A 57,461-nucleotide genomic window follows, 5' to 3' on the forward strand; every position below is an offset into this window, starting at 1 on the left:
TTCCGCGCGCTGGCCGGTGCCGCCACGGCCTCGCTGTTCGCGGTGCTGACCCTGTTCCTGCTGGCCAACCAGGTGGCGACCGGCCTGGCGCTCACCCTGTTCGGCGTCGGACTGTCGGCGCTGATCGGCAGGGCTTCGTCGGCATTCCGCTTGAAGGGCTGCCCAAGCTGTACATCCCCGGCCTGACCGACCTGCCGGTGGTGGGCAGGCCTTGTTCGGCCAGGACATCATGGTCTATCTGGCCGTCGCCGCCGTGCCGCTGGTCCATCTGTTCCTCTACCGCACACGCGCCGGGCTGGTCCTGCGCGCGTGGGGGAGAACCACACGGCGCCCACGCGCTGGGCTACAAGGTGCTGCGCATCCCTTCCTCGCCGTGCTGTTCGGCGGCGCCATGGCCGGGCTGGCGGCGCCTTCCTGTCGATGGACTACACGCCGATGTGGCGGAGAACATGACGTCGGGACGCGGCTGGATCGCGCTGGCGCTGGTGGTCTTCGCCACCTGGAAGCCGGTGCGCGCCATGCTGGGCGCCTGGCTGTTCGGCGGCGTCACCATCCTGCAACTGCACGTTCAGGGGCTGGGCATCGACGTGCCCTCGCAGCTCTTGTCGATGCTGCCGTATCTGGCTACCGTTCTGGTCCTGGTGCTGATTTCGCGGACGTCGCCCGCATCCGCCTGAACGCGCCGGCCTGTCTGGGAAAACTGTTTCATCCCGATGCTTGACGCGTCGTTTTGAAATCGAAACAAAGCCCATATCACAGAGATATCAAGAACAAGGAGCTTCGACGTGAACAGAAGGACGATGGGCAAGGCGGTGCTGGGTCTGGCCGGCGCCGCCATCGCGCTGAGCGTGGGCATGGGCGCAGGGATCGGCTCGGCCCTGGCGCAGGACAAGCTGAAGGTCGGCTTCGTCTATGTCGCCCGGTCAGCGACCACGGCTACAGCTACCAGCACGACCAGGGCCGCCTGGCCGTTGAGAAGGAGCTGGGCGACAAGGTCACCACCACCTTCGTCGAGAATGTGCCGGAAGCGCCGACGCGGAGCGTGTGGTCGAGCAGCTGGCCGCCAGCGGCCACAAGCTGATCTTCACCACCTCCTTCGGCTTCATGAACCCGACGCTGAAGGTGGCCAAAGCGCTACCCCGACGTGAAGTTCGAGCACGCCACCGGCTACAAGCGCGCAGAGAACGTCGCGACCTACTCCGGCCGCTTCTATGAGGGCCGCACGGTGGTGGGCGCCATCGCCGGCAAGATGACCAAGTCGAACATCATCGGCTACATCGGCTCCTACCCGATTCCCGAGGTGGTCGGCGGCATCAACGCCTTCACCATCGCGCTGCGCGAGCAGAACCCGAAGGCCGAGGTTCGCGTCGTCTGGGTCAACAGCTGGTACGACCCCGGCAAGGAAGCCGAGGCGGCCAAGGCGCTGATCGACCAGGGTGCCGACGTCATCGTCCAGCACACCGACAGCCCGGCCCCGATCCAGACCGCGCAGGAGCGTGGGCTGTGGTCGGTCGGCCAGTCGTCCGACATGACCCGCTTCGGCCGAAGTCGCACCTGACCGCGATCATCGAGACTGGAACGGCTATTACGTCCAGCGCGTCAAGGCGGTGATGGACGGCAGCTGGAAGCCGATCGACACCTGGGGCGGCATCAACACCGGCATGGTCGAACTGGCCCCTACAACCCGGCCATCCCGGCCGACGTCGTGAAGATGGCCGACCAGCTCAAGGCCGACATCGTGTCGGGCAAGCGCCACTCCTTCCAGGGTCCGGTCAAGGACCAGGCCGCAAGGTCGTGATCCCCGAAGGCAAGACCGCCACCGACGAGCAGATCCTGAAGATGGACTGGTACGTCGAGGGCGTGCAGGGCAAGGTTCCGAAGTAAGCGCTACCGCGGGCCGGGCCGGGGAGAGTCCCTCCGGCCCGCGCCACGGCGGCGCGATGTGGGGAGGTGGGCCATGACCAAAGCAGCCTCTACGACCGCGATTTCTACGCCTGGGCGAACGAACAGGCGGCCCTTCTGCGGCCGGCAAACTCGACGCGACGGACATCGAGCACATCGCCGAGGAGATCGAGAGCATGGGCGCCGGGAGCGGCGTGAACTCCTCAACCGTCTCCGGGTCCTTCTTCGGCACCTGCTGGTTTGGACTTGCTTGCCGTCTGGACAGTGCGGTTCTTGGCGATCCGCCATCACCGGCGATCGCAAAGAAATAGAATATCTTCTACGCGACAGCCCGAGCTTGGCAGGCAAGTTGGATGACTTGGTGGCCGAAGCATACTTGCGGGCACGGCTCGATGCCGTCATCAGGACGGGCATGGACGAAGCGACCTTTCCGCGAGTTGCCCGTGGGGTTTCGCCGAAATGATGGACGAGTCGTTCTGGCCGGATGCTTGAGCGGCGCCTTCGGACGCCGCCCGACTTACAGATACTCCCCCAGCAGCCGCAGGAACGGACGCGCTTCCTGCAGGACCAGGGTCGTCTGGTGGAACAGGTCCTCGGGCGAGGCTGGTGTTCCAGCCTGATTTCCGAGAACAGGATGATCTTCTGTCCGCCCTGGACGATGAAGCGGACATGGGGCAGCCCTTCATCCCGCGCAGCACCGCCAGCAGGGCGCGGCGGCGCTCGGGCGCCTGGGCGGTGTAGGCACATGGCCGACATCGCCCAGATCTGGCAGATCGACCCGCCCCCTCATCTTCGCTCTCATGCCGGACGGCGACGTTGAAGGGCAGGCCGTCCGCCATGAAGGTCAGCTTGCAGGGCGCGGCGGCTTGCGATGCCCAGCACGCCTTCCGGCGTCATCTCGATGGAATCGGGCTGATCGGCAGGCGCCGTCGGGCACCTCGGCCAGCGATTGAATGGTCTTCAGATCGGGAACGGACAAGGTGGTACGCTCGGCTTCTGGGGTGATTGAGACGACAGGATGGCCTCCGCCAGCTAAAATTCTGTAAAGGCCCGGAACGCACGTCTAGAATGGCTGTTCGCTGTGGTCTGAAAATACGAAGAAAGCAGGCGATGTCGCCATCGATACCGTCGTCGTCCCCATCCACCGTGCCGGCTGCCCTTCATCGCCGGCTTTGCCGTGGTCTCCCTGGTTCTCGTCTCGCCGTCTGGGCGCCGCTCGGCTGGATCGGGCTGGTCCTCACGCTCTGGTGCGCCTACTTTCTTCCGCGATCCGGACCGCGTGACGCCGACCCGGCCCGGCCTGCTGGTCAGCCGGCCGATGGGCGCGTCACCATGATCGTCCAGGCCGTGCCCCAAGGAACTGTGCATGGGCGACAAGCCGCTGACCCGGATCAGCGTGTTCCTCAACGTCTTCAACGTCCACGTCAACCGCGTGCCGGCCAACGGCACCATCGTGGCGGCCGAATACCACAAGGGCACCTTCGTCAACGCCGCGCTCGACAAGGCCAGCGACGAGAACGAGCGGATGGCCTTCCGCCACCGCCTGCCCGACGGGCGCGAGATCGCCTATGTCCAGATCGCCGGTCTGGTGGCGCGCCGTATCCTGTGGTGGGTCAAGGCGGGCAGGAGGTGAAGGCGGGCGAGCGGTTCGGCCTGATCCGATTCGGCAGCCGCACCGACATCTACCTGCCGGACGGCGTCGCCCCGCTGGTCTGCGTCGGCCAGACCGCCATCGGCGGCGAGACGATCCTGGCCGACCTGACGGGACGGAAGCGCAACGGCAGGGGGATGTGCGTCGATGAAACGACCGCCCGTCTTCCGCCAGCAGATCTTCCCCGCCACCGGGCGCGCCGCCCCGGCCGGCCGCACCCGCGGCTGAAGGGCTTGTCGATCAACCACCTGCTGCCGAACGTGCTGACGGTGCTGGCGCTCTGCTCCGGCCTGACCGCGATCCGATTCGCCATGCAGGGGCGGGAGCCGGCGGTCATCGCCATCGTCATCGCCGCCATCCTGGACGCGCTGGACGCCGGATCGCCCGCCTGCTGAACGGCCAAAGCAAGTTCGGCAGGAGTTGGACAGCCTGTCCGACGCCATCAGCTTCGGCGTCGCGCCCGCCTTCATGATGTATCTGTGGGGGCTGAATGCGCGGGCAGCCTGGCTGGATCGCCGCCATGGCCTATGCCGTGTGCTGCGCACTGCGTCTCGCGCGATTCAACTCGCGACTCGGCGTGGTCGATCTGCCGCCCTGGCCTACAACTATTTCACCGGCGTTCCGGCTCCGGCCGCGCCGTCTCGTCCTGCTGCCGATGATTCGGTTCGAGATCGGCCGCAATTTCTCGCCATCCGGCGGTGATCGTGCCCTGGACCCTGCTGATCGGCGGGCTGATGGTCAGCACCCTGCGACCTTCTCCTTCAAGGGTCCCGCGTGCCGCCCAATGGGTGGTCCGGCGCTGGCCGGCGTCGGCCTGCTGGCGGCGATGCTGGTCAGCCAGCCCTGGTGACCCTGTCCATCTCGGGTTGGCCTATCTGTCGATGCTCCCTTCTCCGTCCTCCAGTTCCGCAAGCTGCAGAGTGCCGGAACTGATGCGGACGGAGATCGCGGAACCTGGCTGGATGCCGGGGCCGAAGCCTCTCCCGGCGCACCGTCGACGACATCGCAACGCCCGGAGAGAACCGCGGAAGCCGGTCTGACCGGCCTTCCGCCTGCTGCGTTTCGCCGCCGCTACTCCGCCGCAACCAGCCCGCGGCGGATGCGGTGCGGCAAGCTCCGCAACGATGACCCGCGCCACCATCGGATCTGTTCCAGGCAACGGCCGATATGGTCGGTCTCCGCCTGGGCAGATCACCGACCTCCATGGCGATGGCGAGCGTATCCCCGTCAGCGGCTGTGCAGGGCCAGCGGACCAGTCCGCGCTTTGCCACGAATTCCAAGATGCGGGCAGGTGCCGGATCGGCATCTGCGACCAGGGAAAAGGCGACCCGGCGCCGGGCGCGGTGACGCGCGCATCAGACGCGGATGCGCGGTGGTCTTCACGGTGACGACATGGCGTGATCAGGCCTTCAGACGTTCTGCGGAATGGACGAGCAAATCCCCGGCTCTCAAAAGAACCGGGCCGCTAATTCGCAGAATGCCGTCGAAGCGATGCGTGATCATGAAGCAGCCTAAGACGCCGCAGCCGCCCCGTCAACAGGGGCCGATCAGCCGGAAGTCCGCAGCATCGCGTTCGGGGAGCACCGGAGGAGTCGAATCCCCCCTTGGTGGCGAAATGTCACGTTCGAGCCGGACAGAACAATATCCACGCATACCCGTTCCGATTCCCGCTTGTCCGTCACGAAAGCTCCATCAGAAGGAAGGCATTGCTCGCACGATTCTGCTCATCATCCTGATTCTGTTGCTTCTTGTGCCGTTCCGGCCTGCCGCACAGCCGCGCTGGGTACGCCCCACGGCATCCTCGGCGTGCTGTTGATCGTCCTGATCGTTCTGCTGCTGATGGCCGGATCTGATCCGCAACCCATCGGGCAATCTATCCGTTTGATGCACGGCGGGGCCGGCGGAGGGCGAACATCAGCCACCCGACCGCCCCAGCATCAGCACCATCACCAGCCAGCCGCGCGCGCGGGCCGAAGGGCAGCGTGATCCGGTGGCGGGCGCCATCCGCCACCGCGGCGCGACAGCGCCACATGGAGCAGCGGCAGCCCAACAAGGCGAACAGGACCAGCCAGGGAATGGCGCCAGAGACCGTTGGCGAGGAATCGGCGTTCATCGCTCCAGGATAGCACCGAAACGGAGCGTTTGCGACCGATCGTCACGCATAGTGCAGCCGCACGCAGTCTCGGTTGCGCCGCACACAGGACAGCGAGGTTGAAGGCGGGGCGCGACTTTCGGCTAGGTCGTCGGCGAATTCGTCCGAAGGCCTAGTCATGCCACTGGAAATCGAGCGACGATTCCTGGTCCGCAAGATGTCCGGCATCTCTGCCGCGACGGCGTCCGAATCGTCCAGGGATATCTGCCGTCCGACGCATCAGCACGGTCCGCTCCGCATCGCCGACGACCGCGCGACACTCACCATCAAATCCTTGAAGCAGGGCGCCTGCCGCAGAGACGGAACATCCCCTGTCGCTGGATTTCGCCCGCCGCCTGATGCTCTACGGCTGCGAGGACGGTGATCGACAAGACGCGCTACCGTCACTGCCGGATGGCCTGTGCTGGGAAATCGACGTGTTCCACGTAGAACACCGGCCTGATCATCGCAGAGGTCGAACTGGAAGACCCCGACCAGACCGTTCCGTTGCCTGACTGGATCGGGCGGAGGTCACCACGCTGCGGGCCTACGGCAACTCGTCCCTATCCCGCGCACCCATCCAACGATGGTCGTCGCCTGCGCCGCTTGAGCGGCAGCCGCAGACGACGGTGTCCTGAAGACGTTACGCCTTCCGCACCCTACGCCGTCCGCACCTTGTCGAGGAATCCCTGTACCTCGCCGCGCAGTCGGTCGCCTGGCGGTCAGGGTGCGGCTGCATTCAGACGGCATCCGCGCGCCGCCCGTCTTGGTGGCGCTGGTCACCTCGGCGATGTTGCGCATCACCTGCTGGGTGCCTTCGGCAGCCTGCTGAACATTCTGGGCGATCTCGCGGGTGGCGCTTGCCCTGCTGTTCCATCTCGTGGGCATGTCGGTGACGGTTCCGCTGATGGCCGTCACCGCGTCGGAGATGGTGCGGATGGCCGCCACGGCGCTGGAGGTGGCGGTCTGCATCTCCGCACCTGGGCGGAGATCTCCTCCGTCGCCTTGCGTCTGGCCGGCAAGGTTCTTCACCTCCGTCGCCACCACGGCGAAGCCCTTGCCGGCCTCTCCCGCGCGGCCGCTTCGATGGTGGCGTTGAGCCAGCAGTTCGTCTGCTCCGCGATCTCGCCGATCAGCCCGACGACCTGACCGATCCGCTCGGCGGCGAGCGACAGGCCTTCGACGATGCTGTTGGTCTGCACCGCCTTGTCGGCGGCGCCGGATGCGGTGCGGAGCTGGCGTCAGCTGGCGCGAGATTCGGCGATGGAGGCGGACAGCTCCTCCGCCGCTGCGGCGACGGTCTGGACATTCGCGGTCGCCTGTTGCGAGCGGTGGCGACGGCGGTGGACTTGGCGGTGGTCAGCGCCGCATCGACGACATCTCCTGAGCGTCGCGACCCAGCGACCCCGCCGATTCGGTCAGCGACATCACCACGCCGGACACTGCTGCTCGAAGCCGTGGCGAACTCGTTCATGGTGCGGCGCCGGTCGGCGTCGATCTGGATGCGCATCTCCTCGCGTTCGCGTTCCATCCGCTGCATCTCAAGGGCATTGTCCTTGAAGATGGTCATGGCGTCGGCCATGTGGCGCATCTCGTCCTTGCGGTCGCCGCCGGGGATTTCCACCGTCAGGTCGCCTTCGGCCAGCCGGCCCATGGCGCCGGTCATGGCGTGCAGCGGGTGGGTGATCGCGCGGTCGATGATCCAGGCCATCAGCGCGCCCAGCAGCAGGGCGACCGCCGCACCGATGGCGATCACCATGCCGGCGCTGGCGCGGCCGCCTCGCGGTCCTCACGCTGGAGGGTGACCAGCCGGCCACCTGTCCGCTGACGCGGAGGAGCCTGGGCCATGGCGGCCGACGCCTCGTGCTGCTTGGCGGCGGCCGCGATAGCGCTGCGAATTCCGAGTCGAAAGCCGGGCGGCGTCGGTGATGGCGGCGATCAGTGCGCGCCCTTCCTGGTCGACCAGCACGGCCCCGGCCTGCCCGGCGATGTCGAGGATTTCCTTGACCGCCGCGGCGACCGCCGCCTTCGCGCCGGACGTGGCCTCCGACGTGCCGGACAGCAGAAAATCGCGCTGGCCCAGCATCGCGGCCTGGGCACCTGCACCAGACGCATCGCCAGACCGCGCAGCATCACCGCCTCGTTCACCTCGCTCTGGGCGAATTTGGAAGCTTCGCGCAGTGCCTCGGTCACGATGGCCTGGTTCTGCTGAAGCTCCACGGCGCGTTCCTGCACGCCGCGTGCGGCCTCGTCCAGCCCGGCGGCGACCCCGGCATCGGCCAGCGCCGCGGCTCCCCTGCCGCGCAGGGACTGCACCGTGCCGTGGTAGGCACGGGTGTCGTCGCGATTCGCGCGGCCAGCGTCTCGTCGTTGGTGCCGACAAGGTCCTTGGCGACGGTGTCGGTGGTCTGCAAAGCTCGTCCAACGCCTCCCCGATCTGGGCGGCCAGCGCCTCCTCGGATTGCGCCGCAGATCGCTCTGCCGGCGGCGGACCTCCAGAACCCGTTCGATCACGCGGTTGCCCGCTCGGCGGTGTCCATGGCATGGCGCAGTTCGGCGTCGGCGTCGCGCTTGCTGGCCATGTTCAGGTCATAGCGCTCCGACTGTTGCTTGCCGATCTTCTCGGCGATCTCGCGCAGGGCGCGCGCGCGCGTTTCCATGCTGGCGGTGCGGGCGTGCGCCTCGCGTCCTGGGTGACGAAGTTGGTGAAGGCGGTGCGGTAGCCATCGATGCCCGAACGCACCTCGTCCAACAGGCGCCGCCTTCCCCGTCGGCGAGCGCGGCGCGGGTCTCCTGCGCTTCGGCCTGCAGGGCGTCCAGCATGCCGGGAACATTGGCCGCGGCCTTGGCGTCGCGTTCCGTCACGAAGCGCGCCTCTTCCAGCCGCACCGACTTCAGCCGCCGTGTCGAGATCGGCGGTGTGGGCCGCCAGATCCACGCGCTCGGCATAGTGCTGAGGCTGTTCCAGCCGACGAACGCCACGCCAACCGTCAGAAGCAGCACGGTGGCGAAGCCAAGCGCGATCCGCGTTCCGATCGTCATGAAGGTGACTCCCCGCTCGCGTCGCCCTTCCGGAGACGCTTTTCTCCCGATCATTATCCGATTGAACCACAGGTCGGTTAACGTCCGGTTTGATTCAGGTCAGGAAACTGCCTTATTTCAAAAGCGGTCAGGCATCCAGGCGCCGCGCCGCAAAATATGCGCTGCAGCCGGTCGATCATCTTTTCTTCACCATGAAGCAAACCCGCCCGCCACAATGCGCGAGCGCTTGCGTGTCCGGTGAACAGACTGGCAAAGGTGCCGATCTCCATCCTGGCCGGCGCCTCGACAACTTGCTCGATTTGAGAGATATTCCCCGTGAATGGGCAACCTCAAGATGGTATCGCCCGCAATTGCCGAAAATTAAGGGATCTCTTATCTCGAAAGTAGCCGATTCGTGAGGCCGGCCGGATAGCCGCGTTTCTCCAACGCCGTCGCAACGTCCAACGGCCGGACCAGCCACTCTTCCCGTCCGTCCAGCCGCAAGCCGTCACCAGCCAGCAGCGCCAGAGAGTCGTTGGGACCGCGCCGGACCATGTGACCCGGTCCACCTGGGCGCGGAAGCCTTCCAGCAGGCCCATCGCCCCGCCCATCGTTGCGCCGGAGGGCAGGGCAGTGGTCGGCGACCGCAAGCCGCCGATCCCGCGGCGGAATGATGGCGATGTATCCGTCTGCGTCGCGGAACAGGTCGGCCGGATCGCCGTCCGGACAGAGGGCAAGCGTCCACAGTGCCTCCGTCCGTTCCGGCAACCCGTTTCCGTCGGCCAGCAATGGACGGCGGAGCAGGGCCAGCGGCGCGGCGTCGAGCGGATCCGCCGGCCGAAGGACTGCTGCGCGGGATGGCGGCGTGGCGAAGGCGGTGGGCGGTGCGCTCCACTGGCAGGTGACGCCTCCGCACCCGTACCCCAGTCCGCGATAGAATGGCAGCGTGGCGGGGCAGAGGATCGACAGGACTGCTCCGGCGGCACGCGCCTCCATCAGCAGCGACTGCATCCAGTGTCTTGCCAAAGGCCGGCGCCGCGCAGGGCCGGATCGACCGCCACCATGGCGACCGCCTGTACCGGAACCGGGCTTCCGCCGAACCACTGGTCCATCATCCAGTGCGCGGCACAGGCCACCGGGGTGGTGCCGCTGCCTTGCGGACGTCTCAGCACCCGGATGGTGTCGGGGCCGAACAGAGCCGCATAGCGGTCGAACAGGTCGCGCGATAGCCCGAAGCCGAGCCGGGCCAATCTGGCGACGGCGCTCAGTTCGTCCGGATGTGCCGGACCATAGTCGGGCTGTGGGCGTGAGAAAGGGAAACGGCCGGCCTCCGCTCATTCGGCGGCAGGCGGCACCGCGGCGACGCGGGTCGGGATCAGCGCGGCGAGGATGCGCGACTGCTCGTCCAGGCGGCCTTCCATCCGGCTGATGCGTTCGCTTTGCTCGTCGAGCCGCGATTGGATCGGATCAGAGCGAACTTCAGGCATGTTGCCCCTGCCGGCTACGCGGTCGCACCAATAGTCGATTCTCGACTTAAAATCTGCCAAGGCGGCCAACACCTGCTCTTTCTCGATGTCGGTCATCTGAGCCCTCCGGATTCAACGTTCAGACGTCAAATCAGCCTCAAGATTAGAAGTACACGCTCTCGGCTCGGAATTCACCGGTGATCTCATTCAAATCTGTCAATCGCATCACCAGTGTCTCATGCGGAAACGTAGCCCAAAATGATCGAGGGGATGCATTGATGTCCTTGGCCCGATTCATAACCACCCGAAAACAAGCCTCCACATTGATCCCTCGCCCAAAGCAAATTGCGAATGCGCTCTCGGTTGCCGATGCGGTTGGTCCAATCCGCTAATCTCGGATTCCCATATACATCGAGAACCATCGTCCCGTTCAAATTCTTAATCTCATCTTCCCCATATAGTGAGCACCACCACGCGCCCATCGCCAGATTTCGCTGACCAACTCCATCTGGGATTTACCGGCTTTGCGCCGAAATATTCATAAGCCTTGGTTAATGTCCAACGCCTTGTCATTTGGTGCTCCCCACGGCGAGAAACGAGGCAAAAAGAAATATTCTGCGAGCTATTCTGCCATAGGTTGGGAGCTGAGCGTGAATCGGGAGATCTTGGAAACGGTACTTCAAGAGTGCACGTAGGTAGCTTGGCGCCTGCTAGAGACTCAACCGTGCCACTGCCCATCCGGCAGCCTCGCGCACCACGTCGCTCGGATCCTTGCACAGAGCCGCCGCAACCGGCCGCAACGCCGGGTTGCCACTGTTCCCGATGGCGACCAGCACGTTGCGGACGAAGCGGTCGCGGCCGATGCGCTTGATGGGGGAGCCGCTGAACACCTGCCGGAAGCCGGCATCGTCCAGCTGGGCCAAGTCGGCCAGCCGGGGCGCCGTCAGTTCGGCGCGCGGCAGGAAGGCCGGCTCACGGGTGGCGCGGGCGAACTTGTTCCAGGGGCAGGCGGCAAGGCAATCGTCACAGCCATAGATGCGGTTGCCCATCAGCGGCTTGAGTTCGTCGGGGATCGGTCCCTTGTGCTCGATGCGTCAGGTAGCTGATGCAGCGCCGGGCGTCGATCTGGTAGGGCGCCGGAAAGGCGGCGGTCGGGCAGGCGACCTGACAGCGGTCGCAGGAGCCGCAGCGGTCGCGCGCCGGCGGTCGGGCGGCAGTTCCAGGGTGGTGTAGATCTCACCCAGGAACAGCCAGGAACCATGGTCACGCGATACCAGATTGGTGTGCTTGCCCTGCCAGCCCAATCCGGCCTGCGCCGCCAGCGGCTTTTCCATCACGGGCGCGGTGTCGACGAACACCTTCACCCCCGCCTTGGTCTGGTGAGCCAGCCATTGGGCCAGAGTCTTCAGCCGCCCCTTGATCAGGTCGTGGTAATCGCGGTTGCGGCATAGACGGAAACGACGCCACGGTCGGGATGCTCCGCCAGCCGGCGCGGGTCGTCATGCGGGGCGTAGCTGGTGCCCAGCGCGATGACGGTGCGCGCCTCGTCCCACAGGGATGCGGATGGCTGCGCTGGTCGCTGCGCTCGGCCATCCATCCCATGTCGCCGTGCCGGCCTTCCGCACGAAGCGGGCGAGAACGCTCGCGGGCTTCCGGTCCCAACGCGGCGGGGGCGAATCCCACCGCGTCGAACCCTCCCGCCAGCGCGCGGTTGCGGATGGCCTCCCGCAGCCGAGCCGGGTCGGCGGACGCCAGCGGAGCGGGCTTAGCCGCGGCCACGGTAGGTCGGGACGTCCTGCGACGGGATCCAGACGCCCTTCGGCGGCTCGCCGGTCTGGAAGAACACGTCGATGGGGATGCCGCCGCGCGGATACCAATAGCCGCCGATGCGCAGCCACACCGGCGACAACTCGTCCACCAGCCGCTTGCCGATGCCGACGGTGCAGGCCTCGTGGAAGGCGCCGTGGTTGCGGAAGCTGGTCAGGAACAGCTTCAGCGACTTCGATTCGACCAGCCAGTCGCCCGGCACATAGTCGATCATCAGATGGGCGAAGTCCGGCTGGCCGGTGATCGGGCAGAGCGAGGTGAATTCCGGCGCGGTGAAGCGCACGCAATAGGCATCGCCGGGGTTCGGGTTCGGCACCCGCTCCAGCACCGCCTCTTCCGGAGTCTTGGGCTGGACGGTGGAGCCTCCGAGCTGGGTCAGGCCGGCGTAAATGTTCTCAGTCATCGGTCTTTTCCTCCGCCACCCGGTCCTTCTTGGGCGGGCGGCCCTGTTTCGGCGGCTTGCCGGGCTTGGCGATGGGGTCCACGGTCGCCTCGATGTCGCCCTCGTTCAGACGGGCTTCCATTGCGCCGGCGACCTCTTCGAAATTGCCGTCCTGGATGGCCTGCCGCATCGTCCGCATCACGTCCTGGTAGTAATGCAGGTTGTGCCAGGTCAGCAGCATCGGCCCCAGCATCTCTTCCGCCTTGAACAGATGATGCAGATAGCCCCGGCTGTAGCTGCGGCAAGCGGGGCAGCCGCATTCGGCGTCGAGCGGACGCTCGTCATGGGCATGGCGGGCGTTGCGGATGTTGATGGTGCCGCGGCGGACGAAGGCCTGACCGGTGCGGCCCGAGCGGGTCGGCATCACGCAGTCGAACATGTCGACGCCGCGCCGCACCGCACCGATCAGGTCGCTCGGCCGCCCGACGCCCATCAGGTAGCGCGGCCGGTCCTTGACCATCAGCGGCTCGGTGAAGTCCAGCACGCGGAACATCGTCTCCTGACCCTCGCCGACCGCCAGTCCGGCCGATGGCGTAGCCGTCGAAGCCGATGTCGGTCAGGGCGGCGACGCTCTCCGCCCGCTGCTCCGGATAGACGCTGCCCTGGACGATGCCGAACAGGCCGTAGCCGGGGCGCTCGACGAAAGCGTCCTTGCTGCGGCGCGCCCAGCGCATCGACAGGCGCATGGAGGATTCCGCCTGCGCTTCCGTCGCCGGGAAGGGCGTGCACTCGTCCAGGCACATGGTGATGTTGCTGTCCAGCATGTGCTGGATCTGGATGGAGCGTTCCGGCGTCAGATGGTGGCGGCTGCCGTCCAGGTGCGATTTGAAGGTGACGCCTTCCTCCGACATGGTGCGCAGGTCGGACAGGCTCATCACCTGGAAGCCGCCGCTGTCGGTCAGGATCGGCTTGTCCCAGTTCATGAAGCGGTGCAGGCCGCCAAGCTGCGCCACCCGCTCCGCCGTCGGGCGCAGCATCAGATGGTAGGTGTTGCCCAGCAGGATTTCCGCGCCCGTGGAGGCCACCGCGTCGGTGGTCATCGCCTTCACCGTCGCCGCAGTGCCGACCGGCATGAAGGCCGGCGTCTCGATGGTGCCGTGGGCGGTGGTCACGCGGCCGCGCCGCGCCCGCCCGTCGGTCGCCAGAAGGTCAAAGCCGATGCCGGTCATGATGGGTCCGTCCTGTGCAGCAGCGAGGCGTCGCCGTAGCTGAAGAAGCGATAGTGGGTGTCGATGGCGTGGGCGTAGGCCGCCCGCATGCGGTCGTAGCCGGCGAAGGCGCAGACCAGCATGAACAGGGTCGATTTCGGCAGGTGGAAGTTGGTCCACAGCAGCATCGACGATGCCGGAAACGGTAGCCGGGGGTGATGAAGATGTCGGTGTCGCCGCTGAACGGGACCAGCGTCCCGTCCGGCTGGCCCGCCGTCTCCAGGATGCGTAGCGCCGTGGTGCCGACCGAGACGATCCGGCCGCCGGCCTTGCGCGTCTCGTTCACCGCGGCGGCGGTCTCCGGAGAAATCTCGCCCCACTCGCTGTGCATCTTGTGGTCGGCGATGTCGTCGACCTTCACCGGCAGGAAGGTTGCCGGCGCCGACATGCAGCGTGACCGGCACCCGCCGCACCCCGCGTTTGTCCAGCGCCGCCAGCAGCTCCGGCGTGAAGTGCAGCCCGGCGGTCGGGGCGGCGACGGCGCCTTCGCGGGCGGCGAAGACGGTCTGGTAATCGGCGTTGTCGCCCTCGTCGGCCTTGCGGCGGATGTAGGGCGGCAGCGGCATCCGGCCGTGGCGGTGCAGCGCCTCCATCAACTCCGCCCCGCCGGCGGAGAAGCGCAGACGCACCTCCATCCCGTCCTTGGCGACCACCTCGGCGCTGAAATTGTCCGCAATGACGATGGTGTCGCCGGGCTTCAGCCGCTTGCCGGGCTTGGAGAAGGTCGCCCATTCCCGTTCGCCCAGCCGCTTGTGCAGCGTGATCTCCACCGCCACCTCACCGCGCCGGCCATCGAGCCGGGCGGGATGACGCGGGTGTCGTTGACCACCATCAGGTCGCCCGGCTGCAACAGCGTCGGCAGGTCCCGCACGATGAGGTCGCGAAAGGAGGAACCCACCTCCAGCAGGCGGGCGGCGTCACGCGGCCGGACGGGATGCTCGGCGATCCGGTCGGGCGGCAGGTTGAAGTCGAAATCGGCGGTCTTCATGGGAGGGGCAAGCTATAGACTGAACGGTGGGCGGATGGGAAGGGTTTGGGGGCTGGCTTCTTGCGACGTTAGACCCCCACCCCATCCCTCCCCCGCTGGGCGGGGGAGGGGGCAAGCGCTTGTGCAGGCGGCGGCGGCAGTCCCTCCCCCACCCAGTGGGGGAGGATAGGTGGGGGTTTAACGCCGCAAGGAACCCGAGCGCCCCCCTTCACTCCCGCCTGCGGCAACCCTTGCGCCGCCAGCGCCGCGCTCTGCCGTGCCGTCAGCGCATCGACGTCGAAGTCGCGGATCAGCCCCTGGAACATCTGGTACCAGTTCAGCTCCGCCTTCAGATGCAGGAAGACCGAACCCAGCCCGACCGCGGCGCGGTCCATGAAGACGAACTCGCGCGGGATCTCGACGCCGCCGACGCGGCGCAGCTCGGCATGGACTTTGCCCGCCGTCTCCCGGCCGTAATGCCCGCCGTTGGTCTCCTCGATCTTGCGCTGGCGGTCCTCCATGATCGGGGCGTAGACGAAGCGCGCCCAGATGTTCAGCACGTCGACCAGCTCGTTCGACGGGTTGACGAAGCCCCAGGTGCGATAGGCCTCCACCGCCTGCTCGCGGTTGTCGGTGCGCAGCGCGTTGTAGAGATCGATCACGCCCTTGACGAAACTGGGCTTGAAGACGCGGATGCAGCCGAAATCCAGCAGGTTGATCGAGCGGTCGGGCCGGACCGTGTAGTTGCCCAGATGCGGGTCGCCATGGATGACGCCGTAATTGTAGAAGGGCACGTACCAGGCGCGGAACATGTTCATCGCCAGCTCGTCGCGCGCCTCCGGATGCTCGGCGACGAAGTCCAGGATCTTGCGGCCATGCACCCACCCCATGGTCAGCAGCCGTTTGGTCGACAGCTCCGGCACCACGTCCGGCACATGGACGCCCTGCGTGCCGGCCAGCATCGACTGGTAGAGGCGGGCGTGTTTGGCCTCCCGCTCGTAATCCAGCTCCTCGCGCAGACGGGCGCCGATTTCCTTCTGGATCTGGCGCGGTGGAGATGGCGCTGTCGGTGCGCTCGAAGATCGCGAAGATCAGGCCCAGCTGCCGCAGGTCGGCCTCCACCGCCGAGGCCATGTCGGGATATTGCAGCTTGCAGGCAAGCTCCCGCCCGTCGGGGCCGATAGCCTTGTGGACCTGACCCAGCGACGCGGCGGCGGCGGCCGTGTGCTCGAAACTCTGGAAGCGCGACTGCCAGCTTGGACCAAGTTCGCTCGCCATCCGCCGCTTGACGAAGGGCCAGCCCATCGACGGCGCGTCGGCCTGAAGCTGCGCCAGTTCCTGGGTGTATTCCTTCGGCAGGGCGTCGGGGATGGTGGACAGGATCTGCGCCACCTTCATCAGCGGCCCCTTCAGCCCGCCGAGTGCGGCCCGCAGTTCCGCGGCGTGGCGTTCGCGCTCCACGCGGATTCCCAGCACGCGCTCGCCCGCCAGGCGCGCGGCCAGCCCGCCAACGGCGGTGCCGACCCGCGCATATCGCGCGACCCGTCCGCCCCATGTGTTCTCATCGTGTTCCGGCATGCCCACAAGGTGGGTGCGGCCCCTGCAAAAGGCCAGCCCTCCCCCGATCGGAGACTGCCGACCGATGTTCCCCGGATGGTGCTGCGCCGCAATGTGCGATTTTCTTGACAGCCCTCGGAAAGGGGAGCAGGCTTCGTCTTACAGTAATCAACACCGAGGTGAAGTGAGCGAGCATCGGAAACGCCTTACCACCCAAGCGGTTAGCTTGGGCGGAACAGTAGAGACCGATACCAGGGAGGGTGAGTAAGATCATGACTCCACCGGCGCTTACCTGATTATGCCGAACTTCTCGGCCTATACGACTGAGGTTTCAGATCAGAATTCTTTCGCCGGATTGGCGACTTCATCCGGGCCGTAGATGCCCGCTGCGAAAGCCCTCGCTCCATCGCGGAGCGAGGGCTTTTGTTTTGCGGAGAGCTTCTCCAGCGATACGTTTCAAACGATACTGTTTGCTTATGAAACAAAATCCCGCTATCCACGGGACCTGACGGTGCGGCGGGACGCCGCAGGCCGGCGCGCGCACCCGTCACACAAGACCAAGGATGGGGAGGATCGCATGGGTCGGTTGCTGAAGCCTTTCGCGCTGGCGGCGCTGCTGGCGACCACAGCGCTCTCTGCGCAGGCGCAGACCGCGAAGCCGGTGCGCATCGGCGTGCTGGCGGACGAGGCAGGCTTCGCGTCTGACATCGGCGGCAAGGGGGCGGTGCTCGCCACCCGGATGGCGGTGGAGGATTTCGGCGGTTCCGTGCTCGGCCGGCCGGTGGAGGTGCTGTCCGCCGACATGCAGAACAAGCCGGACGTGGCGTCCAACATCGTGCGCGGCTGGTTCGACGTCGAGGGCGTCGACATGGTGACGGATATCCCGGTCTCCTCCGTTGCGCTGGCGGTGCAGGCGGTGGCGCGCGAGAAGAAGAAGGTGCTGATGATCAGCGCCGCGACGACGACCGAACTGACCAACGCCCAATGCTCGCCCTACAGCATCCATTGGGCCGACGATACCGCTTCGCTGGCGGTCGGCACGACCAAGGCGGTGGTGCAGTCGGGCGGCACCAGCTGGTACTTCATCACCGCCGACTTCGCCTTCGGCACGGCGATGGAGAAGGCTGCGACCGAGGCGATCAAACGGGCCGGCGGCACGGTGGTCGGCAGCGTGCGCCACCCGATGGGCACCAGCGATTTCGGGTCCTACCTGCTGAGCGCCCAGGGCAGCGGCGCCAAGGTGGTGGCGCTCGCCAATGTCGGCGCGGAGACCATCGGAACCATCAAGCAGGCCGGCGAGTTCGGGCTGACCGAATCCGGGCAGCGGCTGGTCGGCTACATCGTCTTCATCACCGACATCCACTCGCTGGGGCTCGACCTCGCCAAGGGGCTGTATGTCACCAGCGGTTTCTATTGGGACCGCAATGACCGGACGCGTGCCTGGGCCAAGCGCTTCTTCGAGCGCCACGGCAAGATGCCGACCAAGGAGCAGGCCAACACCTATCTCGCCACCCTGCACTGGTTGAAGGGCGTGAAGGCGGCGGGTTCCACCGACGCCGAGGCGGTCACCGCCGCGATGAAGGCGATGCCGACCGATTACTTCGGCACCCCCGGCAGCATCCGCAAGGACGGCCGCGTGCTGTACGACCTTGAGCTGTACCAAGTGAAGACCCCGGCGGAGAGCAAGGCGCCGTGGGACTATTACAAACAGATCCGCAGCATCCCGGCGGCCGAAGCCTTCCTGCCGCTGGAAGCCAGCGCCTGCCCCTTCGTCAAAGCCCAGTGACCGGCGCAGGGGTGACCTGCGGGGCCGGGCCGGCGGGATCGAGGTCAGGGCAATCGCATATGAACTCATTCGTAGTAAAAGCCCCTCTCCCCTTGCGGGAGAAGGGTTGGGGTGAGGGAGCAAGTCATTGATTCATGCGGCCTTTGGCCGCTGCACCCCTCATCCCAACCCTTCTCCCGCAAGGGGAGAAGGGCATCCGAAGCGCAACGTCGCCGCTCGAGTTCCCATATGCGATTGCCCTAGGACAGGGGTCGAGAGGGGTTCCCGCCGGACCGCGATCCGGGTTACACTCCGCTCTTTAGGCGCAGCGGGGACGGTACGTGGATCTACAGGTGCAAAGCGAACGGCAGAACGACACCGGACGGTTGCGTTCGTCGGCGCTGGCGCGCCCGGTCTTCGCCGCGCTGGACCTCGCACCAACAATTGCCGGCTGCTGATCGCCAAATCCGCACCCGGCGGTTTCCGTGTCATCGATGCCTTTTCCCGTATCGTCCGGCTGGGCGAGGGGCTGAGCCGCAACGACCATCTGTCGGAACCGGCGATGGAACGCACCATCGCGGCTCTGCGCGTTTGCGGCTCCAAGATCGAACGGCGCGGGGTCACCTCCGTGCGGGCCGTGGGGACGGAGGCCTGCCGCCGTGCCGCCAACGGCACCGCCTTCGTCGAGGCGGTGGAGCGTGAGACCGGCATCTCCCTTGAGATCATCTCCAGCCAGGAGGAAGGACGGTTGGCGCTCGCCGGCTGCGCCGCCTTGCTGGAGCCGACGCATCCCTATGCCATCGTTTTCGACATCGGCGGCGGCTCCACCGAACTGATGTGGCTGGCGGTGGAGAAGGGGCGGGTGCCACGCCTGCTGGACCAGACCTCCATCCGCTGCGGCGTGATCGGCCTGACCGAGGAATATGGCGGCCCCGACGTCACCCGTGTGAACTACGACCAGATGGTGGAGGCGGTGGCCGACGCCATTGCCCCGTTCGAGGCGCGCAACCGCATCCAGGACCGCATCGCCGCCGGCAAGGTGCAGATGCTGGGCACCTCCGGCACGGTGACGACGCTGGCCGGTGTGCATCTGGGGCTCTGCCGCTACGACCGGCGGGCGGTGGACGGCAGCTATCTGCGCGTGGACCATGCCCGCACGGTGATCGACCATCTGGTCTCCCAGGATTTCGACGGACGCGCCCGCCATCCCTGCATCGGGCAGGACCGCGCCGATCTGGTGGTCGCCGGCTGCGCCGTTCTGGACGCGCTGTGCGACGTCTGGCCGGTGGAACGGCTGCGCATCGCCGACCGCGGGCTGCGCGAAGGAATTCTGGTGGACCTCATGGGGGCCGCCGGCGAGTGACCGGAATTTGTATGGGCCGGGCAGGGGAGAAGATTCCCCGCCCGTGCCGGATGACCGAGGAACTGCAGCGATCATGACCGAAAAGACTCCGTCGACGCGCCCGGGCGGGCGCCGTGCCACGGTCCGTGTGAAGACCGCCGGCAAGCGCACGGAATCCTCCAAGCGCTGGCTGGAGCGCCACCTGAACGACCCCTATGTGGCCGAGGCGACCAAGCGCGGCTACCGCTCGCGCGCCGCGTTCAAGTTGCTGCAGCTGGACGAGAAGTTCCGCCTGCTCGGCCCCGGCAAGCGCGTGGTCGATCTCGGCGCCGCCCCCGGCGGCTGGACGCAGATCGCGGTGGAGAGGGTGCAGACCGCCAAGGACGGCTGGAAGGTCGTCGGGCTGGACATCCTCCCCATGGACCCGGTCCCCGGCGCAACCACCATGCAGGCCGACTTCCTGGAGGAAGGGGCCGCAGAGGCTTTGAAGGAAGCGTTGGGCGGCCCGGCCGACCTGGTGCTGAGCGACATGGCCGCGCCCACCACCGGCCACCAGCAGACCGACCACCTCCGCATCATGGGGTTGGCCGAAGCGGCTTACGATTTCGCGGAGGAGGTGCTGGCCCCCGGCGGCGCCTTCGTCGCCCAAGCTGTTCCAGGGCGGGGCGGAGCGTTCGCTGCTCGACCGGCTGCGGCGCGATTTCGCCGTGGTCAAGCACGCCAAGCCGCCGGCCAGCCGCGCCGAATCGTCGGAGACCTACGTCGTCGCAACCGGCTTCCGCGGCGGCAACGTGAACGACTGAGCGCGCTTCTTTTCGCACTTGCATAACAGATGCTGTGTGCGCACGGGTTCACAAGCCCATGGTCTTGTGTATAAGTGCGCCACGTTTATCTTCCGGGAGATTCACACATGGCGCGCGACACTAAAATCCGCGAAGCCCTGACCTTCGACGACGTGCTGCTGGTTCCGGCTGAAAGCTCGGTCCTGCCGAACGACGTGGACACCCGGACAAGATTGACGAAGACCATCGAGCTGGGCATCCCCCTGATGTCCTCGGCAATGGACACGGTGACCGAGAGCCGGCTCGCCATCGCCATGGCCCAGGCCGGCGGCATCGGCGTCGTCCACCGCAACCTGACCATCGAGCAGCAGGCCGAAGAGGTCCGCAAGGTCAAGCGGTTCGAATCGGGCATGGTCGTCAACCCGATCACCATCACGCCGAACGCCACGCTGGCCGACGCGCTGCAGCTGATGGCCGACCACCGCATCTCCGGCATCCCGGTGGTGGAAAGCCGCGACCAGCTCGGCAGCGGCAAGCTGGTCGGCATGCTGACCAACCGCGACGTCCGCTTCGCCACCGATCCCAACCAGCCGGTCAGCGAACTGATGACCAAGGAGCTGGTGACGGTCCGCGAGGGCGTCAGCCAGGAGGAAGGCAAGCGCCTGCTCCACCAGCACCGCATCGAGAAGCTGCTGGTCGTCGACGAGGACTACCGCTGCATCGGCCTCGTCACCGTCAAGGACATCGAGAAGGCCCAGGCCTATCCGAACGCCTGCAAGGACAGCAAGGGCCGCCTGCGCGTCGCCGCCGCCACCGGCACCGGCAATGACGGCCTGGCCCGCGCCGAGGCCCTGTTCGACGCCGGTGTCGATGTGCTGGTTGTCGATACCGCGCACGGCCACTCCGCCAAGGTGCTGGAGCAGGTCCGCGCCGCCCGCGCCATGTCCAGCTACACCCAGGTGATCGCCGGCAACGTCGCCACCGCCGAAGCGGCCAAGGCGCTGATTGACGCCGGTGTGGATGCCGTCAAGGTCGGCATCGGTCCGGGCTCCATCTGCACCACCCGCATCATCGCCGGCGTCGGCGTGCCGCAGCTGACCGCGGTGATGGATGTGGTGGACGAGTGCGAGAAGCACGGCATTCCGGTGATCGCCGACGGTGGCATCAAGTATTCGGGCGATCTGGCCAAGGCCATCGCCGGCGGCGCCAGCGTCGCCATGCTGGGCAGCCTGTTCGCCGGCACCGATGAAAGCCCGGGCGAGGTCATCCTGTTCCAGGGCCGCTCCTACAAGAGCTATCGCGGCATGGGTTCCGTCGGCGCCATGGCGCGCGGCTCGGCGGACCGTTACTTCCAGCAGGAAGTTTCGACCATGAAGCTGGTGCCGGAGGGCGTCGAAGGCCGCGTTCCCTACAAGGGTCCGGTCTCGGCCGTCATCCACCAGCTGGTCGGCGGCCTCCGTGCGGCCATGGGCTACACCGGCAGCGCCTCCATCGCCGAGATGCGCGAGAAGTGCCAGTTCGTCCGCATCACCAATGCGGGCCTGCGCGAAAGCCACGTCCACGACATCACCATCACCAACGAGTCGCCGAACTACCGGCAGGGGTGAGGGTGTTTGGGGGGCTTCCGGGGACAATCGTCGTCTTCGATTGCCCCCACCTTAATCCTCCCCCGCTGGGCGGGGGAGGAGACTGGTGCTGATTTGGGAGAGTGGCGGCAGTCCCTTCCCGCCCAGCTCTCGCACAAAGCTATGCTTTGTGCTGACGCGGCAGGCGGACCGTAGGTCCGCTGAGAGCGGGGGAGGCTAGGTGGGGGTCTAACTCGCCACCTGCTTCCAGGGCTGCCATCCGCCCAGCCGCACGCCGACGGCGAGGCTGGTGAAGGGAATCCGCAGCTCGATATCCCGTGGCTGGAAGAAGGTCAGCCGTTCAGGCTCGCCATGCGCGTCGAACTCCAGCCGGGCGCCCTTCGGCTCCGGCGCGTATTCGTCGCTCATCACCTGCCAGATTTCCAGGTCGCCGCCATGGTTGGTGATCTTGTACTGGCCGCAGCGCCAAGCCGTCGATTCGCCGACGCTGCCCTCCACCACCTTCTTGTCGCCTTCCATCCGCACGTCCGCCGATCCCGGCGGCTTCGCCCTTCATCGAGGGGCCCTGGGATTCGGCACGGAATCCCAGCCGCAGCCAGCCGGAGCGGCTGTGCGGGATCAGGCGGCGGACGGCGCGCGCGTCCTCCGCCGCGAAATGGTCGGGATCGTCGTAGAGGATGCGGTCCAGAGCGGCGGCGACGATCATGCGGTCGTCGATGCGCAGGTCCGGGAGATGGGCTTTGCTCATCAGGCAGGCGGACTCCGAAAAGATGTGCCCGTCAGTATATAGGCACTCCGGCCGGCCGTCGCCCCGATGCACGGTGTCCGTCCCGACAGACTCCCGAAACCGATCTGCAGGCGCTATCCTGCGCGGCCCTTCTACGGAAGCCCCCGATTCGTCACGAGACGCGCCATGCAGGACCTGTTCGACACGCCGCCCAATCCCCGCAGCATCGATGTCGAGGCGCTGACGCCGGATCAGGCGGCGGCGGAACTGGCGGCGCTGGCCGCCGAGATCGCCCATCATGACCGGCTCTATCACCAGCAGGACCAGCCGGAGATCTCCGACGCCGAATACGACGCGCTGGTCCGCCGCAACCTCGCCATCGAGACGCGCTTCCCCGACCTGCGCCGCGCCGATTCGCCCAGCCTGCGCGTCGGCGCCGCCCCGGCGGCCGGATTCGGCAAGGTGCGCCACGCCATTCCGATGCTGTCGCTGGGCAACGCCTTCGCAGCCGAAGACGTGGCGGAGTTCGACGCCCGCGTCCGCCGCTTCCTCGGCCTGTCCGACGAGGCGCCGCTGACCTTCGTGGCCGAGCCGAAGATCGACGGCCTGTCCTGCTCGCTGCGCTACGAACGCGGCGAACTGGTGCTGGCCGCCACACGCGGCGACGGGGCGGAGGGCGAGAACGTCACCGCCAACGTCCGCACCATCCGCGACGTGCCGCACCGCCTGCCGGCCCCCTTCCCCGACGTGCTGGAGGTCCGCGGCGAGGTCTATATGAACCGGGGACGATTTCCTGGCGATGAACGCCGCCCGCGCCGAAAAGGGGGAGCAGCTGTTTGCCAACCCGCGCAATGCGGCGGCCGGCAGCCTGCGCCAGCTCGACCCGTCGATCACTGCCGCCCGGCCGCTCTGCTTCTTCGGCTATGCGCTGGGCGAGGTGTCGGAACCGATCGCCGAGACCCAATGGGGCATCCGCGAGCGGCTGAAGGGCTGGGGCTTCCAACTGAACCGCCCGGCGGAGCTGTGCGACGGCAAGGACAAGCTGCTGGCCTATTACGACGGCATCGGCCGGCGGCGCGCGGGGCCTTCCCTTCGACATCGACGGCGTCGTCTACAAGGTCGACAGCCTGGAGCTTCAGCAGCGGCTCGGCTTCGTCAGTCGGGCGCCGCGCTGGGCCATCGCGCACAAGTTCCCGGCGGAGCAGGCGCAGACGCGGCTGAAGGCGATCACCATCCAGGTCGGCCGCACCGGCGCGCTGACCCCCGTCGCCGAGCTGGAGGACATCACCGTCGGCGGGGTCGTCGTGAGCCGGGCCACCCTGCACAATGAGGACGAGATCACCCGCAAGGACATCCGTGTCGGCGACCTCGTGGTCGTCCAGCGTGCCGGCGACGTCATCCCGCAGGTGGTGGAGGTGGTGCTGTCCCAGCGCCCCGCCGACTCCGTGCCCTATGTCGCACCGGGAGACCTGCCCGGTCTGCGGCAGCCTCGCCATCCGCGAGGCGGGCGAAGTGGTGCGCCGCTGCACCGGCGGCCTGATCTGCGCGGCCCAGGCCAAGGAACGGCTGCGCCATTTCGTCTCCCGCGACGCCTTCGACATCGAAGGGCTGGGCGAGAAGATCATCGAGGAGTTCTGGGACGAGGGCTTCATCAAGTCGCCGGTCGATATCTTCACCCTTGAAGGCCGGGTCGAACTGATCGGCCGGCCAGGCTGGAAGGAGAAGTCGGTCCAGAACCTGTTCAAGGCCATCGAGCAGCGCCGCAGCGGCATCGACCTGCACCGGGTGATCTATGCGCTCGGCATCCGCCATGTCGGCGAGGTGACGGCGAAGTCTCTGGCCCGCCAGTACAAGACGATGGGGGCTTGGGTCGACGGCATGCTGGCGGCGGAGCAGGCCATGCCGGGGCAGGAATGGCGCGACCTGCATGAGTTGAAGGGGGTGGGGCGGGCGACCGCCGATGCCATCCTCGGCTGGTTTCGCAGATCCGGATTGCGGGGCGAAGCTGGACTTCTATGCCGGCAACGACGCGGTGCGGCTGGAGACCATCATCGCCTCGCTGGGCATCAAGGGCGTGAAGAAGCCGGCGGCCCAGGCGCTGGCCACCCGTTACGGCACGCTGGCGATTGGCGGGCGGCGATGGAGCGGGCGGCCGGGCAACTGCCGGGGCAGGCTTGGCTCGACCTCGTTGCCACGCCCGACGTCGGCGAGGTCGCGGCGGAGGAACTCGCCGGCTTCTTCGCGGAGGAGCGCAACCTCGTCATCGTCCGCGGCCTGATGGAACGGCTGACCGTGCTGGCGGCCGAAGCGCCGAAAGCCAGCAACTCACCCATCGCCGGCAAGACGGTGGTCTTTACCGGTACGCTGGAGCGGATGACCCGCTCGGAGGCCAAGGCGCGGGCCGAATCGCTGGGCGCAAAGGTCGCCGGCTCGGTCTCCGGCAAGACCGACTATCTGGTCGCCGGGGCCGACGCCGGCAGCAAGGCCGCCAAGGCCAAGGAGTTGGGTGTCGAGATCCTGACCGAGGATGAATGGCTGGCCAGGATCGGCGGCTGACCGGACGCCGGCCTTAGCCAAAATGTCGCATCTCCGTTCGCTCGGATTGACGGACGGAGGCAGGGGGAGTGAGATCAGACAACGCTTATGGTCAGAAGCGAAACAATGCCAAGCAGGCGGCCCGACCCTGGATCAGGGCGGGGTCGACGGGTGGCCCAACGCCCGCAGCCGCCTGCCCGGCACCCAACGAAGGGGGATGAAGGAAACGCCATGGAGCCAATTCAGTGGTCGCGCTGGATGAGCGTCGGCAACGACGCTCTGGACGAGGATCACCGCGTCCTGATCGCCATCGTCAACAAGCTGTATGACGATGCCAATCGCCAGGATCCCGCCCTGATCGAAGCGATCCTGGACGAACTGATCGCCTATACCCGCCACCATTTCGCGGAGGAAGAGGCGCAGATGCAGCGCCTGAACTACCCGACATTCGCCGCGCACAAGGCCTTGCACGACAACCTGACCCGTCAGGTCGAAAGCTACCGCGACGACTTCCGCGCCAACGGCGGCAGCATCAGTGGCGAGGAGGTTTTCCTGTTCTGCTCCGACTGGCTCGGCAAGCACATCCTGAAGGAAGACACCCGCTTCGGCGAATATGCCGGCAGCGAAGCGGAACTGGCGGTCGCGGGGTAGGGGCCTCCCTCTCCCGACCCTGGGAGAGGGCAATTCCAGCACTCCTTGAAAGCATCACCTGAAGAAAATTACCTAAAATACTGAAACAATTCAGAAAATCATAAACTGACACGAAAATGCAGTGAGCGCCCAACCCGAGAGGGGAGGGCGCTTTTTCTTTTGCACGACTCTTACCGACGGCAGGGGAGGGGAGTTCGTGCAAAGAAAAAGCCCTCCCGAGAGGGAGGGCAGGGGCAAACCCAATCGAAAACGGCCCAATCGAAAACAGGCTGTGGTCAGGCGACCGCCAGCTGCTCCAGGCCGCGGCACGCGACCGGCAGCGACACCGCCGTCTCGTAGCGCCAGGCGCTGCGGTCGGCGAACAGGGCACGCAGCAGCTGGTTGTTCAGGGCGTGCCGGAGCGCACGCCATGGAAATGACCGACGATGGGCGCACCGGCCAGATACAGGTCGCCGACGGCGTCCAGGATCTTGTGGCGCACGAACTCGTCGCTGAAGCGCAGGCCCTCGGCGTTCATCACCGTGTCGCCGGAGATGACCACCGCGTTGTCCAGCGAGCCGCCGCGGGCGAGCCCCATTTTGCGCAGCCCCTCGACCTCATGCAGGAAGCCGAAGGTGCGGGCGCGGCTGATCTCGTCCTTGAAGCTGTCCGTGTCGATTTCCAGCGCATGCGCCTGACGGGAGATGGCGGCGCTGTCGAAGTCGATCTCGAAGCTGTAGGTGGTCGCGACGTCGGGGGTGAAGGACGCACTCTTCACACCGTCGCCGATGACGACCGGTTTCAGGATGCGGATGACGCGGCGCGGGGCCTTCTGCACGGCGATGCCGGCCTGCTCGATGGCGGCGACGAAGGGGGCGGCGCTGCCGTCCATGATCGGCACCTCGATGCCGTCCAGCGAAACGACGGCATTGTCGATGCCGCAGCCGCCAGCGCGGACATCAGATGCTCGATCGTGCCGACGGTGGTGCCATGGTCGTTACCGATCACGGTGCACAGACGGGTGTCGACCACCGTGTCCCAGCGCGCCGGAATGACAGCGGCGGCACCACGGATGTCGGTGCGATGGAAGGTGATCCCGGAATTCGCATCGGCCGGGGAAATCGTCAGCGTGACGATGACGCCCGAATGCAGCCCGACGCCGGCGATGGTCACCGACTTCTTCAGGGTCTGCTGGAACATGCCGTCCGCGTTGCTGCGATTGTTGGCCACGATGTCTTTTCCATCTTGGTCATGAAGGGGAGGTTCCCGGCGATGCCGCGCCGGATGATCTTGGGAGATCATCGCGTCGGCGGCTTTCGCTTTTCGACCATGCTGATAGGTAACACTCGGGCTCGGAAATCGGCAAATCACTCATTGTTACCGTTTGTTGCAGGGCAAAAGAGGTGCGATTTGCAAGCAATCGGCTATACGCACAATAGTGACGCAACAAAAAATCCCCGGAAACGCGCGGAGGCGTCCCGGGGTCCGAGAGGTTCGGTCAGGTTGTGGAGCCGCCGGCACCGCGATTAGGAGGCTGCGGCGACGGCGGTTATCTCCGGCTTTCGCCGGGATCGGCCGACCGCCGCGGAAAAGGCCGCGGCGGTCCGGAACGGTGGGCGCTCAGTTCGCCTGACGGCGCAGGAACGCCGGGATGTCCAGCTCCTCCTGCTCACCCGGCTTGGCATCGGCGCGCGGGGCCGGGGCCATCTGCTGCGGAGCGGCCGGATAGCTGGGCGCCTGCGGGGCCTGCTGCGGCGCCGCCTGCTGCTGCGGATACACCGGAGCCTGCTGCGGAGCGGTCGGGTAGGACGGAGCCGGCTGATAGGCCTGGGGCGTCTGCGGCTGCTGCGGGTAGGCCGGCTGCTGCTGCGGGTAGCCCTGCGGGGCCGGCTGGTACTGCTGCGGGGCCGGCTGCGGCTGGTAGGCCTGCGGCGCGGGCTGCGGGGCCGGCGGGTGCGCCGGTTCCGACTTGCGGCCGAGGCCGGTCACCAGACCGAACAGGAAGTTCCCTTTGCGGGCGGGCGCCGGCTCCGGAGCGGGCGCCTGCGCCGGAGCCGGGCCAACCGACAGGCCGCCCGGATGCGGCTGGTGAGCCTGCGGGGCGGCGTGATGGTGATGCTGGTGGGCCTGCGGGGCCTGCTGGTGGGAGACCGGCTGCTGCGGCTGTTGCTGCTGCGGCTGCGGCTGCTGGTGAGCCTGCGGGGCCTGCTGATGGACGGCGGGCTGCTGCGGCTGGGGAGCGGACAGCGGGGCGGCGCCGACGGTCACCGGCTGGCGCGGACCGGCATCGGCCGGCTTCGGCGCGAAGAAATGGCCGCCCTGGTTCTCGCCATGCAACGGACCGGCGGCCGGCTTCGGCGCCTCATGCTGTTGGGGGCATGCTGCTGGGCCGGGTCGTGCTGGATCGCGGCGGCACCGGCGGTCACCGGCTGCGGAGTCCGCAGGCCGATGGCGGCGCTGGGGATGGGCGAACCGGGGGCACCGGCCGGGGCGACCGGCGCGCCGGTCAGATTGCCGGGAGCGCCCGGCTTCTTGGCGCGGTCGCCGACCAGCGACAGGTTGACCGGGTGCAGGGTGCGCGGGTTGCCTCATCGCCGCGGCGTCGATGCCGGTGGCGACGACCGACACGCGCATCACGCCGTCCAGCGAGCTGTCGAAGGTCGAGCCGAAAATGATGTTGGCGTCGGGGTCGACCTCGTCACGGACGCGGTTGGCGGCCTCGTCGACCTCGAACAGGGTCATGTCGTAGCCGCCGGTGATGTTGATGAGGACGCCGCGGGCACCCTTCATCGACACGTCGTCCAGCAGCGGGTTGGAGATGGCGGCCTCGGCGGCCTCGATGGCGCGGCGCTCGCCGCCGGCCTCGCCGGTGCCCATCATCGCCTTGCCCATCTCGGTCATGACGGACCGGATGTCGGCGAAATCCAGGTTGATCAGGCCGGGCATCACCATCAGGTCGGTGACGCCGCGCACGCCCGAATGCAGAACGTCGTCGGCCATCTTGAAAGCGTCCGCGAAGGTCGTCTTCTCGTTGGCGATGCGGAACAGGTTCTGGTTCGGGATGATGATCAGGGTATCGACATACTGCTGCAGCTCGGCGATGCCGCCCTCGGCCAGCCGCATGCGGTGACCGCCCTCGAAATGGAAGGGCTTGGTGACGACGCCGACGGTCAGGATGCCGCGCTCGCGGGCGGCGCGCGCGATGACCGGTGCCGCACCGGTGCCGGTGCCGCCGCCCATGCCGGCGGTGATGAACACCATGTTGGAGCCTTCGAGATACTGGACGATCTCGTCGATCTGCTCCTCGGCCGACGCACGGCCGACATCCGGCTTGGAGCCGGCGCCGAGACCGCGGGTGGTGCCGGTGCCCAGCTGGATGCGCTTCTCGCACAAGGAACCCTTCAGCGCCTGCGCGTCGGTGTTGCCGACGACGAAGTCCACGCCTTCCAGGTTCGACTTGATCATGTTGTTGACGGCGTTGCCGCCGGCGCCGCCGACGCCGAACACGGTGATGCGCGGCTTCAGTTCGGGCTCGATCTGGGGGATGGTCACGTTGATCATGCTGTTCAGGCCTCCACAACCTGTTTTCGTTGGGTTTGATGTTTGATATGCCGCGACCGGCGCCCGGTTGTGTCCGGTGTCTGTCCGTTCGGGAATCGGTGGATGGCGGCGGGAAGGATCATCTACAGATTCTCCCGCAGCCACAGGCCGACGCGGCCGATGAGCCCGGTGGACGCGACCGCCTCGTGGCCGGTCACCATCAGCTCCGTCGGGTTGCGGACGGCGTGTAGGAGAAGGCCCGCGACCGTCGCGAAGGCCGGTCCGCCATGGGCCTCGTTGAGGCCGGCGATCCGGGTCGGGCGGGCGATGCGGACCTGCTTGTCCAAAATGGGGGCGGCCATGTCGCGCGTGTTGGGCAGCTGGCTGGCGCCGCCGGTCAGCACGACGCGCCGGCCGACCAGCCGGGAATGGCCCGACTGCTCGATGGCGCTGCGCACCTCTTCGAAGATCTCTTCCATCCGCGCCTGGATGATGCTGACCAGGAAGGAGCGCGGGTGGCTGGCGGTGCCGCTGCCGCTGCGCTCGTCCTCGCCGATCTGCGGGACCTCGATCATCTCGCGCTCGTCGGCCGGGTTCACCCGGGCGCTGCCGTAGAGCACCTTCAGCCGTTCGGCATGGACCAGCGGCGTGGTCAGCCCGTGGGCGATGTCGTTGGTGACATGCCGGCCGCCCAGGGGCACGAAGCCGGTCCAGACCAGATTGCCTTCGGAGAAGATCGAGATTGTCGTGCCGCCGCCGCCGATGTCGACGCAGGCCGCCCCCATCTCCATCTCGTCCTCCACCAGACAGGCGAGGCCGGAGGCGAAGGGGCTGACCACGATGGATTCGATGTTCAGGTGGCAGCGGGCGATGCAGGCGTGCAGCGTCCGGATGGCGCCGGCCGCCGCGGTGACGACATGCAGCTGGGCGCCCAGCGAATGGCCGCTCATCCCCTTGGGATCGCGGATGCCGCGGCTGCCGTCCAGGCTGAAGCCCAGCGGAATGGTGTGGATCAGCGCCTGATCGGGGCCGGCCTGAAGGGTGCGGGCATGGGCCATGGCGCGGCGGATGTCGCCCTCCGTCACCTCCTGGCCGGAGACGGGGACCGTGGCGGTGAAGGCGTGGGAGCGCGGATGGCCCATCGACAGGTTGACGACCACGTCGTGCACCGTCTCGCCGGCCATCTGTTCGGCGGCATGCACGGCGGCGCCGATCGAGGTTTCCGCGGCCTCCATGTCGATGATGGTCCCGGCGCGGATGCCCGTGGCGATCTGGTGGCCGACGCCGATCACGCGGAGGGAGCCGGGCTCCTCCATCCGCGCGATGACGCAGCACACCTTCGTCGAGCCGACGTCCAGCGCCGTGACGATTCCGCCACGGGCCGGCCGCTTCGGCTTCTTGGCGCCGTTGAATCCCATCCCGAACATGCCCCCCAAACGTCCCCTCTACCCCTGTCTGCCGGTATCGGGCGTCCCCGAAAAGTCCCGCCGCTGGTCCGTCCTACGATTTCTTGCCGTTCTTCTTCTTCGACTCGTCCTCCCAGCCAGGAAGCTGGGCGGTGGCGGAGGTCTGGATCGCGGCGCGGCCGGGCAGCCGCAGGTCGATGGCGACGATGTCGCGGTCCAGCACATGGCTGGCCGTATGCATCTGCTCCAGCTGCAGAAGGGCGCGGCGCATCTCCGCGTTGCCTTCCGGCAGCTTCACCGTCACGCCGTTGCCGAGCTGCAGGTTCCAGCGCCGGTCGCTGATCCAGCTGGCCGAGGACAGCATCGGGGCGACAGTGGGGGCGCTGTCCAGCGCCGACAGCAGGGTGTGCACCTGCTGCGGGGCGTTGGCGCCGATAACCTGGGGCAGCGTGTCGATGCGCTGGTTGCCGCGGCGGGCCAGTTCCGCCGCATCGGCCAGCGGACGGCCGGCGCGGTCGATCACGGTGAACTGCCGCTCATGCTGCCAGATCGCCATCGGCTGGCGTTCCGACAGGCGGATGTAGAGGAAACCGGGCAGCCGACGCTCGATGGAGGCCGACGACACCCAGGGAAGCTCTTCCAGCCGCTGCTTGGCCTCGGCAAGGTCGATGGACAGGATCGGCTCGCCCCGGCGCACGCCCAGCGCGTCGAGCACGGCGTCGCGTTCCGTCTCGCTGCGGCCGACCACCAGGATCTCCGACAGGCGGAAGCCCAGGTCGCCGGTGGTCTGGATGACGCTTTCCCGCGCCGCCTCCAGCGTGTCGGCCAGGGTGCCGCGCTTCCAGGTCGTGCCGGCGGCGGCGGTCAGCCCCAGCACCGGCACCAGGATCAGCGCCGCCTTGACGGCCGAGCGGGTCCAGCGCGGCCAGGCGCGGCGGCGCTTGCCTTTCTGCGCCGACGCGGCCATGGCGCGCGGCGGGGTCGGCATCTCGTCCCGCGCGCGCGCACCGGCGGCTGCGGCGCGGAAGTCCGGATCGGCCATCAGGCGAGCTGACATGCGGCATTCTCCACCAGCCAGCCGACCAGCGCGCCGTAGGAGATTCCCACATGCGCCGCCTGTTCGGGCACCAGCGACAGGGGCGTCATGCCCGGCTGGTTGTTGATCTCCAGGAAGTACAACCCGTCCGTTCCCGGCCGGCCGTCATCCCAGCGGAAGTCGCTGCGCGAGACACCCCGGCAGCCCAGGGTGTGGTGCGCCAGCACCGCCAGCCGCTTCGCCTCCTCCGCCAGGGCCTCGGGGATCGCGGCGGGGATGGTGTGGACGGCATGGCCGGCGCTGTATTTCGCGGTGTAGTCGTAGACCTGAGCCTGGAAGACGATCTCGGTCACCGCCAAAGCGCGGTCACCCATGACGCCAACGGTCAGTTCGCGACCGGGGATGAACTCCTCGACCAGCACGCGTTCTCCGAAGGTCCCCCCGAAGAAGCCATCGTCGCCGACCGGGCTGTTCTGCCCCTCGCGGACCAGGGTTACGCCAACGGTCGAGCCTTCGTCCACAGGCTTGACGATATAGGGCGCCGGCATGGGGTGGGTACCGCCGGTGATCTCCCCACGGGACAGCACCATTCCTTTGGGGGAGCGGATGCCGACGGTGTCCAGAACGCGCTTGGTCATCGCCTTGTCCATGGCGATGGCCGCGGCCTGGACGCCGGAATGGGTGTAGGGCAGGCCCAGGAACTCCAGCACGCCCTGGATCGTCCCGTCCTCGCCGCCGCGGCCGTGCAGGGCGTTGAACACCACGTCGGGGCGCGGGGTGGTCAAGGCGTGCATCAGCCCGCCCAGGTCGCGCTGCACGTCGATGGCGGTGACGCGGTAGCCTTCCTCTTCCAGCGCCTTGGCGACGCCGGCACCGCTGACCAGCGACACCTCGCGCTCGGCCGACCAGCCGCCCATCAGGACGGCGACATGCTTCTTGTGGGCGTGGAGCAGGGCTTCGGTCATGCGTGGCCTCCGTCGGCCGTCTCCCCCTCTCCCCCCCGGGGAGAGGGTTGGGGTGAGGGGGAACCGCCGGCCGGAGCGTTCGGCTGGCGCCGAATCCCCTCATCCCGACCTTCTCCCCGGGGGGGAGAAGGGGAAAGCTGCACGCCGATGCGCTTGATTTCCCACTCCAGCGTCACGCCGCTGGTCTCGAACACACGGCGGCGGACCTCCTCGCCCAGCGCTTCCAGCTGGGCGGCGGTGGCCGTGCCGTTGTTGATCAGGAAGTTGCAGTGCTTTTCCGAAACCTGGGCGTCGCCGATGGACAGGCCGCGGCAGCCGGCCTTGTCGATCAGTTCCCACGCCTTGTGGCCATCAGGATTCTTGAAGGTCGAACCGCCGGTCCGGGAGCGGACGGGCTGGCTGTCTGCGCGCTTGTCGGAGATTTCCGCCATGCGCCGCGCGATCTCCAGCGGGTTGCCGGGCTCGCCGCGCAGGACGGCGCCGGTGAAGATGCAATCCGCGGGCGCTGCGCTGTGGCGGTAGGTGAAGCCCATGCCGGCATGGCTGAACTCCAGCCGGCGGCCGTCGCGCGCAACGGCGGTGGCGGAGACCAGCACGTCGGCCAGCTCGCGGCCATAGGCGCCGCCGTTCATGCGCAAGGCGCCGCCGATGGTGCCGGGGATGCCCGACAGGAACTCCAACCCGGCGATGCCGGCGTCGCGGGCGACCATGGCGACGTTGAGGTCGAGCGCCGCCGCACCGGCGGTCAGCATCATGCCGTCGGCAGCGATGTCGGTGAAGCCGCGGCCGAGCCGGATGGTGACGCCCGGCACGCCGCCGTCCCGCACCAGCAGGTTGGAGGCGACGCCGATCACCGTCACCGGCACCTCGGCCGGCAGGGCCGCCAGGAAGTCCGCGAGGTCGTCGGCGTCGGCCGGGCGGAACATCACCTCGGCCGGGCCGCCGACGCGGAACCACGTCACCGGCGCCAGCGGGGCGTCGGCGGACAGCCGGCCGCGCACCGCGGGCATCCGTTGGATCAGATGGCCGTCAGGGAGGCTCATGCGCGGCGCCGCCGTCATCGGGTTGCGCCGTAGAGGGACGACAGCTCGCCCGGCAGGGCGTTCGCCCACTGGGTGATGTTGCCGGCACCCAGGCAGACGACGAAGTCGCCGGGCTTGGCCATCTCGCGCACGACCTGCGCCAGTTCCTGCTGGTTGTGCAGGGCCACGACATGGCGGTGGCCGTGCATGCGCAGGCCCTCCACCAGGCTGTCGCGGCTGACGCCCTCGATCGGCGCCTCACCGGCGGCATAGACGTCGGCGACGATCACGGCGTCGGCGTCGTTGAAGCAGGTGCAGAACTCCTCGAACAGGGCGGCGAGGCGGGAATAGCGGTGCGGCTGGACCACGGCGATGGTGCGGCCGGTGCCGGCGGTGCGCGCGGCCTTCAGCACCGCGGCGATCTCCACCGGGTGGTGGCCGTAATCGTCGATGACGGTGATGCCGTTGGTCTCGCCGGTCTTGGTGAAGCGGCGCTTCACGCCCTGGAACTTGGTCATGCTGTCGCGCATCACCACGTCGGGCAGGCCCATCTCGTTGCCCACCGCGAAGCAGGCCAGCGAGTTCTGGACGTTGTGCGGCCCGTACATCGGCAGGCGCACGCCGGCGATGGCGCGGCTCTCGCCGCTGTGGCGGTCGTAGATCAGCACGTCGTACTTGGCGCCGTCGGGACCCAGCTCCACGTTCACCGCGCGGATGTCGGCCTGCGGTGAGAAGCCGTAGGTGACGATGCGGCGGTCGGACACGCGGGGGATCATCGCCTGCACCTCGGGATGGTCGATGCAGAGCGCGGCGAAGCCGTAGAAGGGGATGTTCTGGACGAAGCTGTCGAAGGCGGCGCGCGCGTTGTCGAAGGTGCCGTAGAAGTCCAGATGCTCCGGATCCATGTTGGTGACGACGGCGATGCAGGCCGGCAGCTTCACGAAGGTGCCGTCGCTCTCGTCCGCCTCCACCACCATCCAGTCGCCGGTGCCGAGCCGGGTGTTGGAACCGTAGGCGTTGATGATGCCGCCGTTGATGACGGTCGGGTCGAGGTTGGCGTGCTCCAGCATATGGCCGACCATCGAGGTGGTCGTGGTCTTGCCATGGGTGCCGCCGATGGCGATGGCCCATTTCAGGCGCATCAGCTCGCCCAGCATCTCGGCGCGGCGGACCACCGGCACCAGCGCAGCACGGGCGGCGACCACTTCCGGGTTGTCGCGCTTGACGGCGGAGGAGACGACGACGACGGCCGCACCGGCGATGTTCTCGCCGCGATGGCCGACGAACACCTTGATGCCCAGTTCGCGCAGGCGCTTGACGTTGGCGTTCTCGGCCAGGTCGGAGCCCTGGACGGTATAGCCCAGGTTCCGCAGAACCTCGGCGATGCCGCTCATGCCGATGCCGCCGATGCCGACGAAGTGGATGGTGCCGATCGAGAGGGGGAGGGCGCGCATGTCAGGCTTACTTTCCGCGGCGAAGCATCAGGCGAAGGGTGGCGTCGACCGCCCCGTCGGACAGGTCGTTGGGAAGGGGTTGCGATCCGTGGATCATCGACAGGCGATCCCGCAGAAAGCCGCCTTCGGCGAGGAAGCGCGGCACCAGCGGGCAGCCCGGACGGTTGTACCAGCCGCCCTCGGTCCGAGTCATGTCCGCCGGCCAGTCCTGCAGCGGTCGCGGCGTCGGTCGGGTCAGAGTCCTGGCTTTGATCATTCCGCGGCCCCCTTGGCGCTGGCACCGGCGGCGGCCCGCCGGGCGTTGTGGGATCGGTCGTGGTCGGTCTTTGTCGGATCGGAACCGGTGCGGGTGCCGTGAACCTGCCGGACACCGCCGCCCAGCATCGCCAGAACGGCGTCGGCCAGGGCACTGGCGGCGTCGGCGGTGCCCCAGCCATGGGCGGCCTGCGCCGATGCTGCGAGTGCCTGTGGATCTGCCAGCAGGGCGGACAGCCGCTCGGCCAGCGCACTCGGGGTGAAGGCGGGCTGCGGCACCAGCCAGGCGGCGCCGGCCTCCGCCAGATGGCGGGCGTTGGCGGTCTGGTGGTCGTCGGTGGCGTGCGGGTAAGGCACCAGGATCGCCGGACGTCCGACGCAGGTCAGCTCGGCGATGGTGGACGCCCCGGCGCGGGTGACGGCGAGATGGCAGGCGGCCAGCCGTTCCGGCACGTCGCGGAAGAAGGTCTGCAACTCCAGCCGCGCGAGGCCCAGCGGCTCCAGCGCGTCCCGGGCGGCTTCCAGGTCTTCCGGGCGGCATTGCTGCGCCAGATGGATGCGGGCGCGCAGGTCCTCCGGCAGCAGGGCCAGCGCCGCGGGGATCACCTCGGAAAAGACGCGGGCGCCCTGGCTGCCGCCCATCACCAGCAGGCGGACGGGGCCGCCGGGCTGCGGCGCCTCGTAGGGGGAGAGGCGGCGGGCGGCGACGGCGGGGCGTACCGGATTGCCTGTGCGGACGATCTTGGCACGCTGCGCCTCGCCCAGCTTCTCGATGCCGGGGAAGGCGACGGCGATGCGGCAGGCGCCTGCGATCAGCATCCGGTTGGCGCGGCCGAGAACGGCGTTCTGTTCGTGCAGCAGGGCCGGCAGCTTGGACTGGATGGCCGCATAGACGGTGGGGACGGACGGATAGCCGCCGAAGCCGACCACCGCCGCGGGTTCGAGCTGCCGCATCAGCGCGCGCGCCTCCAGCAGGCCCAGCCCCATCTGCAGCGCGGCCTTCAGCTTGCCGACGATCCCGGCGCCGGGGGAGGCGGCGCGGATGCGGTGGACCGGCACCTCCGGCAGATTGTCGCCGAAGGCATGGCCGCGCTTGTCGGTGACCAGCGTCACGGCGCGGCCGCGGGCCAGCAACTCGCGCGCCAGCGCCTCGGCCGGGAACATATGCCCGCCGGTGCCGCCGGCGGCCAGCACGATCACCTTGTGCGCTGCGGGGTCCAAATCCATCGGCCTCCTCATTCCGCGGGGCCGAAGCGTTTGCGTGTCAAAGCCAGAACCATGCCCATGCCGAACCCGAGTGCCAGCAGCGAGGAGCCGCCGTAGGAAATGAACGGCAGGGTCATGCCCTTCGTCGGCATAAGATGCAAGGACGATCCCATGTTGATCGCCGCCTGAAGTCCGAACTGGATCAGAAGACCGGCGGTCGCCAGCAGGACGAAGTAGTTGTTGTCGTTGAAGACCCGCGCGAATCCGCGCAGGACGACAAAGGCGAACAGCACCACCAACCCGAGGCAGAAGATCAGCCCCAGTTCCTCACCGGCGACGGCGAAGATGAAGTCGGCGTGGCTGTCGGGCAGATAGAACTTCACCGTGCCCTGGCCGGGTCCGGTGCCCATCAGCCCGCCGTTGGCGAAAGCCTCAAGCGACCGGTTGACCTGATAGTTGTCGCCGGCATTCGGGTCGAGAAAGCGGTCGATGCGGCTGGTGACGTGCGGCAGCATGTAATAGGCGCCGATCAGCCCGACCACGCCCAGCCCGCCGAGCCCCATCACCAGCACCAGGTTCAGCCCGGCCAGGAAGAACTGGGTGAACCACACGGCGGAAACGACGAAGGTCATGCCCAGGTCGGGCTGCAGGATCAGGCCGGCAACGGTGATGCCGTAAAGCACGATCGACACCAGCGCGCCGGGAAAGCCGGGGTTGGTGCGCGACAGCGAGAACAGCCACGCCGCCACCACCGCGAAGGCGGGCTTGACGAACTCGGACGGTTGGATCGACAGGCCGGGGATATGGATCCAGCGCCGCGCGCCCTTGATCTCCATGCCCACCACTAGGGTGGCGAAGACCAGCAGCACCGAGAACAGGAACACGCCCAGCGCCACCCGCCGCACCCCGCGCGGGCTGAGCAGCGAGACGCCGACCATGATGACGATCGCCGGGATCAGCATCATCAGGTGGCGTTCGACGAAATAGAAGGTGTCCTGGATGCCGATGCGCTCGGCGACCGGCGGGCTGGCCGCAGTGATCAGGACCGTGCCGAGAAACATCAGCAGGGCGATGGCGCCCAGCTGCCAGCGGTCGACGGTCCACCACCAGCGGCCGAAGATGGATTGGTCGGTACGGTCGAAGGTGATCATGCAGCGCCCCCGCTCGTCGCATCGCGCGCGCCGAGTATGCCCGCGACATAGGCCGCGAAGGCCTCGCCGCGCTTTTCGAAATTGGCGAACTGGTCCCAGGACGCACAGGCCGGCGACAGCAGCACGCAGGCGCCCTCCAAGCGTTCTGCCAGGGCCAGACCGGCCGCCTTCGCGGTTGCGATATCCAGCGTTCCGCAGCGTGTATACGCAACGCCTTGTGCGTCAAGCCATGCGGCGAATTGTTCCTGCGCCTCGCCGATCAGGAAGGCGTGGCGGACGCGGCCCATATAGCCCTCCAGCCCGTTCAGCCCGGTGTCCTTGGCCTGTCCGCCGAGAATCCAATAGATCGGGTCGAAGGTCGCCAGCGCCTTTTCCGTCGCGTCGGCGTTGGTCGCCTTGCTGTCGTTGACGAAGCGCACGCCCTCCGCCTCGCCGACCGGCTGCTGCCGGTGGGCAAGGCCGGGGAAGGTCGCCATCGCCGCGACGATGGCCGGGACCGGCAGGCCGGCGGCCTTGCAGGCGACGAAGGCGGCGGCGGCGTTCTGCCGGTTGTGGGTGCCCAGCAGGGTGGGCAGCGTGGACAGCTCCACCACGCGTTCAGCCGCGCCGTCGGTGTCGTCGACCAGCCAGCCGTCGGCGGCATAGACCCCGCCCGCGACCGGCCCCAGGGCGGAAACCGGCCAGATGCGCTGATCACCGGCCGCAACGAGGTCGGCGTGAATCGTCCTGCAATGCTCGTCGTCCACGCCGATCACCGCGGTGCGCGGCCAGGTCTGGCGGTGGAAGATCAGCTTCTTGGCGGCGATGTAGCCATCCATCCCGCCATGTCGGGCGAGATGGTCGGGCGTGATGTTCAGCAGGACCGCGATGTCGAAGGTGATGGAGTGGGTCAGTTCCAGCTGGTAGCTCGACATCTCCAGGACGCAGGTGCCGCCGGATCCGATCGGGTCGAAGGTCAGCACCGGCGTGCCCAGGTTGCCGCCCACGGCGGCCTTGCGCCCGGCGGCGGCCATGATGTGGCCGATCAGGGTGGTGGTGGTCGACTTGCCGTTGGTGCCGGTGATGCCGATGAAGGCGCAGTCGCGCTCCGCCCGGCCCAGCAGCTCGATGTCGCAGATCACCTCGATCCCCAGCGCACGGGCGCGCTCGGCGACCGGATGCGGCTTGGGGAAGGTGTGGGGGATGCCCGGCGACCAGACGATGGTGGTCAGGTCCGACAGGTCGGCGGTGGCGAGATCGACGACGGCGAAGCCCTCGGCCTCCGCCGCGGCGCGGGAGGCGGGGTTGTCGTCCCACACCCGCACCTCGGCCCCGCTGTCGCGCAGCGCACGGGCGGTTGCGAGGCCGGACTTACCCAGCCCCATCACCGCGACGGGAAGCTCCTGCATATAGAACAGGTCGATCATCGCCTAGGCCCCCCTCAGCGCAGCTTCAGCGTGGACAGGCCGACCAGCGCCAGGATCGAGGCGATGATCCAGAAGCGGATCACCACCGTCGGTTCGGCCCAGCCCTTCTTCTCGAAATGATGGTGCAGCGGCGCCATGCGGAACACGCGCTTGCCGGTCAGCTTGAAGGACGCGACCTGCACGATCACCGACACCGTCTCCAGCACGAACAGGCCGCCGATGATGGCAAGGACGATCTCATGCTTCGTCACCACGCTGACGGCGCCCAGCGCGCCGCCCAGCGACAGCGACCCGGTGTCGCCCATGAAGACCATGGCCGGCGGGGCATTGTACCAGAGGAAGCCCAGACCGGCGCCGACCAGGGCGCCGCAGAAGACGGTCAGCTCGCCCGATCCCGGCACATGGTGGATCTGCAGGTAGTTGGCGAAGATCGCGTTGCCCGACAGGTAGGAGATCAGACCGAAGCAGCCGGCGGCGATCATCGTCGGCACGATGGCGAGCCCGTCCAGACCGTCGGTCAGGTTCACCGAGTTCGACGCGCCGACCATGATGAAGGCGCCGAAGGGCACGAAGAACCAGGACAGCTGGATCAGGAAATCCTTGACGAAGGGCACCGCGACGCCGCCCGACAGCGGCGGGGCCGACACCCACATGATCAGCGCGGAGGCGACCAGCCCGATGGCGATCTCCCAGCCCAGGCGGAAGCGGCCGGACAGCCCCTTGGTGTTGCGCTTGGTCAGCTTCAGGTAGTCGTCGCCGAAGCCGATCAGGCCGTAGCCGATGGTCACCAGCAGGACGATCCAGACATAGGCGTTGGTCAGGTCGCCCCACAGCAGGGTGCTGACCGTCATGGCGATCAGGATCATCAGGCCGCCCATGGTGGGCGTGCCCTTCTTCTTGAAGTGGCTTTCCGGGCCATCGGCGCGGATGGGCTGTCCTTCGCCCTGCTTGCGCTTCAGCCAGGCGATCAGGCGCGGGAAGAACACGAAGCTGATGACCAGCGACGTGATCACGGCACCGCCGGTGCGGAAGGTCAGATAGCGGAACAGGTTGAACGGCGTGAAGACGTCGGCCAGTCCGAAGAGGAGGTTGTAGAGCATTTGGGTCCGTCAGCCTCGCGGGCCTTGCTGGCCTTGCGCGGCCGCCTGCGGCTGGTTGGTGGTTCGGGAGGCGGCTTTGTCCACGCTTTCGCGCCCGCTGTCGAGTGCCGCGAGCGCATCGACGACCAGACCTGTACGACTGCCCAATGACCCCTTGACCATGATAACGTCGCCGCCTTTTTACGGCCGCGGTCACGATGGGAGCGAGGTCGACGCTGGTCTCGGTCCAGGCGCCGCGCATGGCCTCCGGCAGACGGTCGAACAGCGCCTTCATGTGCGGGCCGCAGGCATAGACGGCATCCACCTGCGCGGCCCGCAGCGGCTCGGCGAGAGCGACGTGCAGCGTGTCGGCGCGGTCGCCCAACTCGCGCATGTCGCCCAGCACCGCGATGCGCCGTCCGCCCGCGCCGGGATCGATCTTGCCCAGCACCTCCAGCGTCGCGGCCATGGCGGCCGGGCTGGCGTTGTAGCTCTCGTCGATCAGGGTGAAGGCGCCCTGGGGCAGCTTGATCCGCTTGCGGGTTCCGCGGCCCTTGACCGGCTGCAGGCTGGACAGCGAGCGGGCAGCAGCGGCGACATCGGCGCCCAGCGCCTTCACCGCCAGCAGGACCGCGAGGCTGTTCATCACCCAATGCCTGCCGGCCTGCGACAGGCAATATTGCAGCCGCTCGCCGCGGATGACCGCAGTCACCGCGCTGCAGGTGGCGTGCAGCGAGCAGTCGATCAGGCGGGCGTCGGCCTCCTCATGGGCGCCGAAGCTCCAGATGTGGGTCAGGCCCTGGCGGCGCGCGGCGGCGGCCAGCCGGGCATACTGCCCGTTGTCGCGGTTCAGCACGGCGACGCCGTTGGCATCCATGCCCTCGAAGATTTCGGCCTTGGCGTCGGCGATCGCCTCGACGCCGGAGAAGAACTCCAGATGCGCCGCTTCCACCGTGGTGACGATGGCGACATGCGGCTTGACCTGCCGCGACAGCGGGCCGAGTTCGCCGGCGTGGTTCATCCCCAGCTCGAACACGCCATAGGCGCTGGCTTCCGGCAGGCGGGCGAGCGACAGCGGCACCCCCCAATGGTTGTTCAGGCTGCCTTCGGTGGCGTAGGTCGTCCCTTGCGCCGACAGGACGTGGCGCAGCGTCTCCTTGGTGCCGGTCTTGCCGACGGAGCCGGTGACGCCGACGACCCGCGCGCCGCAGCGGGCGCGCGCGGCGGCACCCAGCGCCGCCATCGACTCCAGCGTGTCCGATGGGGCGATCAGCAGCGGGGCGTCGGCGGGCAGGCCGTCCGGAACATGGTCGACCAGTGCCGCCGCGGCCCCGGCGGCCAGCGCCGCGCCGACGAAGGCATGCCCGTCGAAATTCGGCCCGCGGATGGCGACGAACAGATCGCCCGGCGCCACTTGCGGCTGTCGATGGTGACACCGGTGGCAGTCCAGACGGCCGGACCGGCCAGACGCCCGCCGGTGGCGGCCGCCGCGTCCCCTGCGGTCCAAAGGACCGCCTTACCCGTCTCGTCGCTCATGTTCCAACCTCCGCTACGGCTTTCCGGGCCTCGTCCGCGTCGTCGAACGGACGCACCTCGGTGCCGATCGTTTGTCCCTGCTCGTGGCCCTTGCCGGCGATGACCAGGACGTCGCCGGGCTGAAGCTGCCGCACCGCGGTGCGGATCGCCTCGGCCCGGTCGCCGATCTCCTCCAGCTTTCCGGCCAGTTCCCCGGTGGCGCCGGCCAGCACCTGACCCCGCACCAAGGCGGGATCCTCGGTGCGCGGGTTGTCGTCGGTGACGATGGCGCGGTCGGCCAGTCCGGCCGCGAGCGCCCCCATCACCGGCCGCTTGCTGCGGTCCCGGTCGCCGCCGCAGCCGAACACCGTCACCAGATGGCGCGCGGCATGCGGCTTCAGCGCCCGCAGCACCGTTTCCAGCGCGTCGGGCGTGTGGGCGTAATCGACGTAGACCGTCGCCCCGTTGGGGTGGGTCGCGACATGCTGCAGCCGGCCCGGCACGCCTTCCAGCGAGGGAAGGGTGGCGAGCGCCCGCTCGGCGTCTCCGCCCGAACCGATGACCAGACCGAGAGCGCAGAGCACGTTCCAGGCCTGGAAGCGACCCGCCAGCGGCAGGTCCACCGTCACGTCGCGGCCGAGCACGGACAGGGCGAGGCGCTGGCCATGGGCCAACGGCTCCACCCCGGTCACCCGAAGCTCGGTTCCGGCGAGACCATAGGACAGGACACGGTGGCCACGGTGGTTACAAATGGTGGCAAAATGTTGAAATTCCGGAGAGTCGGCGTTCAGCACCGCGACGCCGCCCGGCGGCAGGACCCGGTCGAACAGCATCGCCTTGGCGTCGCGGTACGCCTCCATCGTGCCGTGGTAATCCAGATGGTCGAGCGTCAGGTTGGTGAAGCCGGCGGCCTTGATCGCCACGCCGTCCAGCCGGAACTGCTCCAGCCCGTGGCTCGACGCCTCCATCGCCAGATGGCCGATGCCGGCCTCCGCCGCGGCGGCGAGGTCGCGGTGGAGCGATACCGGGTCGGGCGTGGTCATCCCGCCATAGCCCTGCAGTCCGGGGCCGAGCAACCCAAGCGTGCCCAGGCTGGCGGCGGGCAGGCCGAGCCGCGTCCAGATCTGGGCCGCGAACTGCACGGTGGAAGTCTTGCCGTTGGTGCCGGTCACCGCCACCACCGTCTCCGGCTGGCGCCCGCCATGGAAGGCGGCGGCCATGCGCGCGAAGGCGAGGCGGGGCTGGGGATCGGTCAGCAGGACGGCGGTGGAGTCGGACGGAAGTTCGGTGCCCTCGGGCGCCAGCACCGCGACGGCGCCCTTGGCGATCGCGTCGGCGATGAAGGCGCGGCCATCGGCCTTCACGCCAGGCAGGGCGGCAAAGACGAAGCCGGGCCTGACCGCGCGGCTGTCGGCGGTCAGCCCGGCGATGTCGGGGTCGGCCACATGGTCTGCCACACGGGCGGTGGCGTCAGCGCGGCTTGGTCTGAGTTGGGAAAGACGCAACGGTGCTTCCCTTCGACGGGGGTGGGGCGGAGACGGGGGGCAGGGACTGCTGCCAGTTGGTGGACCCGGCGGCGTTCAGGAAGGTTGAGTTCAGGATCTCGGGCGAACTCTCGTCCACCGTCGGCACGTTGAGCAGCGGGCCGATCTGCTTGATGATGCGGCCGGCCGCCGGCGCGGCGACCCAGCCGCCGGTGGCATAGCCGTAGGTCTTGGCCGTCGCCTTGGGCTCGTCGACCAGCACATAGACGACATAGCGCGGATCATTCATGGGGAAGGCGCCCAGGAACGACGACATGCGCGAGTTCTTCTGGTAATGCCGACCCTTCTGCTTGTCGGCCGTGCCGGTCTTGCCGCCGACGACATAGCCCTTCACATCGGCCGACTTGCCGGTCCCTTCGGTGACCACGAAGCGGAACATGCGCCGCATCAGGTCGGAGGTCTGGCGCGACACGACCTGTTCGGTCGGGATTTCGGCGTCCGAATTGCGCTTCAGCAGCGTCGGCTTGTGGAAGAGGCCGCCGTTGATGACGGACGCGGCGGCGGCCACGGTGTGCATCGGGCTGACCGACAGGCCGTGGCCGAAGGAGATGGTGTAGCTGTTGACCTCGCGCCACGGGTTGGGCACCAGCGGCCAGCCGCTTTCCGGCAGCTCCAGCCCGGTGGGCTTGGTGAAGCCCATCTTGGTCATGAAGGCCTTCTGCGCCGCGACGCCCACCTGCTGGACCATGCGCACGGAGCCGAGGTTGGAGGAGTGCTGGAACACTTCCGCCACCGTCAGGGCGCGATGCAGGCTGTGGTAGTCGTTGATGGTGAAGCGGCCGACCTTGATCGGATTCTTGGCGTCGAACATGTCCGACGGGCGGATCCTGCCGGCGTCGAACGCCAGCGCCGAGTTGAAGATCTTGAAAGTCGAACCCATTTCGTACACGCCGAGCGTCGCCCGGTTGAACAGCGTGTCGGAGTTGAGGCCGGTCGGGTCCTGCGGGTCGAAATCGGGCAGCGAGACCATTGCCAGGACTTCGCCGCTGCGCACGTCGAAGACGATGCCGGCGGCGCCGATGGCGCTGAACTCCTGCACCGTCGCCGTCAGTTCCTTCTTCAGGACGTGCTGCAATCGCAGGTCGAGGGACAGCTGCAGCGGCGTGCCGGGATCCTCGGTCAGGCGCTTGTTGAAGCCCTGCTCCATGCCGGCGAGGCCGCTGTTGTCGATTCCGGTGAAACCGACCACATGCGAGGTCAGCGGGCCGGCCGGATAGAAGCGGCGCTCCTCCCGTTCGAAGGCGATGCCGGGGATGCCCAGACGGTGGACGGCGGCCTGCTGCTTCGGCGTCAGGTTGCGCTTCAGCCAGACGAAGCGGCGGTCGCCGCTCAGCTTGCCCACCAGATCCTTGTAGTCCAGTTCCGGCAGGACGCTGACCAGCTTCTGCGCGGCCTCTTCCGGGCGCGAGACCAGCTTGGGATCGGCGAAGAGCGATTGGGTGACCAGCGAGGTCGCCAGCAGGTTGCCGTTGCGGTCGATGATGTCGGCACGGTTGGTGGTGGTGTTGTCCACCTCCAGCGCCACATGCTGGCGCGGCTCGCCGCCGCCGGCGAACAGGGTCGCCATCGCCAGCTTGACGCCGATGGCGGTGAAGACCGTCGTGACCACGGCAGCCGTCACCAGCAGGCGATAACGGCTCTGCTCCAGCGCGACGGCCAGCGACGTCCGCGGTCTGGCGGACGGCTGCTGGGGCGGCTGCTGATAGGGCGAGGGCGCCGGCGGCGGGACATAGGTGCTGCCCGGGCTGCCGGGCACCCCGCCACCGCCGGGCTGGCCGTAACCGACCGGGCCGCCGTGGTCGTAACCGCTCATCGATTGACCCCCAGACGCGCGACGAGCAGACCCAGGCTGTCGGTCGGCTTGGGCTGGTAGGGCTGCTGGGCCGCCGCCGCCTTGGGCGCGGGAACCGGAGCGGCAGCCGGCGGCACCGGCCGCGTCGCCACCTCGGTCGCCCGGTTGGGAGCGGTCGGGGCGTTCGGCGCGAGCTTGCCGGCGGCGCGGTCGGTCGCCGCCTTCTCAGCGGGCCTCTCCACCGGGGCGCGGGCCGCACCCGGCACCAGGGCGGAGGGCTTGATGCGGGGAGCCGGATCGGCAAGGCCGCCGCCCGACGGCAGGGAGGCCGGCACGACGACCGCCGCGCGTTCCAGCGCCTTGTCCATCGGCAGCGGCTTCGCGGTCGCCGGCACGCTGACCGGAACGATTCCGGCGGCGGTGTTGTTGGGAACGGTGGGCACGCGGGCGGAAGCGACCTGAGAGGTGCCAGTGCCGGGCGCGCGGACCATCGGCGGCAGCGGAGCGGCACCGGGCTGGCCGGGCAGGGCAGGGGCAGGCGGCGGAACGGCGTCGGCCGGGCGCATGGGAATCAGGTCCATCGCCACATACTGGCGCGGCTCCGTCGGCTGCAGCGCCAGATAGCTTTGGGCCATCTGCTCCAGCTTGGACGGATCGTTCAGGTAGCTCCACTCGGCCTTCAGGACCTGGATGGACTCCTGCTCATGGATGATCTTGCGGTTCAGCCCGGCGAGCTTTTCCTCCAGATCCTGGACGTCGTAGCTGGTCTGGAACAGCACGCCACCGGCGGCCGCGATCAGGCCACCCCAGAACAGCCAGGTCTTGCCTTTCATGCTGCCTCCTTGCCGGGCGCCGGGAACGCGGGCGCCTCGGTACGTTCAGCCGCGCGCAGCCGGGCGGACCGGGCGCGGGGATTGTTGCGGGCTTCGGCCTCGCTCGGGTCCACGGGTTTCCGGGAGAGCAGGCGGAAGGATGGGTGATGCGCCGCGACCGCGGTCACGGGCGTATGACGGGACGGGGAGGGCGGCGGCGAGGACCGTTCCCGCAGGAACGCCTTGACCTCGCGGTCCTCCAGCGAATGGAAGGAGACGACGGCCAGACGCCCGCCGGGCGCAAGCAGCGACTCGGCGGCGGACAGGCCGCGCCGCAATTCGCCCAACTCGTCGTTCACATGGATGCGCAGCGCCTGGAAGCTGCGGGTCGCCGGGTCGATCCCGTCGCCCTTCCCCTTCGGCACCACGGAGCGGATGATCTCGGCCAGCCGCGCCGTGCGTTCGATCGGTGCCTCGCGGCGGGCGGCGACGATGGCGCGGGCGACTCGGCGCGCCATCCGTTCCTCGCCCAGGTGATAGATGATATCGGCCAACTCCGCCTCGTCGGCGGTGTTGACCACGTCGGCGGCGGTCGGCCCATCCCGTCCCATCCGCATGTCGAGCGGGCCGTCGAAGCGGAAGGAGAATCCGCGCTCCGGCTCGTCGATCTGGGGGGAGGAGACGCCGACGTCGAGCGCCACGCCGTCCACGCTGGTGACGCCGCGGTCGGCCAGCAGCCGGTCCATGTCGCCGAAGCGGCCCTCGATCACCTCCAGCCGGTCCGGGAATTCCTGGGCCAGCGCACGGCCGCGCTCGATCGCGGCGGGATCGCGGTCGATGCCGATCACGCGGCAGGACGCCGACCGCAGCAGGGCGCGGCTGTAGCCGCCGGCGCCGAAGGTGCCGTCGACATAGAGGCCGCCGTCGCGCGGGGCCAAGGCCGCGATCACCTCGTCCAGCAGGACGGGAATGTGAATGGGGGTATCGGTCATCAGGCGCCCTCCCCGCTCCGGCTGGCGGCGCCGCGGGAGGCCTTGGCGACGATCTGGCTGAGGGAGATGTCCTTGCGCACGACCTGCTCGCGCAGCGCCGCCTCGTGGGCTTTCAAAGCGTCGGGTTCCCAGATCTGGAAGGTCTTGCGGCGGCCGATGAAGGCGGCCTCCTCGGTGATGCCGGCGAATTCAGCCAGCTCCTTGGGCAGGACGATGCGGCCTTCGGCGTCGGAGGAGACGGGGATCAGCTTTCCGAAGATGAAGGTCTCGATCATGTCGCGCTCGTCGGCATCGAGGTCGGGGGATTCGAGGCTTTCGGAGAGGACGTCGAGATAGTCCTGGTCGGCGCCTTCCAGCGCCTGGTGGTTCAGCGAGGGCCAGAGATAGACGGTGCTGGGAGCCGACGTCTTGGCAAGCGACTGCCGGAACTGTGCCGGGATCGACACACGCCCTTTCCTGTCAACTTTGTTGACGTATGTGGACAGGAAAACGGCCATAGGCCCGGCGATCCCCCCTGCTATCCCCCGTGCGCGGTCGGGTGCTCCGCGCTAGCCCCGCTTGGCCCATTCAGCCCCCGCCCCCGGTGTTAACCAGAATGGGTAGAAGCCCCCCTTAAATGGGCATTCTTGGGATAGCATGGGACGGCATGGGCGTCAACGGCCCCCCGAGTATTCAGACGGGGGTGTCAAGACTTTCGGGTCAGCCTGTGGCATCTGCGCAAGTTGGTGTACGAATTTCCGGAATCTTCGCAGTATTCCGCTGGACTCTCTCAATGTGGATAAAGTTATCCACACAGGTTCTCATAACGTTCCAAAGTTTTAAGAAAATGCGACCGATCCATGGTTTGTTGCACCGTCGAATCGACCCCCTCCGACGGCATAGGACCTTGGGTAGGAAAGGGCGGTCCGGCATGGGACGGCATGGGAAATCGCCCCACAGTTATCCACCGGCTGTGGATTAGTCTGGGGAAAATGTGGATGGGGCCGTGCACATCCTGGGGATGGCCGCGGGAAAGCCCGGCAATCCGCGGCATACAAAGAGAGGAGCGGTCGCATCCGCCCTGTGGATGAAGCTGTCATCCGCCCATGCTGTCCCATGCAGACCCGCCGAAAGGGGCAAGGCGGGGGCAAACGGATGCCGCCATGGGGCGCCATGGGATCATGTGCCCCGGTCGGCTGCCCGAACTGGGATGGACTGGGCGATGGTGTGGGAAAAGCGCCAGATGGCCTGTAAGCCGGGTTCTGTATCCCGCCCCGAAGGGCAGGCGATGGCCATTCGTCTGGGACGCCGGTTGCCCGGACGCCTCGCGCGACCAACCCGAGCGGCGGCGCGGAAACGCGCTTGACCCACGCCCGCCCCGTTGCGGGGACGGTGGTCGGGCCGCTCCTATTCGGTCTTGCTCCCGGTGGGGTTTACCGTGCCGTCCCCGTTGCCGGGTCCGCGGTGCGCTCTTACCGCACCCTTTCACCCTTACCTGCGTCGAAACGCCGGCGGTTTGCTTTCTGTGGCACTTTCCCTAGGGTCGCCCCCGCCGGCCGTTAACCGGCACCGTGTTTCCGTGGAGCCCGGACTTTCCTCCCCCGGTCGAAACCGAAGGCGGCCATCCGGCCATCTGGCGCGACCGTTCATATAGAGAAGCGGCGGTGGGGGCAAATCCCAAATAGCGAATTCGGAGCAAGGGGCAGATCAGGGAGCCTGTTCGACGTCCGACGGCTCCGGTCCCAGTTCCACATTGGCGTAAAGTGCCGACACCGGCACCTCGACGCCTATGCTGTCCAGTCGAAGCACGTCTCCAGGCTCCACCAGCAGGTCGCATTGCCAGCGGCTGTCGTCCAGCCGGCGATGCACCTCGACGAACAGGAACTCGCTCTGCACCAGCAGGATTTCCTGCACCGACGGGATGGAGCGGTAGACCGGCAGCTTCACCTTGCGGTCGTGGTCCTCGGTGGATCGCGACAGGATCTCGACGATCACCAGCGGGTCAGGCGTGTGGTACTGCCCATGCCGGTGTGGCGTGCAGGTGACGGCAAGGTCGGCCTGGAAGAAGTTGCGGAAGCTGTTGGGCTTCAGGATGCCGGCTTCGGACCGGACATGGCAGGGCGGGCGTTGGCGCAGTACGCTGCCGATCTCCACCGCGATGTTCCCGGCCACGATCTGGTGGGCGCCATAGCTGGGCGCCATCGCCACCGGCACGCCGTCGATCAGCTCGTAGCGGGTCTGCGTCCCGTCGTCCCACGACAGGAACTCGTCGAGACTCATCCGCTTGTAGGCCAGGGACGACATGCCGCTCTCCCGCTCAGCTGGGCCGGAGTGCCTAATATAAGGGATCGGCCCCGCCGGGGCGAGAGGCCATCACCGCCCCGTCAGCCGCAGCAGCGCGCGCAGGCGCCGCACCGTCTCGGCATCCGGGGTGCCGGTCAGGCAATCGGGATGGAAATGGCGCTGGAAGGCCAGCAGGGCCCGCGGTTCGGCCGGGTCGTACCCATAGCGTCCCAGCAGTGCGGCGATTTCGGCACCGGTGACGGGGGCATCGCTGACGGGACTGTCGTCGGCCTGGGACGGCGTGGGCCAGAGCCCGATACCCTGTGCGGCGAGGCCCGGCCAGTCGAACAGCTCGCCCGGATCCTCCTTGCGGGCGGGCGCCACGTCGCTGTGGCCCAGCACGTCGGCGGGGGCGATCCCGTGGCGCTCCATGATGCCCCGGCACAATTCGGCCACTGCCGCCATCTGCGCGGGCGGGAAGGGGCGATAGCCGAACTCGTGCCCTGGGTTGACGATCTCGACGCCGATGGAGCGGCTGTTGACATCCTCCGCCCCGCGCCAGCTCGACCGGCCGGCATGCCAGGCGCGCCGGTCCTCGTCGACATGGGCGTAGACGGTGCCGTCCTCGTCCACCGTGTAATGGGCGCTGACCTGGGCCGCCGGATCGCAGAGACGGTCCAGCGCATGGGCGGCGGTCGGCATGCCGGTGTAGTGCAGGATCAACAGCTCCACCCGTGCACCATCGGCCCGAGGGCCGTGGTTGGGGGAGGGGCGGTCGATCCGGCGGAAGGCGCTCATGTCGGATTGGTGACCGTTTCGTTGACCGCCTTCGGCCCGCGCCGGACGATCACCGCGACGCCGCCGACGGTCAGCAACCCGCCGATGGCGAGGTTGATCGTCAGCGGATCCCCCATCAGCAGTGCGCCCGATGCGACGCCGAAGATAGGCACCGTCAGCAGATAGGGCATGGTCTGGTTGACGGAGTAGCGGCCGAGCAGCGGATACCACAGCCCATAGGCGATGATGGTGACGGCGACCGCCATGTAGACGATCGAGGCCCACCCCACCCAGGTGGAGTTGGCGAGCGCCTCCATCTGGCCATGCTCCAGCAACAGCGACAGGACCAGCAGCTGCGGCATGGCGAACAGCGCCATCCAGCCGTTGACGGCGAAGCCGTTCACCGCGCCGACCAGCTTCATCTGCACGCTCGCCACCGCAAAGGCGAAGCTCGCGGCCAGGATCAGCAGCAGCGAATAGAGCGATTCGCCCAGCCGCGGTTCGCCTGCGATCACCGCCACCCCGGCGAAGGCGGCGGCCATGCCGATGCCGCGGCGCCAGCCCAGCTTGTCCTTGAACACCACCGCCGCCAGCAGCGAGGAGAAGGGCACCTGCGCCTGCGCCGCCAGCGATGCGGTGGCGGCGTCGATCCCCTGCAGCCCGGTGAACATCATCGGGAAATGGATGCTGCCGAGCGTAACCGACAGCAGCGCGATCTTCCACAGCTTGTCCCGCGGCATGCGGAAGAAGGGAATGATCAGCACCGCCACCAGGGCGAAGCGAATGAACATGACGAACAGCGGCGGGAATTCCGCCAGCGCCCATTTCGCCACGACGAAGTTCAGCCCCCACAGCGCCATCACCGCCAGCGCCTGGAGCGTGTGGGCGAAACTCATGCCCGGCCGCCTTCCAGCTCCTCGCGCATCGCCTCCAGCTCCAGCCAGCGCTCCTCCGCCGCGGCAAGGTCGCCCTGCTTGGCGTGCAGCTGCTCGCTGGTCTTCTGGAATTTGGCGGGATCGCGGGTGAACAGGTCGGGGTCGGCCAGCACCTTCTCCAGCTTGGCGATCTCCGCCCCCAGCCCGTCCATGCGGGACGGCAGCTCGTCCAACTCGCGCTGGTCCTTGTAGCTCAGCTTGCCGCGCGGCTTGGCCGCGGCGGCCGGCGCCGTGACGGGTTTCGGCTTGGCTGCGACGGCGGGGGCCGCCTTGGCCGGCCGCTGCACCAGATAGTCGGAATAGCCGCCGGCATATTCGGTGGCGGTGCCGTCGCCCTCCAGCGCGATGGTGGCGGTCACCAGCCGGTCGAGGAAATCGCGGTCGTGGCTGACCAGCAGCAGCGTGCCCTGGTAGTCGCCCAGCACGTCCTCCAGCAGGTCGAGCGTGTCCATGTCGAGGTCGTTGGTCGGCTCGTCGAGGATCATCATGTTGCTGGGCTTGGCGAACAGCCGGGCCAGCAGCAGCCGGTTGCGCTCGCCGCCCGACAGCGCCTTCACCGGGCTGTCCAGCTGCCGGGTGTCGAACAGGAAATCCTTGATATAGCCGGCGACGTGGCGCGACACGCCGTTGACCATCACCGCGTCGCCACCGAACGGGCACAGCACCTTGCGGATTGTGTCCTCCGGATCCAGCCCCTCGCGCCGCTGGTCGAAATAGGCGGTGTCGAGGTTGGTGCCCAGCTTCACCGTGCCCTCGTCGGGATCGAGCTGGCCGGTCAGCATCTTCAGCAGGGTGGATTTGCCGGCGCCGTTCGGCCCGATCAGACCCACCCGGTCGCCGCGCAGGATGCGGGTGGAGAAATTCTTCACGATGGTCTTGCGGCCGTCGGGCGTGTCGAAGCCCTTGGAGATGCCGGTCGCCTCGATCACCAGCCGGCCGCCGCGCTCGGCCTCGGCGATGGCGAGCTTGGCCTGTTGGCCGCCCTTGATCTGCTCGGCGCGCCCGGCGCGCAGGTCCAGCAGGTTGCGCACGCGTCCCATGTTGCGGGTGCGGCGGGCGGAGATGCCCTCGCGCAGCCACTTCATCTCGCTCTCGATCTTGCGGTCCAGCTTGTGGGCCGCGGCCTCCTCCGCCTCGAACACCTCCGCCTGCCAGGTCTCGAACTCGGCGAAGCCGCGGTCGGTGGCCCGCACCGTGCCGCGGTCGAGCCACAGCGTGCGCTTGGCGAGCCGGTTCAGGAAGGCGCGATCGTGGCTGATCAGCAGCAGCCCGCCGCGGAAGGACAGCAGCTCCTCCTCCAGCCACTCGATGGTGGGGAGGTCGAGATGGTTGGTCGGCTCGTCCAGCAGCATGACGTCGGGGTTGCCGACCAGCGTGCGGGCCAGCGCCGTGCGGCGCGACTCGCCGCCCGACAGGGTGCGGGGGTCGAGGCTGCCGTCGACCTGCAGCCGGTCCAGCACGGCATCGACCCGGTGGGCCTCGTCCTGCTCGTCGGCGGGCAGGCCCTGCACGACATAGTCGTGGACCGTGGCGCAGCCGGTGAAGTCCGGCTCCTGCGGCAGATAGGCGAGGCGGGCGCCCGGCTGGACGAAGACGGTGCCGCCGTCGGGGTGGATCATCCCGGCCAGCACCTTCATCAGCGTCGACTTGCCCGACCCGTTGCGCCCGACCAGACAGGCGCGGTCGCCGCGGGCGATGGACAGGTCGATGCCGTCGAACAGCGGACGGCCGCCGAAGGTGACGGTGACGCCCTGGAGCGCCGTGATGGGTGCGGGAGGAGCCATGGACCGTTCGTGCGCCGGAAAATCGAGGGAAGGGGATGGGTTATAACGCGCCATACCCCTCCACCGCGACCCGGAAAAACGGTTGGGCGGGTTGCGTCCCGCGGAACCGGGCTCTCCTCACCCCGCCGCCGGAACCGGTCCGGTCGGCGTCGCCACCTGCTGCTCCTGCATCTTGAAGCCGAAATAGGTGCCGTTGCTGATGCCGGTCAGGGCCAGCAGGTTGGCCGACAGCTCCGGCATGCCCAGCGTGCGGGTGACCTCGTAGAGGAAGGTGATGCCCAGCACCATGGTCCAGGCCAGCAGTTGCAGGCGGTGGATGTTGTAGCCGGCGGCATCGCTCAGCAGGTCGGCCAACCATCCCTGCGTCGGGGGATAGACCTCGTCCAGGCTGGCGGCCATCGTCGCCCGGCCGGCGGTCCTGGAAGGCCGCGAGCACGGAGGTGCCGCCGACGATTCCCATCAGCGCCATGGTGCCGGTGGTGACGGTGTCCATCGATCCGGTGATGGTCAGGATGGCGACGTAGGAGGCGGTGACGATCCCGCTCCACCACAGAAGCTGGAAGCGGGCGAGGCTGTAGGGCGCCCGGTAATCGGCCGGCATCGGCACGCCGGAAATGGGGGTGATCGAATCCATGCGGCCGAAATGGCGGAAGAAGGCGAACAGGAACCCCGCCGCCACAAGCGCGAACCACAGGCCGGCCAGCCCGAGGTCGCGGTCGCTCGCCCCCTGGATGGCGACCAGCTTCGGTGCGGTGCTCATGCCGCCGGTGGCCGGACCGAAGGCGATCGGCAGGGTCTTGGTGCCGGAAAGGCTGAAGAAGCCGCTGAAGGCGGTTTGCCATGCCGCCCGGCGCTGTGCCGCGTCGTCACCGTTGCCGGCGATGGAGGTGGAGGCGGTGCCCACCAGTTCCCCCTTGGCGGAGCAGCCGAAGCTGGCGCGGGCGCCCGGAATGGTCTGGCCGTTGGCGACCAGGACCAGCCCTTGCGCGTTGAGCGCCGCAGCTTGCGTCGGGCAATCGGTGCCGGACGGCGGAGCCCCCAGCGTCAGCGTCAGCGGCTGACCCAGCACCACCGGGCTGTCGATGGATGCGATCTGCGCCTGGGCGGCAGAGAGCGTACCTGCCGCCAATGCCGTTCCCAAAGCCGCAGCGAAGATCGTCCGGATGATCGTGCGTTGCATCGTCGTGTCGTTCCCAAATCCTGCGGGCAACCGGTCGCCCGCCCCATCGGGGACGATACGTCAAGAAACGGGATAAAGCCCACGACAAAGCAATTTAAAATCCAGTCACATCGTGACGAATCGCGACATGCTAGAGCAGGGCGGCGCTTCCTTCCCGCTCGCGGCGGATTCGGTCATAGGCGGCGTTGACGAGCGCGAGCTTCTGCGTCGCCAGATCCACGAACTCCTGCGGCATGCCTTGGGCGATCAGCCGGTCGGGGTGATGTTCGCGCACCAGTGCACGGTGGGCGGCCTTGACCGTGTCGTCGCCGGCGGTGCGCGCCACGCCCAGCACCGCGTAGGGGTCCGAATCGGTCGGACCGCCGGCCATATGGTGCCCGGCGACGATGCGGCGGAATTCCGCCTCGTCGAAGCCGAAGATCACGGCGATGGCGCGCAGATACTCCACCTCCGTCTCGTGCAGTTCGTCGTCGGCCTCGGCGATCATCAGCAGGCTGTCGAGCAGCTCTTCCAACACCGCGTGCCTGTCCTCGAACAGGTTGGCGATCTGGCGGGCATACTCCTCGAAGCCATGGGTGTCGCGGCGGGCGAGGTCGAAGACGCGGCCGACATTGGCCAACTCGTCGGCCGGGACGCGGAACAGCCGCTTGAAGGTGTCGACCTCCACCCGCTTCACCACGCCGTCGGCCCGCGCCATCTTCGCCGCGAGGGCGATGACGCCGATGGTGAAGGCGACGGTCTGCTTGGCCTCCTCGGCCTCCGCATCGGTCATGGCCTTGCGCTGGTCGCCGGGGCCGCAGGGCGACCACAGGTCTACCGCTTGTCCGGCAAGCCCGCCCAGAAGGCTGCCCAGCGGCCCGCCGCTGAACAGGCTGGCCGCGCTGCCCAGGATCCTGCCCCAAATGCTCATACTCCGCCTTCCGCGTTCCGCTCGCCCGTCATCCTGTCCGCCGGCAGCATAGCCGCCGTACGGTTATCGGCCAACTGTGGCGCGGCTGCAACATACCAGCATTGTTCGTATTGCGAATTTCTAATAAGCGCTTGCCATTCCCTGCCAGAACGCCATGTTGCACTGCAACAGAGGGCGCCGCAGAGAGCGCCGGTTTCGATAACAACGGCTGCCGCCAAGCGCTTGTTACGGGCGTGCGGCGCCGGAGTCTGGGGAAAAACGTTCTGCGCGAATGCGTTTTCGAATTTCGAGAACCGTGAGCAGAGCCATGCCTGTCATCCGCAAGATCATGCCGACCGAACTCCAGCAGTACCGGGCGCATCTCCTCCGCCTGGACAATGCCGACCGCTATGCCCGCTTCACCGGCACGCTGTCGGACGAGGCTGTGGAGCGGCACTGCGCATCCATCGACTGGGGCCGTACGGTGCTGCTGGGCGCGTTCGAGGACGGCGTTCTGCGTGGCGCGGTGGAGCTGTGCGGCGACCGCATCCTCTGGCCCGATCAGGCCGAATTCGGCATCAGCGTCGAATCGGAGCTTCAGGGCAAGGGCGTCGCAGCACGCTGGTCCGCCGCATCCTGACGGTCGCCCGCAACCGCGGCATCCGCCATGTCCACATGATGTGCGTGGCCGGCAATGTTCGGATGCGTGCACTGGCCCGCCGCTTCGGCGGCCGGCTGGCGCTGGACGGCGGCGAAGTCGCGGCCCTGTTCGAACTGCCTCCGCCCAACCAGTTTTCGCTTGCCCTGGAAGCGTTGGAGGACGGCAGCGGCGCCTTCAACAGCATCCTGTCCGGCAATGCCATCCTGGCCCGCCTGCCCGGCATCCGGCCCGAGCGGCTCGCCGCTTGAACAGGTAGCGGCTTGCCGCTTGAACAGGTGGCGGCTCGCAGCCTGACGACAGAGCCGCTTCATCGGTGATCCTGTGTTCTTTCCGCCGCGGCCGCCCGTCTTGATGGCTGCCCTGTTGGGCGTGGGGCACGCAGGCGGTTGAAATTCGCCGCCGGATCGCGAAACTCCGGCCCACGCGCGGTGCGGTTGCCGCGCAGGGATTCGGCGGGTGCGACGACGATGGCTGAGACTCAAGGCGCGGCGATGAACGGGACGGCGGAGGTCAAGCCTGCCCGATGGCAGTTCTGGATCGATCGCGGCGGCACCTTCACCGACATCGTCGGCCGCCGGCCGGACGGGTCGGTCGTCACCCACAAGCTGCTGTCGGAGAATCCGGAGCGCTATGCCGACGCTGCCGTCCAGGGCATCCGCGAGCTGCTGGGCCTGAAGCCCGGACAACCGATCCCACCGGACACGGTGGAGGTGGTGAAGATGGGCACCACGGTCGCCACCAACGCCCTGCTGGAACGCAAGGGCGAGCCGACCGTCCTGCTGATCACCGAAGGGCTGGGCGACCAGCTGCGCATCGGCCATCAGGCCCGTCCGAAGATCTTCGCCCGCCGCATCCATCTGCCCGACCAGCTCTATTCCCATGTGGTGGAGGTGCCGGAACGGGTGATGGCCGACGGCCGGGTGCTGAAGCCGGTCGACCTGCATGCCGTCCGCCGCGGGTTGGAGGAGGCCTATCGGCAGGGCTTCCGCGCCGCCGCCATCGCGCTGATGCACGGCTACCGCTATCCGGAGCATGAGCGGCAGGTCGCCTCGCTGGCCCGCGCCGTCGGCTTCACCCAGGTTTCGGTCAGCCATCTGGTCAGCCCGCTGATGAAGCTGGTCGGCCGCGGCGACACCACGGTGGCCGACGCCTATCTCTCGCCCGTGCTGCGCCGCTATGTCGACCGGGTCGCCAACGACCTCAGTGTCGACGGCACCCCGGTGCCGCTGATGTTCATGCAGTCCAACGGCGGCCTGACCGATGCCCGCCGCTTCCAGGGCAAGGATGCCATTCTGTCGGGGCCGGCCGGCGGCGTCGTGGGTGCGGTGCGCACCGCCGGGATGGCTGGCTTCGACCGGGTCATCGGCTTCGACATGGGCGGCACCTCCACCGACGTGTCGCATTATGCCGGCGAGTATGAGCGCGCCTTCGACGCGGTGGTGGCCGGCGTGCGGGTGCGCGCGCCGATGATGCACATCCACACCGTGGCGGCCGGCGGCGGCTCGCTCTGCGTCTTCGACGGCACCCGCTTCCGCGTCGGGCCGGACAGCGCCGGCGCCAATCCGGGTCCTGCCTGCTACCGCCGCGGCGGACCGCTGACCGTCACCGACTGCAACGTGATGGTCGGCAAGATCCAGCCGCGCTTCTTCCCGCAGGTCTTCGGACCCAACGGCGACCAGCCGCTGGACGCCGAGGTGGTGAAGGCTCGCTTTATTGAGCTGGCCGCCACCGTCAACGCCAGGCTCGGCACGACGATGACCCCGCAGGAGGTCGCCGAGGGCTTCCTGCGCATCGCCGTCGACAACATGGCGAACGCCATCAAGAAGATCTCGGTGGAGCGCGGCTATGACGTCACCGGCTACACGCTGAACGGCTTCGGCGGGGCGGCGGGACAGCATGTCTGCGCCGTCGCCGACGCGCTGGGCATGACGCGGGTCTTCCTGCACCCGCAGGCCGGCGTGCTGTCCGCCTACGGCATCGGTCTGGCCGACACCGTCGCCATCCGCGAGCGGGCGGTGGAAGGTCCGCTGAGCGACGCGGTGGTCGACCGGCTGACCATGCTGTTCACCGATCTGGAGACCGAGGGGCGGGCGGAGCTGGCCCGCCAGGGCGTCGCCGCCGGCCGGCAGGCGATCAACCGTCGCGTCCACCTGAAGGCCGCCGGCTCCGACACCACGCTGACGGTTGCCTTCGGCTCGAAGGTGGCGATGACCAAGTCCTTCGAGGAGGCGCACCGCCGCCGCTACGGCTTCCTCACCC

The 57,461-nt window shown here is 68.0% G+C and carries 43 protein-coding genes, 1 other RNA gene and 11 pseudogenes (1 of these 55 running past the window's edge); 17 read left to right on the top strand and 38 right to left on the bottom strand.

Annotated elements, in window-relative coordinates; genetic code table 11:
* The 6 genes and pseudogenes from F1643_RS22935 to F1643_RS22960 all read left to right on the top strand — a co-directional run.
* A pseudogene (locus F1643_RS22935) lies at positions 1-186 on the top strand (ABC transporter permease); the annotation flags it as partial.
* 263 nt (positions 187-449) lie between these two features.
* The gene (locus F1643_RS22940) at positions 450-677 is read left to right on the top strand and encodes a hypothetical protein (RefSeq protein ID WP_255542673.1); all 228 of its coding nucleotides are present in this window, start codon (positions 450-452) and stop codon (positions 675-677) included.
* Between the two features lie 467 nt (positions 678-1,144).
* A complete protein-coding gene (locus F1643_RS22945) occupies positions 1,145-1,558 on the top strand; it encodes a BMP family ABC transporter substrate-binding protein (protein WP_370540567.1) in 414 nt (137 codons plus the stop codon).
* 399 nt (positions 1,559-1,957) lie between these two features.
* A complete protein-coding gene (locus F1643_RS11720) occupies positions 1,958-2,365 on the top strand; it encodes a DUF29 family protein (protein ID WP_370540568.1) in 408 nt (135 codons plus the stop codon).
* A 605-nt stretch (positions 2,366-2,970) separates the two neighbouring features.
* Positions 2,971-3,663: pseudogene (locus F1643_RS24740) on the top strand (phosphatidylserine decarboxylase); the annotation flags it as partial.
* A 380-nt stretch (positions 3,664-4,043) separates the two neighbouring features.
* Complete coding sequence (locus tag F1643_RS22960; protein ID WP_255542676.1) at positions 4,044-4,403, top strand: hypothetical protein; 360 nt, start codon at positions 4,044-4,046, stop codon at positions 4,401-4,403.
* Positions 4,404-6,215: 1,812 nt separating this feature from the next.
* On the opposite strand, the gene F1643_RS22965 is transcribed toward F1643_RS22960, so the two are convergent.
* Together F1643_RS22965 and F1643_RS22970 are read right to left on the bottom strand one after the other, a co-directional pair.
* Positions 6,216-6,731 (bottom strand): hypothetical protein, encoded by a 516-nt coding sequence (locus tag F1643_RS22965; RefSeq protein WP_370540569.1) that lies wholly within the window; start codon positions 6,729-6,731, stop codon positions 6,216-6,218.
* 85 nt (positions 6,732-6,816) lie between these two features.
* Positions 6,817-7,443, bottom strand: coding sequence for a HAMP domain-containing protein (locus F1643_RS22970; RefSeq protein ID WP_255542677.1), 627 nt, complete (start codon positions 7,441-7,443; stop codon positions 6,817-6,819).
* An 87-nt stretch (positions 7,444-7,530) separates the two neighbouring features.
* On the opposite strand from F1643_RS22970, the gene F1643_RS22975 reads away from it, so the two are divergent.
* A complete protein-coding gene (locus tag F1643_RS22975; RefSeq protein WP_255542678.1) occupies positions 7,531-7,896 on the top strand; it encodes a hypothetical protein in 366 nt (121 codons plus the stop codon).
* A gap of 298 nt (positions 7,897-8,194) precedes the next feature.
* Here F1643_RS22975 and F1643_RS22980 read toward each other — a convergent pair whose 3' ends face one another.
* The 10 genes and pseudogenes from F1643_RS22980 to F1643_RS11785 all read right to left on the bottom strand — a co-directional run.
* Entirely contained in the window at positions 8,195-8,344 is a 150-nt protein-coding gene (locus F1643_RS22980) for a hypothetical protein (protein ID WP_255542680.1), read from the bottom strand.
* Between the two features lie 459 nt (positions 8,345-8,803).
* On the bottom strand, positions 8,804-8,995 hold the full coding sequence (locus tag F1643_RS11745; RefSeq protein ID WP_194913371.1) for a sterol carrier protein domain-containing protein: 192 nt from the start codon (positions 8,993-8,995) through the stop codon (positions 8,804-8,806).
* Between the two features lie 103 nt (positions 8,996-9,098).
* A complete protein-coding gene (locus F1643_RS11750) occupies positions 9,099-9,716 on the bottom strand; it encodes a hypothetical protein (RefSeq protein ID WP_194913372.1) in 618 nt (205 codons plus the stop codon).
* A complete protein-coding gene (locus F1643_RS11755; RefSeq protein ID WP_194913373.1) occupies positions 9,701-9,955 on the bottom strand; it encodes a hypothetical protein in 255 nt (84 codons plus the stop codon). The genes F1643_RS11750 and F1643_RS11755 overlap by 16 nt, the downstream gene beginning before the upstream one ends.
* Before the next feature lie 84 nt (positions 9,956-10,039).
* Positions 10,040-10,288: a hypothetical protein gene (locus F1643_RS11760; protein WP_194912602.1), complete on the bottom strand. Its 249-nt coding sequence runs from the start codon at positions 10,286-10,288 to the stop codon at positions 10,040-10,042.
* A 593-nt stretch (positions 10,289-10,881) separates the two neighbouring features.
* Positions 10,882-11,926 (bottom strand): annotated as a pseudogene (queG, locus tag F1643_RS11765) (tRNA epoxyqueuosine(34) reductase QueG).
* Positions 11,927-11,936: 10 nt separating this feature from the next.
* Entirely contained in the window at positions 11,937-12,401 is a 465-nt protein-coding gene (gene queF / locus F1643_RS11770; RefSeq protein ID WP_194913374.1) for a preQ(1) synthase, read from the bottom strand.
* A pseudogene (gene tgt, locus F1643_RS11775) lies at positions 12,394-13,609 on the bottom strand (tRNA guanosine(34) transglycosylase Tgt). Before tgt ends, queF begins: the two are co-directional and overlap by 8 nt.
* Positions 13,606-14,636, bottom strand: a pseudogene (queA, locus tag F1643_RS11780) (tRNA preQ1(34) S-adenosylmethionine ribosyltransferase-isomerase QueA). The pseudogenes tgt and queA overlap by 4 nt, the downstream one beginning before the upstream one ends.
* A gap of 221 nt (positions 14,637-14,857) precedes the next feature.
* Positions 14,858-15,920, bottom strand: a pseudogene (locus tag F1643_RS11785) (ABC1 kinase family protein); the annotation flags it as partial.
* Between F1643_RS11785 and F1643_RS22985 the strand changes: the two are divergent.
* The 5 genes and pseudogenes from F1643_RS22985 to guaB all read left to right on the top strand — a co-directional run bounded on the left by F1643_RS22985 (position 15,804) and on the right by guaB (position 21,668).
* The gene (locus tag F1643_RS22985; protein ID WP_255542701.1) at positions 15,804-16,301 is read left to right on the top strand and encodes a hypothetical protein; all 498 of its coding nucleotides are present in this window, start codon (positions 15,804-15,806) and stop codon (positions 16,299-16,301) included. The pseudogene F1643_RS11785 and the gene F1643_RS22985 overlap by 117 nt on opposite strands.
* 448 nt (positions 16,302-16,749) lie before the next feature.
* Positions 16,750-17,958, top strand: a complete 1,209-nt coding sequence (locus tag F1643_RS11790) for an ABC transporter substrate-binding protein (RefSeq protein WP_206692458.1) — start codon at positions 16,750-16,752, stop codon at positions 17,956-17,958.
* Between the two features lie 487 nt (positions 17,959-18,445).
* Positions 18,446-19,300: a Ppx/GppA phosphatase family protein gene (locus F1643_RS11795; RefSeq protein ID WP_370540577.1), complete on the top strand. Its 855-nt coding sequence runs from the start codon at positions 18,446-18,448 to the stop codon at positions 19,298-19,300.
* Positions 19,301-19,373: 73 nt separating this feature from the next.
* Positions 19,374-20,082, top strand: a pseudogene (locus F1643_RS11800) (RlmE family RNA methyltransferase).
* Positions 20,083-20,189: 107 nt separating this feature from the next.
* Complete coding sequence (gene guaB / locus F1643_RS11805; RefSeq protein WP_194913377.1) at positions 20,190-21,668, top strand: IMP dehydrogenase; 1,479 nt, start codon at positions 20,190-20,192, stop codon at positions 21,666-21,668.
* 207 nt (positions 21,669-21,875) lie between these two features.
* Here the strand turns inward: guaB and F1643_RS22990 are convergent, their stop codons facing one another.
* Positions 21,876-22,166 (bottom strand): hypothetical protein, encoded by a 291-nt coding sequence (locus F1643_RS22990; protein WP_255542682.1) that lies wholly within the window; start codon positions 22,164-22,166, stop codon positions 21,876-21,878.
* A gap of 394 nt (positions 22,167-22,560) precedes the next feature.
* Here F1643_RS22990 and ligA point away from each other — a divergent pair.
* Both ligA and F1643_RS11820 read left to right on the top strand, forming a co-directional pair.
* A pseudogene (gene ligA, locus F1643_RS11815) lies at positions 22,561-24,930 on the top strand (NAD-dependent DNA ligase LigA).
* Positions 24,931-25,140: 210 nt separating this feature from the next.
* Complete coding sequence (locus F1643_RS11820; protein ID WP_149222062.1) at positions 25,141-25,560, top strand: bacteriohemerythrin; 420 nt, start codon at positions 25,141-25,143, stop codon at positions 25,558-25,560.
* A 385-nt stretch (positions 25,561-25,945) separates the two neighbouring features.
* Here F1643_RS11820 and lpxC read toward each other — a convergent pair.
* From lpxC to F1643_RS11945, 25 genes and pseudogenes are all read right to left on the bottom strand, one after another.
* Positions 25,946-26,841 (bottom strand): annotated as a pseudogene (gene lpxC / locus F1643_RS11825) (UDP-3-O-acyl-N-acetylglucosamine deacetylase).
* A 318-nt stretch (positions 26,842-27,159) separates the two neighbouring features.
* Positions 27,160-29,100: a cell division protein FtsZ gene (gene ftsZ / locus F1643_RS11830; protein ID WP_194913378.1), complete on the bottom strand. Its 1,941-nt coding sequence runs from the start codon at positions 29,098-29,100 to the stop codon at positions 27,160-27,162.
* 122 nt (positions 29,101-29,222) lie between these two features.
* Positions 29,223-30,497, bottom strand: coding sequence for a cell division protein FtsA (gene ftsA / locus F1643_RS11835; protein ID WP_194913446.1), 1,275 nt, complete (start codon positions 30,495-30,497; stop codon positions 29,223-29,225).
* 82 nt (positions 30,498-30,579) lie between these two features.
* On the bottom strand, positions 30,580-31,542 hold the full coding sequence (locus tag F1643_RS11840) for a cell division protein FtsQ/DivIB (protein ID WP_194913380.1): 963 nt from the start codon (positions 31,540-31,542) through the stop codon (positions 30,580-30,582).
* Positions 31,527-32,486, bottom strand: coding sequence for a D-alanine--D-alanine ligase (locus tag F1643_RS11845; RefSeq protein WP_194913382.1), 960 nt, complete (start codon positions 32,484-32,486; stop codon positions 31,527-31,529). Before F1643_RS11845 ends, F1643_RS11840 begins: the two co-directional genes overlap by 16 nt.
* Before the next feature lie 134 nt (positions 32,487-32,620).
* Positions 32,621-33,529, bottom strand: a pseudogene (murB, locus tag F1643_RS11850) (UDP-N-acetylmuramate dehydrogenase); the annotation flags it as partial.
* Positions 33,530-33,543: 14 nt separating this feature from the next.
* The gene (gene murC / locus F1643_RS11855) at positions 33,544-34,962 is read right to left on the bottom strand and encodes a UDP-N-acetylmuramate--L-alanine ligase (RefSeq protein ID WP_194913384.1); all 1,419 of its coding nucleotides are present in this window, start codon (positions 34,960-34,962) and stop codon (positions 33,544-33,546) included.
* 7 nt (positions 34,963-34,969) lie between these two features.
* Positions 34,970-35,155 (bottom strand): hypothetical protein, encoded by a 186-nt coding sequence (locus F1643_RS11860; protein WP_236783611.1) that lies wholly within the window; start codon positions 35,153-35,155, stop codon positions 34,970-34,972.
* Positions 35,156-35,214: 59 nt separating this feature from the next.
* Entirely contained in the window at positions 35,215-36,444 is a 1,230-nt protein-coding gene (murG, locus tag F1643_RS11865; protein WP_370540570.1) for an undecaprenyldiphospho-muramoylpentapeptide beta-N-acetylglucosaminyltransferase, read from the bottom strand.
* Positions 36,445-36,452: 8 nt separating this feature from the next.
* The gene (locus tag F1643_RS11870) at positions 36,453-37,574 is read right to left on the bottom strand and encodes an FtsW/RodA/SpoVE family cell cycle protein (protein WP_194913387.1); all 1,122 of its coding nucleotides are present in this window, start codon (positions 37,572-37,574) and stop codon (positions 36,453-36,455) included.
* Complete coding sequence (gene murD, locus F1643_RS11875) at positions 37,571-38,980, bottom strand: UDP-N-acetylmuramoyl-L-alanine--D-glutamate ligase (protein ID WP_194913388.1); 1,410 nt, start codon at positions 38,978-38,980, stop codon at positions 37,571-37,573. Before murD ends, F1643_RS11870 begins: the two co-directional genes overlap by 4 nt.
* Positions 38,981-38,994: 14 nt before the next feature.
* Complete coding sequence (mraY, locus tag F1643_RS11880) at positions 38,995-40,080, bottom strand: phospho-N-acetylmuramoyl-pentapeptide-transferase (protein ID WP_149222053.1); 1,086 nt, start codon at positions 40,078-40,080, stop codon at positions 38,995-38,997.
* Between the two features lie 9 nt (positions 40,081-40,089).
* Positions 40,090-41,595, bottom strand: a pseudogene (locus F1643_RS11885) (UDP-N-acetylmuramoylalanyl-D-glutamyl-2,6-diaminopimelate--D-alanyl-D-alanine ligase).
* Complete coding sequence (locus tag F1643_RS11890; protein ID WP_194913389.1) at positions 41,592-43,079, bottom strand: UDP-N-acetylmuramoyl-L-alanyl-D-glutamate--2,6-diaminopimelate ligase; 1,488 nt, start codon at positions 43,077-43,079, stop codon at positions 41,592-41,594. Before F1643_RS11890 ends, F1643_RS11885 begins: the two are co-directional and overlap by 4 nt.
* A complete protein-coding gene (locus F1643_RS11895; protein ID WP_194913390.1) occupies positions 43,045-44,931 on the bottom strand; it encodes a penicillin-binding protein 2 in 1,887 nt (628 codons plus the stop codon). Before F1643_RS11895 ends, F1643_RS11890 begins: the two co-directional genes overlap by 35 nt.
* Positions 44,928-45,743, bottom strand: a complete 816-nt coding sequence (locus F1643_RS11900; protein ID WP_194913392.1) for a hypothetical protein — start codon at positions 45,741-45,743, stop codon at positions 44,928-44,930. Before F1643_RS11900 ends, F1643_RS11895 begins: the two co-directional genes overlap by 4 nt.
* Positions 45,740-46,714, bottom strand: a complete 975-nt coding sequence (rsmH, locus tag F1643_RS11905) for a 16S rRNA (cytosine(1402)-N(4))-methyltransferase RsmH (protein WP_194913394.1) — start codon at positions 46,712-46,714, stop codon at positions 45,740-45,742. The genes F1643_RS11900 and rsmH overlap by 4 nt, the downstream gene beginning before the upstream one ends.
* Positions 46,714-47,160: a division/cell wall cluster transcriptional repressor MraZ gene (locus F1643_RS11910; RefSeq protein ID WP_014248340.1), complete on the bottom strand. Its 447-nt coding sequence runs from the start codon at positions 47,158-47,160 to the stop codon at positions 46,714-46,716. The genes rsmH and F1643_RS11910 overlap by 1 nt, the downstream gene beginning before the upstream one ends.
* A gap of 768 nt (positions 47,161-47,928) precedes the next feature.
* Positions 47,929-48,330, bottom strand: an RNA gene (gene rnpB, locus F1643_RS11915) — RNase P RNA component class A.
* 70 nt (positions 48,331-48,400) lie between these two features.
* Positions 48,401-48,997, bottom strand: coding sequence for a Uma2 family endonuclease (locus tag F1643_RS11920; protein ID WP_194913396.1), 597 nt, complete (start codon positions 48,995-48,997; stop codon positions 48,401-48,403).
* A 69-nt stretch (positions 48,998-49,066) separates the two neighbouring features.
* On the bottom strand, positions 49,067-49,774 hold the full coding sequence (locus F1643_RS11925) for an N-acetylmuramoyl-L-alanine amidase (RefSeq protein ID WP_194913398.1): 708 nt from the start codon (positions 49,772-49,774) through the stop codon (positions 49,067-49,069).
* Positions 49,771-50,649 (bottom strand): DMT family transporter, encoded by an 879-nt coding sequence (locus F1643_RS11930; protein WP_194913401.1) that lies wholly within the window; start codon positions 50,647-50,649, stop codon positions 49,771-49,773. The genes F1643_RS11925 and F1643_RS11930 overlap by 4 nt, the downstream gene beginning before the upstream one ends.
* Complete coding sequence (locus tag F1643_RS11935) at positions 50,646-52,472, bottom strand: ATP-binding cassette domain-containing protein (protein WP_194913402.1); 1,827 nt, start codon at positions 52,470-52,472, stop codon at positions 50,646-50,648. Before F1643_RS11935 ends, F1643_RS11930 begins: the two co-directional genes overlap by 4 nt.
* Before the next feature lie 40 nt (positions 52,473-52,512).
* Positions 52,513-53,652, bottom strand: coding sequence for a hypothetical protein (locus F1643_RS11940; protein WP_255542683.1), 1,140 nt, complete (start codon positions 53,650-53,652; stop codon positions 52,513-52,515).
* A gap of 130 nt (positions 53,653-53,782) precedes the next feature.
* Positions 53,783-54,562: a TerB family tellurite resistance protein gene (locus F1643_RS11945; RefSeq protein WP_149222043.1), complete on the bottom strand. Its 780-nt coding sequence runs from the start codon at positions 54,560-54,562 to the stop codon at positions 53,783-53,785.
* A 307-nt stretch (positions 54,563-54,869) separates the two neighbouring features.
* Here F1643_RS11945 and F1643_RS23000 point away from each other — a divergent pair, with 307 nt between their 5' ends.
* The 3 genes from F1643_RS23000 to F1643_RS11955 form a co-directional block, all read left to right on the top strand.
* Entirely contained in the window at positions 54,870-55,181 is a 312-nt protein-coding gene (locus F1643_RS23000) for a hypothetical protein (RefSeq protein ID WP_255542685.1), read from the top strand.
* Positions 55,182-55,243: 62 nt separating this feature from the next.
* Complete coding sequence (locus tag F1643_RS23005) at positions 55,244-55,450, top strand: hypothetical protein (RefSeq protein ID WP_255542686.1); 207 nt, start codon at positions 55,244-55,246, stop codon at positions 55,448-55,450.
* A gap of 219 nt (positions 55,451-55,669) precedes the next feature.
* Positions 55,670-57,461, top strand: the beginning of a protein-coding gene (locus F1643_RS11955; protein WP_194913403.1) for a hydantoinase B/oxoprolinase family protein. It continues 1,877 nt past the right edge of the window; the window shows 1,792 of its 3,669 coding nt (coding positions 1-1,792); the start codon lies at positions 55,670-55,672; its stop codon lies off the right edge, out of view.

Source organism: Azospirillum sp. INR13, assembly GCF_015390205.1.
GTDB lineage: Bacteria > Pseudomonadota > Alphaproteobacteria > Azospirillales > Azospirillaceae > Azospirillum.

Excerpts from the sequence above, each read along its gene's own strand:
- F1643_RS22940 (WP_255542673.1), top strand. The coding sequence starts at position 450 with ATGACGTCGGGACGCGGCTGGATCGCGCTGGCGCTGGTGGTCTTCGCC.
- F1643_RS11720 (WP_370540568.1), top strand. The coding sequence starts at position 1,958 with ATGACCAAAGCAGCCTCTACGACCGCGATTTCTACGCCTGGGCGAACG.
- F1643_RS22960 (WP_255542676.1), top strand. The coding sequence starts at position 4,044 with ATGCGCGGGCAGCCTGGCTGGATCGCCGCCATGGCCTATGCCGTGTGC.
- F1643_RS22970 (WP_255542677.1), bottom strand. The coding sequence starts at position 7,443 with ATGGTGATCGCCATCGGTGCGGCGGTCGCCCTGCTGCTGGGCGCGCTG.
- F1643_RS22975 (WP_255542678.1), top strand. The coding sequence starts at position 7,531 with ATGGCGGCCGACGCCTCGTGCTGCTTGGCGGCGGCCGCGATAGCGCTG.
- F1643_RS22980 (WP_255542680.1), bottom strand. The coding sequence starts at position 8,344 with ATGGAAACGCGCGCGCGCGCCCTGCGCGAGATCGCCGAGAAGATCGGC.
- F1643_RS11745 (WP_194913371.1), bottom strand. The coding sequence starts at position 8,995 with ATGGAGATCGGCACCTTTGCCAGTCTGTTCACCGGACACGCAAGCGCT.
- F1643_RS11750 (WP_194913372.1), bottom strand. The coding sequence starts at position 9,716 with ATGCAGTCGCTGCTGATGGAGGCGCGTGCCGCCGGAGCAGTCCTGTCG.
- F1643_RS11760 (WP_194912602.1), bottom strand. The coding sequence starts at position 10,288 with ATGACCGACATCGAGAAAGAGCAGGTGTTGGCCGCCTTGGCAGATTTT.
- queF (WP_194913374.1), bottom strand. The coding sequence starts at position 12,401 with ATGACTGAGAACATTTACGCCGGCCTGACCCAGCTCGGAGGCTCCACC.
- F1643_RS11790 (WP_206692458.1), top strand. The coding sequence starts at position 16,750 with ATGGGTCGGTTGCTGAAGCCTTTCGCGCTGGCGGCGCTGCTGGCGACC.
- guaB (WP_194913377.1), top strand. The coding sequence starts at position 20,190 with ATGGCGCGCGACACTAAAATCCGCGAAGCCCTGACCTTCGACGACGTG.
- F1643_RS22990 (WP_255542682.1), bottom strand. The coding sequence starts at position 22,166 with ATGGAAGGCGACAAGAAGGTGGTGGAGGGCAGCGTCGGCGAATCGACG.
- F1643_RS11820 (WP_149222062.1), top strand. The coding sequence starts at position 25,141 with ATGGAGCCAATTCAGTGGTCGCGCTGGATGAGCGTCGGCAACGACGCT.
- ftsZ (WP_194913378.1), bottom strand. The coding sequence starts at position 29,100 with ATGATCAACGTGACCATCCCCCAGATCGAGCCCGAACTGAAGCCGCGC.
- ftsA (WP_194913446.1), bottom strand. The coding sequence starts at position 30,497 with ATGGGATTCAACGGCGCCAAGAAGCCGAAGCGGCCGGCCCGTGGCGGA.
- F1643_RS11840 (WP_194913380.1), bottom strand. The coding sequence starts at position 31,542 with ATGTCAGCTCGCCTGATGGCCGATCCGGACTTCCGCGCCGCAGCCGCC.
- F1643_RS11845 (WP_194913382.1), bottom strand. The coding sequence starts at position 32,486 with ATGACCGAAGCCCTGCTCCACGCCCACAAGAAGCATGTCGCCGTCCTG.
- murC (WP_194913384.1), bottom strand. The coding sequence starts at position 34,962 with ATGCGCGCCCTCCCCCTCTCGATCGGCACCATCCACTTCGTCGGCATC.
- F1643_RS11860 (WP_236783611.1), bottom strand. The coding sequence starts at position 35,155 with ATGACTCGGACCGAGGGCGGCTGGTACAACCGTCCGGGCTGCCCGCTG.
- murG (WP_370540570.1), bottom strand. The coding sequence starts at position 36,444 with ATGGATTTGGACCCCGCAGCGCACAAGGTGATCGTGCTGGCCGCCGGC.
- F1643_RS11870 (WP_194913387.1), bottom strand. The coding sequence starts at position 37,574 with ATGATCACCTTCGACCGTACCGACCAATCCATCTTCGGCCGCTGGTGG.
- murD (WP_194913388.1), bottom strand. The coding sequence starts at position 38,980 with ATGATCGACCTGTTCTATATGCAGGAGCTTCCCGTCGCGGTGATGGGG.
- mraY (WP_149222053.1), bottom strand. The coding sequence starts at position 40,080 with ATGCTCTACAACCTCCTCTTCGGACTGGCCGACGTCTTCACGCCGTTC.
- F1643_RS11895 (WP_194913390.1), bottom strand. The coding sequence starts at position 44,931 with ATGAGCGGTTACGACCACGGCGGCCCGGTCGGTTACGGCCAGCCCGGC.
- F1643_RS11900 (WP_194913392.1), bottom strand. The coding sequence starts at position 45,743 with ATGAAAGGCAAGACCTGGCTGTTCTGGGGTGGCCTGATCGCGGCCGCC.
- rsmH (WP_194913394.1), bottom strand. The coding sequence starts at position 46,714 with ATGACCGATACCCCCATTCACATTCCCGTCCTGCTGGACGAGGTGATC.
- F1643_RS11920 (WP_194913396.1), bottom strand. The coding sequence starts at position 48,997 with ATGTCGTCCCTGGCCTACAAGCGGATGAGTCTCGACGAGTTCCTGTCG.
- F1643_RS11925 (WP_194913398.1), bottom strand. The coding sequence starts at position 49,774 with ATGAGCGCCTTCCGCCGGATCGACCGCCCCTCCCCCAACCACGGCCCT.
- F1643_RS11930 (WP_194913401.1), bottom strand. The coding sequence starts at position 50,649 with ATGAGTTTCGCCCACACGCTCCAGGCGCTGGCGGTGATGGCGCTGTGG.
- F1643_RS11935 (WP_194913402.1), bottom strand. The coding sequence starts at position 52,472 with ATGGCTCCTCCCGCACCCATCACGGCGCTCCAGGGCGTCACCGTCACC.
- F1643_RS11940 (WP_255542683.1), bottom strand. The coding sequence starts at position 53,652 with ATGCAACGCACGATCATCCGGACGATCTTCGCTGCGGCTTTGGGAACG.
- F1643_RS11945 (WP_149222043.1), bottom strand. The coding sequence starts at position 54,562 with ATGAGCATTTGGGGCAGGATCCTGGGCAGCGCGGCCAGCCTGTTCAGC.
- F1643_RS23000 (WP_255542685.1), top strand. The coding sequence starts at position 54,870 with ATGCCTGTCATCCGCAAGATCATGCCGACCGAACTCCAGCAGTACCGG.
- F1643_RS23005 (WP_255542686.1), top strand. The coding sequence starts at position 55,244 with ATGCGTGCACTGGCCCGCCGCTTCGGCGGCCGGCTGGCGCTGGACGGC.